General features: G+C 57.1%; 42 protein-coding genes (1 of these 42 running past the window's edge). 11 read left to right on the forward strand and 31 right to left on the reverse strand.

Annotated features, from left to right (window positions below):
* A partial coding sequence (locus B5D61_RS15920; protein ID WP_139373300.1) for a transposase occupies window positions 1-281 on the forward strand: 281 nt, incomplete at its 5' end.
* Between the two features lie 16 nt (window positions 282-297).
* Here B5D61_RS15920 and B5D61_RS15925 read toward each other — a convergent pair.
* Window positions 298-792, reverse strand: a complete 495-nt coding sequence (locus B5D61_RS15925) for a hypothetical protein (RefSeq protein WP_139373301.1) — start codon at window positions 790-792, stop codon at window positions 298-300.
* A 271-nt stretch (window positions 793-1,063) separates the two neighbouring features.
* Between B5D61_RS15925 and B5D61_RS15930 the strand changes: the two genes are divergently transcribed.
* Window positions 1,064-1,435 carry a cupin domain-containing protein gene (locus tag B5D61_RS15930; protein ID WP_078814409.1) on the forward strand — a complete coding sequence of 124 codons (372 nt, stop codon included), beginning with the start codon at window positions 1,064-1,066 and terminating at the stop codon, window positions 1,433-1,435.
* 260 nt (window positions 1,436-1,695) lie between these two features.
* Here B5D61_RS15930 and B5D61_RS15935 read toward each other — a convergent pair whose 3' ends face one another.
* From B5D61_RS15935 to B5D61_RS15955, 5 genes are all read right to left on the reverse strand, one after another.
* A complete protein-coding gene (locus tag B5D61_RS15935; RefSeq protein ID WP_078814410.1) occupies window positions 1,696-2,292 on the reverse strand; it encodes a hypothetical protein in 597 nt (198 codons plus the stop codon).
* Window positions 2,289-3,908: a murein biosynthesis integral membrane protein MurJ gene (gene murJ, locus B5D61_RS15940; RefSeq protein WP_078814411.1), complete on the reverse strand. Its 1,620-nt coding sequence runs from the start codon at window positions 3,906-3,908 to the stop codon at window positions 2,289-2,291. The genes B5D61_RS15935 and murJ overlap by 4 nt, the downstream gene beginning before the upstream one ends.
* Before the next feature lie 66 nt (window positions 3,909-3,974).
* Window positions 3,975-5,501 carry a sulfatase gene (locus tag B5D61_RS15945; protein WP_217698999.1) on the reverse strand — a complete coding sequence of 509 codons (1,527 nt, stop codon included), beginning with the start codon at window positions 5,499-5,501 and terminating at the stop codon, window positions 3,975-3,977.
* Window positions 5,502-5,592: 91 nt separating this feature from the next.
* Window positions 5,593-8,922 carry a serine/threonine-protein kinase gene (locus tag B5D61_RS15950; protein WP_139373302.1) on the reverse strand — a complete coding sequence of 1,110 codons (3,330 nt, stop codon included), beginning with the start codon at window positions 8,920-8,922 and terminating at the stop codon, window positions 5,593-5,595.
* A 93-nt stretch (window positions 8,923-9,015) separates the two neighbouring features.
* Complete coding sequence (locus tag B5D61_RS15955; protein ID WP_217699000.1) at window positions 9,016-10,926, reverse strand: CocE/NonD family hydrolase; 1,911 nt, start codon at window positions 10,924-10,926, stop codon at window positions 9,016-9,018.
* A gap of 42 nt (window positions 10,927-10,968) precedes the next feature.
* On the opposite strand from B5D61_RS15955, the gene B5D61_RS15960 reads away from it, so the two are divergent.
* Window positions 10,969-12,375: a sulfatase-like hydrolase/transferase gene (locus B5D61_RS15960; protein WP_078814414.1), complete on the forward strand. Its 1,407-nt coding sequence runs from the start codon at window positions 10,969-10,971 to the stop codon at window positions 12,373-12,375.
* A 24-nt stretch (window positions 12,376-12,399) separates the two neighbouring features.
* Here the strand turns inward: B5D61_RS15960 and B5D61_RS15965 are convergent, their stop codons facing one another.
* The 7 genes from B5D61_RS15965 to B5D61_RS15995 form a co-directional block, all read right to left on the reverse strand.
* Window positions 12,400-13,539, reverse strand: a complete 1,140-nt coding sequence (locus B5D61_RS15965) for a purple acid phosphatase family protein (RefSeq protein ID WP_078814415.1) — start codon at window positions 13,537-13,539, stop codon at window positions 12,400-12,402.
* A gap of 47 nt (window positions 13,540-13,586) precedes the next feature.
* Window positions 13,587-15,005, reverse strand: coding sequence for a pyruvate kinase (gene pyk, locus B5D61_RS15970; RefSeq protein ID WP_078814416.1), 1,419 nt, complete (start codon window positions 15,003-15,005; stop codon window positions 13,587-13,589).
* A 223-nt stretch (window positions 15,006-15,228) separates the two neighbouring features.
* Window positions 15,229-15,900 (reverse strand): hypothetical protein, encoded by a 672-nt coding sequence (locus B5D61_RS15975; protein ID WP_078814417.1) that lies wholly within the window; start codon window positions 15,898-15,900, stop codon window positions 15,229-15,231.
* Between the two features lies 1 nt (window position 15,901).
* Window positions 15,902-16,879: an AAA family ATPase gene (locus B5D61_RS15980; RefSeq protein ID WP_078814418.1), complete on the reverse strand. Its 978-nt coding sequence runs from the start codon at window positions 16,877-16,879 to the stop codon at window positions 15,902-15,904.
* Between the two features lie 128 nt (window positions 16,880-17,007).
* Entirely contained in the window at window positions 17,008-17,205 is a 198-nt protein-coding gene (locus B5D61_RS15985) for a hypothetical protein (RefSeq protein WP_176159473.1), read from the reverse strand.
* Between the two features lie 97 nt (window positions 17,206-17,302).
* A complete protein-coding gene (gene dnaE, locus B5D61_RS15990; protein WP_078814419.1) occupies window positions 17,303-20,899 on the reverse strand; it encodes a DNA polymerase III subunit alpha in 3,597 nt (1,198 codons plus the stop codon).
* A 109-nt stretch (window positions 20,900-21,008) separates the two neighbouring features.
* Window positions 21,009-23,435: a transglycosylase domain-containing protein gene (locus tag B5D61_RS15995; protein WP_176159474.1), complete on the reverse strand. Its 2,427-nt coding sequence runs from the start codon at window positions 23,433-23,435 to the stop codon at window positions 21,009-21,011.
* Window positions 23,436-23,615: 180 nt separating this feature from the next.
* Between B5D61_RS15995 and B5D61_RS16000 the strand changes: the two genes are divergently transcribed.
* Complete coding sequence (locus tag B5D61_RS16000) at window positions 23,616-24,674, forward strand: class I SAM-dependent methyltransferase (RefSeq protein ID WP_217699001.1); 1,059 nt, start codon at window positions 23,616-23,618, stop codon at window positions 24,672-24,674.
* 162 nt (window positions 24,675-24,836) lie between these two features.
* On the opposite strand, the gene B5D61_RS16005 is transcribed toward B5D61_RS16000, so the two are convergent.
* From B5D61_RS16005 to B5D61_RS16025, 4 genes are all read right to left on the reverse strand, one after another.
* Entirely contained in the window at window positions 24,837-26,273 is a 1,437-nt protein-coding gene (locus B5D61_RS16005; protein ID WP_078814422.1) for a DUF1501 domain-containing protein, read from the reverse strand.
* 39 nt (window positions 26,274-26,312) lie between these two features.
* Entirely contained in the window at window positions 26,313-28,916 is a 2,604-nt protein-coding gene (locus B5D61_RS16010; protein ID WP_217699002.1) for a PSD1 and planctomycete cytochrome C domain-containing protein, read from the reverse strand.
* 380 nt (window positions 28,917-29,296) lie between these two features.
* Window positions 29,297-29,743 (reverse strand): hypothetical protein, encoded by a 447-nt coding sequence (locus B5D61_RS16020; protein WP_078814425.1) that lies wholly within the window; start codon window positions 29,741-29,743, stop codon window positions 29,297-29,299.
* A gap of 9 nt (window positions 29,744-29,752) precedes the next feature.
* Complete coding sequence (locus B5D61_RS16025; RefSeq protein WP_078814426.1) at window positions 29,753-30,727, reverse strand: SMP-30/gluconolactonase/LRE family protein; 975 nt, start codon at window positions 30,725-30,727, stop codon at window positions 29,753-29,755.
* 90 nt (window positions 30,728-30,817) lie between these two features.
* Here B5D61_RS16025 and B5D61_RS16030 point away from each other — a divergent pair, with 90 nt between their 5' ends.
* Window positions 30,818-32,533: an amidohydrolase gene (locus B5D61_RS16030; protein ID WP_078814427.1), complete on the forward strand. Its 1,716-nt coding sequence runs from the start codon at window positions 30,818-30,820 to the stop codon at window positions 32,531-32,533.
* Window positions 32,534-32,672: 139 nt separating this feature from the next.
* On the opposite strand, the gene B5D61_RS16035 is transcribed toward B5D61_RS16030, so the two are convergent.
* From B5D61_RS16035 to B5D61_RS16055, 5 genes are all read right to left on the reverse strand, one after another.
* The gene (locus tag B5D61_RS16035; RefSeq protein ID WP_078814428.1) at window positions 32,673-34,226 is read right to left on the reverse strand and encodes a sialate O-acetylesterase; all 1,554 of its coding nucleotides are present in this window, start codon (window positions 34,224-34,226) and stop codon (window positions 32,673-32,675) included.
* A gap of 130 nt (window positions 34,227-34,356) precedes the next feature.
* Window positions 34,357-34,935, reverse strand: coding sequence for an NADH-quinone oxidoreductase subunit C (locus B5D61_RS16040; RefSeq protein WP_078814429.1), 579 nt, complete (start codon window positions 34,933-34,935; stop codon window positions 34,357-34,359).
* Between the two features lie 56 nt (window positions 34,936-34,991).
* A complete protein-coding gene (gene nuoB, locus B5D61_RS16045; protein ID WP_078814430.1) occupies window positions 34,992-35,528 on the reverse strand; it encodes an NADH-quinone oxidoreductase subunit NuoB in 537 nt (178 codons plus the stop codon).
* A 122-nt stretch (window positions 35,529-35,650) separates the two neighbouring features.
* On the reverse strand, window positions 35,651-36,259 hold the full coding sequence (locus B5D61_RS16050; protein ID WP_078814431.1) for a septal ring lytic transglycosylase RlpA family protein: 609 nt from the start codon (window positions 36,257-36,259) through the stop codon (window positions 35,651-35,653).
* A 71-nt stretch (window positions 36,260-36,330) separates the two neighbouring features.
* Window positions 36,331-37,035: an alpha/beta fold hydrolase gene (locus B5D61_RS16055; RefSeq protein WP_139373304.1), complete on the reverse strand. Its 705-nt coding sequence runs from the start codon at window positions 37,033-37,035 to the stop codon at window positions 36,331-36,333.
* Window positions 37,036-37,195: 160 nt separating this feature from the next.
* Between B5D61_RS16055 and B5D61_RS16060 the strand changes: the two genes are divergently transcribed.
* The 3 genes from B5D61_RS16060 (at window position 37,196) to B5D61_RS16070 (ending at window position 41,202) form a co-directional block, all read left to right on the forward strand.
* Window positions 37,196-38,800: a fucose isomerase gene (locus B5D61_RS16060; protein WP_078814543.1), complete on the forward strand. Its 1,605-nt coding sequence runs from the start codon at window positions 37,196-37,198 to the stop codon at window positions 38,798-38,800.
* 101 nt (window positions 38,801-38,901) lie between these two features.
* Window positions 38,902-40,098 (forward strand): exo-alpha-sialidase, encoded by a 1,197-nt coding sequence (locus B5D61_RS16065; protein WP_176159476.1) that lies wholly within the window; start codon window positions 38,902-38,904, stop codon window positions 40,096-40,098.
* A gap of 135 nt (window positions 40,099-40,233) precedes the next feature.
* On the forward strand, window positions 40,234-41,202 hold the full coding sequence (locus B5D61_RS16070; protein WP_217699003.1) for a glycoside hydrolase family protein: 969 nt from the start codon (window positions 40,234-40,236) through the stop codon (window positions 41,200-41,202).
* 38 nt (window positions 41,203-41,240) lie between these two features.
* Here B5D61_RS16070 and B5D61_RS16075 read toward each other — a convergent pair whose 3' ends face one another.
* The 8 genes from B5D61_RS16075 to B5D61_RS16110 form a co-directional block, all read right to left on the reverse strand.
* Window positions 41,241-43,427 (reverse strand): RICIN domain-containing protein, encoded by a 2,187-nt coding sequence (locus B5D61_RS16075; RefSeq protein ID WP_139373305.1) that lies wholly within the window; start codon window positions 43,425-43,427, stop codon window positions 41,241-41,243.
* A 65-nt stretch (window positions 43,428-43,492) separates the two neighbouring features.
* Complete coding sequence (locus B5D61_RS16080; RefSeq protein ID WP_078814436.1) at window positions 43,493-44,452, reverse strand: alpha/beta hydrolase; 960 nt, start codon at window positions 44,450-44,452, stop codon at window positions 43,493-43,495.
* Between the two features lie 89 nt (window positions 44,453-44,541).
* On the reverse strand, window positions 44,542-45,426 hold the full coding sequence (locus tag B5D61_RS16085; RefSeq protein WP_078814437.1) for a sugar phosphate isomerase/epimerase family protein: 885 nt from the start codon (window positions 45,424-45,426) through the stop codon (window positions 44,542-44,544).
* Window positions 45,427-45,447: 21 nt separating this feature from the next.
* Window positions 45,448-46,773, reverse strand: a complete 1,326-nt coding sequence (locus tag B5D61_RS16090) for a sulfatase (RefSeq protein WP_078814438.1) — start codon at window positions 46,771-46,773, stop codon at window positions 45,448-45,450.
* A 17-nt stretch (window positions 46,774-46,790) separates the two neighbouring features.
* A complete protein-coding gene (locus B5D61_RS16095; RefSeq protein ID WP_078814439.1) occupies window positions 46,791-47,591 on the reverse strand; it encodes an SDR family oxidoreductase in 801 nt (266 codons plus the stop codon).
* An 89-nt stretch (window positions 47,592-47,680) separates the two neighbouring features.
* Window positions 47,681-48,358 (reverse strand): 3-keto-alpha-glucoside-1,2-lyase-like domain-containing protein, encoded by a 678-nt coding sequence (locus B5D61_RS16100; protein WP_078814440.1) that lies wholly within the window; start codon window positions 48,356-48,358, stop codon window positions 47,681-47,683.
* A gap of 58 nt (window positions 48,359-48,416) precedes the next feature.
* Entirely contained in the window at window positions 48,417-49,445 is a 1,029-nt protein-coding gene (locus B5D61_RS16105; RefSeq protein ID WP_078814441.1) for a zinc-binding dehydrogenase, read from the reverse strand.
* Window positions 49,446-49,533: 88 nt separating this feature from the next.
* Entirely contained in the window at window positions 49,534-50,823 is a 1,290-nt protein-coding gene (locus tag B5D61_RS16110) for an acetylxylan esterase (protein ID WP_078814442.1), read from the reverse strand.
* Between the two features lie 219 nt (window positions 50,824-51,042).
* Here B5D61_RS16110 and B5D61_RS16115 point away from each other — a divergent pair, with 219 nt between their 5' ends.
* The 3 genes from B5D61_RS16115 to B5D61_RS16130 all read left to right on the forward strand — a co-directional run bounded on the left by B5D61_RS16115 (window position 51,043) and on the right by B5D61_RS16130 (window position 57,314).
* The gene (locus tag B5D61_RS16115) at window positions 51,043-53,613 is read left to right on the forward strand and encodes a protein kinase domain-containing protein (RefSeq protein WP_078814443.1); all 2,571 of its coding nucleotides are present in this window, start codon (window positions 51,043-51,045) and stop codon (window positions 53,611-53,613) included.
* Between the two features lie 4 nt (window positions 53,614-53,617).
* Complete coding sequence (locus tag B5D61_RS16120; protein WP_078814444.1) at window positions 53,618-55,099, forward strand: carboxypeptidase M32; 1,482 nt, start codon at window positions 53,618-53,620, stop codon at window positions 55,097-55,099.
* A gap of 271 nt (window positions 55,100-55,370) precedes the next feature.
* Window positions 55,371-57,314 (forward strand): RecQ family ATP-dependent DNA helicase, encoded by a 1,944-nt coding sequence (locus tag B5D61_RS16130; RefSeq protein ID WP_078814446.1) that lies wholly within the window; start codon window positions 55,371-55,373, stop codon window positions 57,312-57,314.
* A gap of 12 nt (window positions 57,315-57,326) precedes the next feature.
* Here B5D61_RS16130 and B5D61_RS16135 read toward each other — a convergent pair whose 3' ends face one another.
* Window positions 57,327-57,671: the 3' portion of a hypothetical protein gene (locus tag B5D61_RS16135; RefSeq protein WP_139373306.1), read on the reverse strand. It continues 303 nt past the right edge of the window; 345 of the gene's 648 nt are visible here — the last part of the coding sequence; its start codon lies off the right edge, out of view; the stop codon is at window positions 57,327-57,329.

Below are 57,671 nucleotides of genomic sequence, written 5' to 3' on the forward strand. Positions count from 1 at the left end.
TGGCCTATGTGGATCAAGGTTACACAGGAGAGCAGCCCGCCGAAGCTGCCCAAACAGAGGGCATCAGGCTGGAAGTGGTGAAACTTCAAGAAGCCAAGAAGGGCTTTGTGTTACTGCCCAGGCGCTGGGTGGTAGAACGCTCATTTGCCTGGTCAGCGCGGTTCCGGCGTCTGGCAAGAGACTATGAACGGTTGACGACTTCCCTAGCAGGCATCCACTGGCTGGCCTTTGCCGTGCTGATGCTTAACTCCCTCTTCTCAAGAGTTCATAACACGCTCTAAACAATTAGCCTTGTTTTCATGGTTTGCGATATTGATATTTGGACATCTGTGGATCGCCGATCAACGTGCTATTGATGGCCGTTATTCCCGGCGAGAGAACTGTGCTGATAATCTGATTCCGGTCTCCATTCCTCTTTGCCTTGGAGATTAAATCTGTTTCATCAATAATAACCAAGCCTTCCTTGGCTGGCGGTCCATACGTCATGTCTCCATCAATGACGAATGTGTAGTATCCTGATGGGCTATAGCTGAAGTCGCCTCCTGTAAGGCTTATTTGCTCAACCTGGCGGCTATCTTTCTGGCTTTGCTGAATCGCGGAATCAACGGCATGATCACGCGCAGCATGGGCAAAAATAGACACAGACCTTCCACCATGCACGTTGTACGGACGGTATTCAGTTTGGAATGACAGTGTGTTGCCTGCCTGGGAAGTTACTTTGAAGCTCGATTGTGTCGCGCATGAACTTAGGCAAAAAATCGAATAAACAATAAGGGCAAATAAACGTGTCATACACCAAGCTCGATTATCCAAAACGTTCGAGATAAAAACAGCTTACCATAAAGGGTAAGTCGAGATCAGCCGATGTGTCAACCTCACAAGCCTTGATTAGCCCTAGAGCCAAAAACTCAGGGCCAATCTCTGGAATTTTCTTCAGAAACATGGCACACGAAAGATGCATCCCTTGACCTTGCCCTGAATAAGTCGGTCAAGGACACATCAGCCAAGAAACTACAGCTCAGTTTCCCCTTTGCACACAATTACCCCTGCGCCAGTCTCTTCCATGTCCCAAGTCGAATCCACCTCCGAGCCCCGTTACGCTGTCGCCCAGTTGGATGAGATCACGCCGACGCCTTGTCCCTGTGGGCAGGCGCGGCGGGCGTTTAAGGAGCCTTGGAACAATCTGGCGACGGTGCACCTGACGGACATCCATGCGGATGCGAAGCTGCACTATCACAAGAACATGACGGAGATCTACATCGTCCTTGAGGGCGAGGGGTATCTGGAACTGGATGGGGAGAAGATCCCGCTGAAGCCGATGACCAGTGTGATGATCCGCCCCGGCTGCGTGCATCGCGCGGTGGGGAATCTGCGCATCATCAATGTGCCCATGCCGCCCTTTGATCCGGCGGATGAGTTCGAGGTGGAAGGGTAGGGGAGAGCTGGGGAGTTTGCGGTTGTTTGCCGTGGTTGAACGATGGTTAGCGCTTGTTTTGAAGAACGGAACCCACCAACTTATTAAATCGACGGCTCCGAATGGTACGAAGGCATGATGGACTCCCCTGGCCGCACCCCCTCTCTTCGCGGCTTCGCCGCCATTTGAAGGCGGCGGACAAGAGTGTCCGCGCTGCTTCCATCCATTTCCTCGATGGGTTCCTGAATCACTTAGGATGTCGAATCCATCGCTGGTTAGGCTTAACGCCTCAGCCCCTGCACGCGGGATTGCAGATCTTCCAGCACGGGGGCGAGTTCCATCTTCGTTTTGAGTGGAGCGGCACGTAAAAACAGCACCGGGTCTTCAGACACCATCATGTCCATGAACTCACGATCTTGATCGGAGAGACGGTCGCCGTCGGGCGTGCGCCCACGCAAGTTCTTGAGGTCATTGCGCATGCGCATCACCAGTCGCTTGCGCTCCTCGGTGGGCAGGAGTTTGAGACCGCGATCCAGATTGTCCAGATGTGGGTCCACGGTGCGGTTCACATACTCCTTTTGTTCTTCCTCGGTAAGAGAGGTGAAGAATTTATCCAAGACCTCCTGCCCTTCTTCGCGGAGGCGACGGCGTTGAGACACATCCAGGCGATTCTGATTCGTGATCAAACGATCCAGATACAGATGCCGTGATTCATAGGTGCCTTCATCCCCATGCAGCCAAGGGGCTTCCTCCGCCAGAGCGATGACCTTTTCTGGCCACGAGACAAGAGGATCGGTCTGCTTCATGACGATGGCGACTCCACTCCAGATCAGGATCAGGAGTCCCCCTGCAATCAGCCAGACACGACGGCGTTTCATGCTTTGCGACGGAAGCGTTTGGTGAGAATGCCGAGGAACTCACCGGCTTCTTCCACCCGCAGCTTCTGAGTGACCAAGAAATAAACGCCGGCGGCGACAGCGATGGTGAGGCTAAGGGTGATGAACTGGGTGAGGAAATTCATTTCTGCCCAGTTGGCCAGAACGGTGTTCTGGGCACCGATGCAGACGGCTCCCATGAAGAGGATGCCCGTGCCGAGTTTCAGTAGGGCTTGCACGAGGGAGCGCGTTTCCAACCCGTGAGCAAACTTGCGCATGCACAGATACAGCGTGCTGAAGTTGACAGCCAAACCCAAAGCAGTCGCCCAGGAAAGGGCGGTGTGATCCCACTTCAACACAAACACCGTGGTGTAATTCAGTACCACATTCAGCACGATGATGCCGATGCTGATGAGCATGGGAACGAAACGTTTATCAATGGTGTAAAACGCGGGCTGCAAGACCTTGATGGCCGAGTAGAAAACCAATCCGAAAGCGTAAGCCTGAAGCGGACCGGCGGTCATTTTCACATCATAAGCGGTGAATTTGCCATGCTCAAAAAGGATGGAGATGATAGGCTCACCCAACAAAGAAAGGCCCACGGCACAAGGAAGCGTGAGGAAGAGCACCAACCGTAAGCCTTTGGCCAGAGCGCCGCGGAAGGCCGGGGTAATCCCCTCCGTAGCAAGACGGGAGAGCATCGGCAGGGTGACCGTGGCCACCGCAACCCCGAAAAGGCCTAACGGCAATTGCTGCAAGCGCTGCGCGTTAGCCAACCAGGCGAGAGAGGATTCCTTGCCTGGAGTGTAAGAAGCAAAGATGGAGTTCAGAAGCACGGTGATCTGGGTGCCGCTCGCCGCTAGCATGGACGGCCACATGAGATGCAGGACATCGCTAACACCCTTGTCCTTCCAGCCAAAATCGAGGCCGAAACGGAAGCCCACCTTCTTCAAGGACGGAAGCTGGATGGCGAGCTGCAAGACACCGCCAATCAGCGTGCCGATGGCGAAGCCGGTCAGACCTTTTTCCGTGATGTTCCCCGTCCGAAAACCGGGATCGATCACCCAGGCTAAAACCACACCGCCGACGATGCAGCCGAGGTTAAAGAAGGCCGAGGCTACCGCTGGAATGAAGAAGACTTTCTTCGAGTTCAACATCCCCATCACCAGAGCCGTCACCGAGACGATGGCGATGAAGGGATACATGATCTGTGCCAGCCACGTGCCGAGCACTTTCGCTTCCTCAGACAAACCCGGTGTGAGCAGACGAAACAGATAGGGTGCCAGCACAACGCCAGCGACCGCTACCATGCTCATGAAGCAGATGGAGAGGGACAGCATTTTGCGCCCGAGCACCCAAGCGGCTTCATCACCTTCATTTTTGATCTTCTTGGAGAAAGTGGTGACAAAAGCCGTCGAAAGCGCGCCTTCAGCGAAGAGATCGCGCAGCATGTTGGGCGTGCGGAAGGCGGCCGTGAAGATACCTGTAAAAGCGGAACCAAAGAGACCATTGAGAAGCTGATCTCTCACCAAGCCAAGAACCCGGCTGCACAGGATGGCGATGGATACGATGCCGGTGCTGCGTGCCTGGGCTCCGGTGTCTTTTTTCTCTTCACTCATATAAACAGATGCGGCGGCCACCTTGGAAGGGTGCCGCCACACGTGCAAAGACAATCCTGTGAAGACTTAGGGATCGGTCAAGTTGGGTGCCCACATGCCTTTTTCCTGCACAGGAGGTGTCACGCCATCAGCTGGATAGGTGGTCTTGACGATGCCCCCCAGTTGGGTGGACAGTTCGGCAACGGTGGCCGCGTGTTCGGGTTTGTCGGCCAAGTTGGTCAGTTCCTTGGGATCGGCGTCGTGGTCATACAGTTCCCGTCCAGCCTTTCCTTCGTCCCACTCGGTGTAGCGCCAGCGGAGGGTGCGCAGGCTATAGCCAAAGATCTTTTTGCCTTCACGACCGACCGCGGGGCTGGCTCCCTTTTTCTTGCCCGCGCCCGCGCCACCACGCATGACTTGGCTGATCACCCAGCCGCGGCCTTCCACCTTGGGGTCTTTGAGCATGGGAACCAAACTCTGTCCCTGAAGGTTCTCTGGAGCTTTGACTCCCGCCAACTCGGTGAGCGTTGGATAAAGGTCGATCAATCCCACGGGTGCCTGTGCCACCCCCCCCTTGGAAATGCCAGGGCCCGCCATGATCAAAGGAACGCGGGCGCTTTCTTCAAAGAGGCTCTGTTTCTGCCACAGGCCGTGCTCGCCCAAATGGTAGCCATGGTCACTGGTGAAGACGACGATGGTGTTCTCACTGAGACCCAGACGATCGAGGGCATCTAGCACCACCCCGGCCTGGGCATCCATGAAGCTGATGCTGGCATAATAAGCCTGGATGCACTCGCGGCGCAGATCATCCGTAAGCCTATCCTGCTCCTTCTTGTAGCTGCCGAGGCCTGGGGCGGGGATGTCGGCTTGATCTTCCTTCCACCCTTGCACCACCGGCATGTTTTCCCGGGGATAACCTTCGAAGTAGGTCTTGGGGGCGATGTAAGGGGTGTGCGGACGGAAGAAGCCAAGGGCCAGAAAGAAGGGGCGTGATTTGTCTTTCGCGCAGCGCTCCAGCACCCATTCCGCTTCATGAGCCATTTTGCCGTCGGTATGTTTCTCGTCAGGGTTGGAGGAGGCGAACCAGCTCAGCGTGCCGCCATAGCTGCCGGGGATTAGGCTGAAAGCTTGATCCATGTCTTCCATGCGATCCACCCCGGTGGGGTTGATTTCCATTTCCCAGGAACCGGGATCGTCATGACCGTTGGTGCCGATGGAGAGGGGCACATTGTAGTGATAGAGTTTGCCGATGCGCGCGGCAAAATAACCATCCAACCGAAAGGCCTGTGGCAGGCTTTTTTGACTCGGGATGGTCTGACGAAAGAGCTGGCCATTATTCAAGATGCCGTTGCTGTTCGGATACAAACCCGTGAGCATGGAATTGCGGCTGGGGCCACACAGGGGAAACTGGCAGGCGGCTTTCTCGAAGCGAACGCCACGAGCGGCGAGCTTATCCAGATTCGGCGTCTTCACCAAGGGATGACCGTAGGTGCCGAGGCTGTTATTGAGGTCATCGGCGATGATGAACAGCACGTTGGGTCGGCTGGCATCTGCAGCCATCAGAGAACCGGCGGCGAACACGCCGCAGGCAAGGAGTTGGAGGAGGGGACGCATGGACATCATGGTTGGAGAGGGTGAAACCGGCGCTGAAACGACCCGGAAGCTTTTATTCTCTCGACGGATTTCCTATCCAACCAGGAGGCACTCAGAACCCGGCGGTTAGATTACGGTAGCGCATGGCCTCAGCTTGGGCACTGGGGTCCTTCTTTTTCCCCAGCCCACCGACGTATTCAGAGAACGGTTCATCTTCCTGGGGACACAGAGAGCGCTGCTCGGGATCACTCAAAAGCCAGCGTGCCCAGCGGTAGGCGATGTCACTGTCATCAGGCGCTGCTTTGGGCACCTGGGCCAAAGCGTTGCGTGCCTCCATGAGGCTAACGTTCTGGGCCTTACCGGCTTCAGTGAGGCGGCGTCGAGCCAGTGCTTCAGCGAGGCTGAGGAACCAATCGGGCAGGGGCGAAGTTGGCACCAAGGGCATGGGGAGGGAAAACCAGCCTTGGTCTTGCATGAGATAAACCAGCTCCTGGCTGTCTGCGCTGATGTGGATGTCACGGATGCCCATCCCCTGGCGCAGGCCGGGAGTGAGGGCATCACCGGTATGAGAGTCCCAGACTCGGATTTCCCCTTCGTCCGTGACGGTGGCCAGATAACGGGCATCGGCGCTCAAGGCGAGGGCGTTGACAAACGAGTCATGACGGATGGAAATGCCTGTGGGCCGCCCGGTAGCAACATCCCAAAGCCGCACTTCTTGGTCTCGGCCTGAGGTGGCGGCGAGGCGACCATCTTCTGAGATGGCGACGGCACCCACCGCCGGAGGATGGACGAAGGTCGGTCCTAGAGGTTCATACTGAGCCTTGAGATCATAGACTGTGACGCGACCTTCGGCGTCTGCTGCAGCCAGGAGGCTGGAGGCACGGTTCCAACTGCGTGCGACCGCCTGCTTGATTGCATCGGGGGTATCTTCCCCGTCCATCGGGGTATCCAGGTAGGCTTCGTCTGGCCCAGCCAGATAGCGGCGGGTGGTCATGCGCTGATGCGTGCTCCAGACCTGCACGGCGGGTTCATGACGAGGGGCTACGATCAGCATGGAGCCGTCCGGAGAGACGCTGACCTGTGCGACACTGTGGCGAAGGCGGTGATGCACGCGTTCCCCGGTGACCGTGTTCCACACTTCCATCTCGCCGTGGCGTGAAACACTGGTCACGAGACCTTGTTCGAGAGCTTGTGAGGCGATGAGGATTTCCCCGTCGTGGGTTTGAGCCGGGGTGAGAGGCTGACCTTTCCGCAGGTCCCATGCGTGGAGGTAACCTCGCCCATCACCCACGGTAAGCACGCTGGCATCCCCATTCATGCTCAGACACGTGACCGAAGCAGGGTGCCCGAGAGGGGGCAGCAATTCGGTCTGCGTGCGGAAGTTCCCCACGTGGACGGTGCCGGAGTGAAGGCCGACCGCGATCATCTCGCGTTCCCGGTGGATGGCGAGAGCGGAGATGCCGTCACTGGTTTCAAAGGGGTCACCGATGGTTTTACCCGTGCTGAGGTCCCAGACGACGGCACTGCCTTTGACATCCGCGCTATCGACTTGCTGGGCCACGGCCACCAGAGTGCCCAGGTAATCCATGACGATGTGATTGACCGGAAGATCGGCAGATTTCAGAACCAGGGCTGGGCGCTTCAGTTGATTCATATCCCAAACCTGAATCGTGCCATTTTCACCCCCTACGGCGAGTGTCTGTCCATCGCCGGACAGTGCGAGACTGAGGACTGATTGGGGAAGCTTCGGTTGTAGAGCCAGGCTTGTGCCGTCGGCAAGCGATCGGATCTCCACCTGCCCATCGTCTAGAGCTAGGATGGCGTTTTTACCATCATGAGAAATGCTCAGGCAGGTGGCGATGACCCCTTTCGGCAACTCCTGGTCTCGGCGTTCATGGGTGGTGGTGTCCCAAATGCTGAGGATGGATTTCGAAGCATCGGCCGTTTTCACGCGAGAGATGGCGATGGCTCGATTCGATTGGCGGCTGAGGCCGACGAGGCGGGCTTCCTGGGCCCCCTCGGGGAGTGCCAACTCAGGGGTGGTGGGGTGTAGCAGGTGAACGTGTTGCAGCAGGCTGAGGAGATTGGTAGCCGCCAGGGTATTGGAGGGATCGGTGCGCAGCGCACGCGTGAGCCAAGCGACGGATTCCGTATAGTCCCGGCGTTCCGTGAGTTGCCGGGCCATCACTTCGTCGGAGCGGGAGTATTCCTTTTTGAGGTTCTGTCCGGCGTCTTCGGCGGCAATGCGATTCTTTTCGGCTTCGAAATAGAGTGCGGTGCTGGTGATGCCGCCTGAGAGGACGGCGAGGGCAATGGCGACACTCGCCGCCACACCAAACTGGTGACGACGCACGAACTTGCCGATGATGTAGGCACGGCTAGGAGGGAAGGCGCGCACAGGCTCATGCCGGAGAAAGCGTTTGAGATCGTCTCCCAGTTCATCGGCGCTGCCGTAGCGGCGGGCGGGGTCGCGTTCGAGGGCCTTGAGAATGATCCAGTCCAGATCGCCTTTCAGGGAAGGCTCACGCGAGCTCGGCCTGGGAGGATCGCGCTCCACCTGATCGCGCAGGATTTGGTGAAGGGGCTTCTGCGCCAAGTCCATGGGAGTGACCAGGGCCTTGCCAGTGAGCAGTTCCATCAGGATGGCGCCCAGGGCATACACATCGGAGCGGGTATCCACATGGGAACTGCCATGCTCGATTTGCTCCGGGCTGATGTAACCTGGGGTGCCCACGAGTTGATCCATGCCGGTGGCCAGGGTGACGCTGGCATCCTTTTGCTCGAGCACCTTAGCAATCCCGAAGTCAATGACCTTAGGCATGGGCTGCCCATTCTCCTCCATCACCATGACGTTGGACGGTTTCAGGTCACGGTGGATGATCCCTTTCTGGTGAGCGTGATTCACCGCCTGGCAGACCGGGATGAAGAGCTCCAGCCGCTGATTCAGCGTGAGATTCTTTTTGCTGGAGTAGCTGGTGATGGAGCGGCCGCGCACCAACTCCATGACGAAGTAGGGCTGACCGCGTTCAGTTTCACCCGCATCCAGCACGCGGGCGATGTTCGGGTGCTCCATCAGCGCCAGCGACTTACGCTCCGTCTCGAAGCGGGCGATCACCTGCTGGGTGTCCATACCCGCCTTGAGAATCTTCACTGCGACCAGTCGCTGGATGGGCTGCACCTGTTCGGCTTTGAAGACGAGGCCAAAGCCCCCCTCGCCCAGCTTCTCCAGAAGGCGGTAGCGGCCATCCAGCCAGCCGTCATTGTCCTTGAGCAGGTCTGCCGAACGCACCCCATTCCCACGAGTACGATTGGGGATGGTCTGGCTCATCGTCCCACGCACACTTTCGACGACGATGGTTTTATCGGATTCTTCTTCAAGTGAAGGCGTTACACCCACCCTGGGATCAGGGGGCTCCGGAGAGGATGTAAGCGGCTTGTTCACGGCAGGCAGAACAACTAAAGCGGGATTCTACAAGCATGCAGCGGACCCGCGTGCAAACGAAGTTATAAAAACATCTGACCCCATCATCCCCGCTCATTGACGAGGGATCAAGGGAAGAACGAGGCAAGAGGGATGATCGCGGTCAAGGTGCAGCGTATTGACGGCAGTCTCCACGCGGCGGTTGTCATTCAACGGTTCTCCGGTGTTGGGATTGACATCGAATCGTGGAAAATTGCTGCTGCTGATATCCACCCGGATGCGGTGACCCTTTTTGAAAACGTTGCTGGTGGGGTAAAGGCGGATGGTGATGGGATACACTTCACCGGGAGTCATGAGTTTCTCGGTTTTCAGAGATTCGCGGAAACGAGCACGGAGAATACCGTCCGTGACATTGAGGTCGAAGCCGCCGGGCCAATCCGCGCTGGCGGGGTAAACATCCACCAGCTTTGCGGTGAAGTCGGTATCCACGACACTGGAGGAGACCCAAAGTTTGGCCACGATCTCTCCGGTGACTTCCATATCTTCGGTGAGTGGTTCTGACTGAAAGACCAGGATGTCATTGCGAGCTGAGAGGGGCAGGGGTTTGGACCAGTTCCAGATGTGCGGGCCGCCCTTTTGATCCCAACCCCCTTGGAGCATGATGCCGTCTCCACTGGAGATGTTCCCACCGATGGTCGGCACGGGGTTCCGGGGATCGAAGATGTAGCTCGTGTGTGCCGTGGCTGCTGTGGGTTGGTCACGGCTGATCGCACCACCTTCCATGAGATAGAAATTCGTCCACAGGGTGCGCGCCAGGGGCCACTCCTGCTCGTCCCGCCAAGAGCCTCCATGTTTGAGAAGGCCCGCTTCGGTTTTACGGCCATCGCCTGTGCCCATGACGAAGAGACGCACAGGGGTGGCAAAGGGGGCGGTTTTACCGATGCTGTTGTCGAGGCCCTTCAGCCAATGGTCATACCACTCTTTGCGCCAGGCGAGTTCATCAGCCATGGCAGCCTCGGGGCCAAAATCCACTTGGCCGTGGCTGCTCTTGGCCTGGCCCCCGTGGATCCAGGGGCCCATGATCAGGTAAACAGGACTCTTCAGCGTCTTCGACAGTGCGGCGAAGTTTGCCGTCGTGTTGCCTGCCCAGGAGTCATACCAGCCCCCGACGAGGTAAACCGGGATGTCTTTGTAGCTAGCCGTGTTTTCCAAGATGTTGTTCTGGGTCCAGAACGCATCGTTGGCACCATGCTTCATGGCATCGATCAGCCAGCTCTCGTATTCAGGAGCGAGCTTCAGCGGGGTGGTGCCAGCCCGAAGAGGCAAATGGGCTAGGTAATCGAAACGTTGATCCACCATCTCTTTCAGTACGGCGGCCGTGGCGGGATCTTGGGAGGCGGCGCTGCCTTTGGCGGAATTCAGCATGATCCAGTTCCAGAAACGCATCTCGAAAGCACCTGCGTTGCGCATGGACTGCACACCGCAGTTGGAGACCGCATCCACGGGGATCACGGTGGCCAGCTCAGGGGCGCCCTCCAGAGCCATGGCATGCTGGGTGCCGCCGACGTAGGACGTCCCGATCATTCCGATCTTGCCATTGCTCCAAGGCTGCTGGCCGATCCACTTCGCGCAGTCCACCCCATCGCGTCCATCATCGGTCATCCAGTGCCAAGTGCCTTCGCTGGCGTAGCGGCCACGGCAGTCCTGGGCGACGAAAACATAACCTGCCTTTGCGTAATAGAGGCCCAGCTTTTTGGCACCGTCTTTGTTGTAAGGCAGACGCGTGAGGATGACGGGATAGGCCCCTGGCTGCTCGATGCCTTCCTTGGCAGGTAAGTAGATATCCGTGGCAAGCTTTACCCCATCTCGCATGTTCACCATGACATTGGTTTTCACCGCCACATCCGCCTCTTGGGCGACTGCAGCGCAGGTGAGGGTGAAGAGAGCTGCAAGGGAGAGATACCGAAACGTCATGAAGAGAATCAACGCTGGATAAGGAAGCACTTTTGTGGAGAAAGCGGTCATCGAATGGAAAGTATCAGAGCCGGTGATTAGTTAGCTTACCTCATGAGATTGAGATGGGGACGCAGCCTGAGCCTCTTATTCCTGGTCAGCACTCTCCATGCTGCACCCGATATTCTGTTCATCGTTACAGATGATCAAAGGCCTGACACGCTGCATGCCTTGGGTAACGAAACGATTCACACACCGAACCTGGATCGCTTAGCGGCTCACGGCACAGCTTTCACACGGGCCTATGCGGGCTATCCCATCTGTCATGTCAGCCGGGCCGAGATGCTGACAGGCTGCACGCCCTTCCGGGCCTGTCAGCAGTATCCGTCAGGAGTAATCAATCCTGCCTTGAAGACGATGGCGCAGACTTTCCGAGAGGCTGGGTATCACACGTGGTATTCCGGGAAGTGGCACAATGATGGTCACCCCAAACAACGGGGTTATACTGGCACACGTGGGCTTTACACCAGTGGCGGGGCTATGGGGCTGCCCGAACCCACCGTGGATGAGAGAGGCCATCCGCGCACTGGGTATCGCGGCTGGACCTTCAAGGATGAGGAGGGGAAACCAGAGCTGGATAAAGGCGTCGGCTTAGACCCTGATAACAGCCGCCACATCGCCGAGGGAGCCCTTCAGGCCATCCACGATACACCCTCAGGAGAGTCCATGTTTTTGCATGTGAACTTCGCCTTTCCTCATGATCCGCGCCAATGGCCGACGGATGAAACCCACCGCTATGATCCGGCGAAGCTGAATCTGCCGCGTAATTTTGCGCCCGTGCATCCCTTCGATCATGGCAATCTTCAAGGCAGAGATGAACTGCTGCTGCCCACACCTCGGGATGCTGAGGCGGTGAAAAGGGAACTGGCCATCTACTATGCCATGATCAGTGACGTGGATGCCCAGATCGGCCGCATCATGGGTGCGCTTCAGGAGGTAGGTCGAAAAGATCTCATCGTGGTCTTCACCAGCGATCAAGGACTTGCTCTAGGGAGCCATGGTTTATTGGGCAAACAAAACCAGTATGAGCACAGCATTCGTTCACCGCTTGTGATCTCAGGGCCGGGGTTGCCCGAGGGGCAGAGAAGTGAGGCGCTGGTGGCCTTACGAGATCTCTTTCCCACGCTGTGTGAACTCACCTCGATTCCGATTCCAGCGACCGTTCAAGGGCTGAGTTTGGTGCCTCTTTTGAAAAAGGAAGTGTCTCAGGTGCATAAGTTTGTCACCGGTGCTTTCACCAATACGCAGCGGATGATCTGTGACGGGCGCTGGAAGTTCATCAGCTATCCGCAAGCGAAGCGAAAACAGCTCTTTGATTTGGATGCCGATCCCGATGAGATGCACGATCTCAGTGAACAATCTGAGCACCAGGAGCGAATCACCTCCTTGGAGAAGACATTGCAAAATTGGTTACGCGAACAGGGTGATCCCTTGCTGGTCAGCCCGGGTGCTAAGCGATAACGACAAAGCAGAGGTGGTGAAGGCTCAAGGCTTCACGCGTTTTTCAATGTGAGTGGTATCGAGCACTTCGCCTTTCAGGTTCTTGAATTGAATCGTCACGGGCTGCCCACGGCGGAGAGTCAGTAGCAGGTAGTTGTCTTGCTGGGCAAAGAACTTCGAGCGTGGGTCCTTGTAGGGGCTGCCATCGCCTTTCAGGCAGGTGTTGTAATAGGGGAGGCCGCTTTTGAGCTCGGCCCGATCCGCAAAGTAACCGAACCCGGAGATGAGGGCACTGCCCTTGGAAAACCACTCGTGCCAGAGTCCCTTGGTCTGACTCTCGACCGCCGTCTGCTTTTCATTGATGAGCGTGAAGACAAACCCTTGCGAGCTTTGGCCCATCAGATCGCGATACCAGAGAAACTGCTCCGACTGGGCATCAAAGGGATGGCAGGTCTGCCAAGTGCTGCCGAAGTCACTGATGTGCTGAAGATCGAGGGCGATGAAACGGATATCGAACTCGGGCAGATCCAAGTGCCACTTCCATTCATCACCGGGCAAAGCAAAGAACTCACGGTAAGCTTGGGCCTCGACGTCATAGACCGGGTGTTCAGGAGGCTTGGGACCCCGTGGAGTGATCTCACGATCATGATTGCCCAGGATCGGCATGAACGGAATGGAGCGGAACAAAGCGGGCTGACTGGCGATCAAAGCACTGAAGGCCTTCATGCCCTCGCGACCCTTTTCATGCAAGCTGGCGACATTGTCTCCTGCACTGATGATGAGATGCGGATCATCCTTCATCAAGGCACTGAAATCCGTGACCTTCGAATAACCCCAATCGCCGACAATGACGATGCGGAGCTCGTCTTTGGGGTAACCTTTGAAGGAATGAATGGCCGAGGTCTCCTCACCCGAGCGCACACGGTAATGGTAGCGCCCTCCTGGGCTAGCGAGCGGGATTTCCACATGATGGAGCGTGACCTTTTCATCCCGATGTACCTTCGTGCCCAAAGCTTCTGAAGCGCCGAACTCCACGGTGGAATCACTGGGAGTTTCGGTCTCCCAGTTAACGACAAGTTGGTTAGGCGTTTCAAAGGCGTGACTCAGCCAGAGACGCTCAATGGGTGCCGCCTGAAGGCTGGCGACAGAAAGGGTGAGGGCGAGAACCGCAGAAAGACGAATCATGGCAGGCGCAAAGATACGCCGCCTGACCCGTCTTTCTGTGAGGAGAATCAGCCGTCGCGCAGGAGGATGGCATCGACGTTGACGCCGTCGTAGAGGGCATCACTGAGGATCACAAGAGGGTCACCCGCCTTGATGTGTCCTAGGCTGCGCAGGGTTTCGATGGCATCTCGGATCGCCTTCTCAGGATTGCCTTCATCGAAAGATAAAACGAAGGGCTGTACCCCGCGCGCGGTCACCAAGGTGCGGCTGACGTGCAGGTTGGGCGTGAAGGCGAAGATCGGGGCGTATTCGGGCCGCTGATGCGCGAGAAGATGCGCCATTACCCCACGCAGCGTGAAGACCAGGAGCTTAGAACCCGGGATGCTATTGGCCAGCAGGATGGCAGCCTTGACAGTTTTATGCTTGTTCGTTTTCAGCGGAGCATCACTGGCGAAGCGGCCGGAGGGATACTTCTGCTCGATCCGACGGATGACGGTATCCAGCACTTCGACACACTTGTCAGGATAGCGGCCCACGCTGGTCTCGCCGCTGAGCATCACGCAGTCCACCTGCTCGATCACGGCATTGAAGATATCCGTCACCTCGGCGCGGGTGGGCACGGGGTTTTCGATCATGCTTTCCAGCATCTGGGTCGCCACGATGACCTTGCGACCGTGATAGGAGCAGCGCTCGACGATTTGCCGTTGAATCAGCGGTAGGTCTTCAATGGGGCATTCACTGCCGAGGTCACCACGAGCCACCATGATGCCACCGCTGGCCTCCACGAGGGTGTCGATGTTGTTGAGCGCCTGCTGGTTTTCGATCTTGGCGATGACCCGGGCTTTACTGCCTTTCTGCTCCAGCAGCAGTTGCAGGTGCTGAATGTGCGCCGGTTCACGGGCGAAGCTGAGGGCGAAATAGTCCACGCCGAGATCCACCCCGAGGTCGAGATCGGCGTAATCCTTCTGCGTGAGTGGCGGCAGGCGCACGGGCACGCCGGGCAGGTTGATGTGACGGCGGGATTTCATCTCGCCCTTGGTCAGCACGGTGCCGATGACGCGCTTTTCGCTCACTTCCGTGGCTTTGATCTGAATCATGCCGCCATCCACCATGATGATGTCACCAATCTTCAGATCCTTGCCCAAATCGGGATAATTGACGGTGACGGAAAGCGGGACCGTTGGGGAGAGGTCGGGTTTGCAGCGAAACTCCACCCAATCACCCACTTGGAGCTGCCACGGTTGTTCGACATCACCCGTGCGGATGCTCGGCCCGGTGAGGTCCATCAGCACAGCGATTTCTTTGGAACCCTTGGCAGCGGCCTCACGGATACGACCGTAAACCATGCGCACCCAGTCATGGGAGGCGTGGCTCATGTTGAGACGGAAAATGTCGGCCCCTTTTTCGATGAGGCTGTTGATAACTTCAGCGGACTCGGTGGCAGGCCCGAGCGTGCAAAGGATCTTGGTCTTGCGCATGTGCGGCATGGTCGGAGCGGGGACGGGGGGATTCAAGCGGCAATCCCGTCAAGGAAGCATGAGGCAGGCCATGCCGGGTGAGGATGTGCTCAAGAAGATGTTGCTATTACGACACCCCAATACACGCGGCAGCGTCCCGGAGTGCGGTGGGAAGCGATAGCGCCACACCGCTTTTGCGTAAGTTCCGATGATGATGAGCGAACGGGCTTGAGCGGAGGCTGGGCTCGGAGGCCTATTCCACTTCTTTCCAACCCTGTAAGTCTTCAAGGAAAAGCGCCAAACTTCGAGACACAGCCGCCGCCGGATCAAGATCGGCTTCCGCAGCCGTCCAGAAAAGCTCGTCTAAGCTCATGTCTCGTGACTTCGCTTCGGCATCGCGGAGGTCTTTGAGTTGTGGCGGCGGTTTCGTCCCATAATAGCGCTGCGCTAGCGGACTTGAAGCCTCACTGTAGGGAGGTAAATCCTCCGCTTCGTCGGGTTTGAGCAAGGTCACCACCCAACTCTCGATCATTTCCACAGGGACCGCTAAAGCCACGTCAATGGGCCATTGAGAACGATCCTGTCCCAGAGCACTTTCTACCATCGCGACCAACTGCGGATAACGTGGCTGCTTGTTCAGGTCGAACTTGGGTAAAGGTCGAGGGTAAGTATTGCCGCCTGGATGACCGGGAGCACGATCATTATCCACGGCGATGATTACAGCGACCTCCTGCTTGGACTGCCAATGCCTGACACGGTTGATCAACAGCTTGGAGGCCGCCAAGGCGGTTTTCCAATTGGAACCATGCCGGACACGAAACTCTTGATCGCTTTGAAAATCCTGTCCTGTGACACGCTCAGCAAGGCGTTCATAGAACATCTCATCCAGTTCGCCTTCGCAGAGGATGTAGAGGTGCTTCGCCATATCACTTTTCTGGACGGCGAGTAATCTTGGCTGGCACACCCCCGACAAGGCCAGAGAACCACAGATTGCCAAGGGGCATGTCATCAGGATCGACCGAATCGTAATCCAAGCCTTCCAGACGATCTGCGAGGGTGCTCAGTGTGCTCGCTCCATCCTTCTTCTCCACGATGATGACGGCGTCCTTATCGTCTTTGAAACAGTCCACGAGATAAGGGTTATGCGTCGTCGCGAGGATGTTGATGTCATGTCGCTCGGCGATGTCCTTCATCAAAGGAGCCATGTATTCGAACAGGCGTGGATGCAGACCGCGATCAATGTCTTCCAGCAAGATGATCGGGGGGGGCTCCTCTTGATGTATGATGGTGAGAATGCAGAGGATGAGCCGAGTGCCTTCGGAGAGCTCAGTGGCTGGCAGAAGTTCCTTGAGCGATTTCTCTCTTACCTGAATTTGTTTTTTACCTTTTTCGACAGTGCGAAGGCTCAGCTTTTCGACCTCGGGCACATACCATTTAAAGTTTGCCTCCACTAAATCGAATAAATCTTCTCGATCTCCACTTTTCAGGGATTCAAGAACCTGTACGGTCCCCTGTCCGTCAGCTTTAACAGTGGAAGAGTCAATCACGTCTTCAATGCCGCTGACACTACCGGGATGAATGTTATAAACCCAAACTGGTTCGGATGCCCTAATGAAGTCGCCGGATTTTTTATCATCCGTAGTGCAGCGAACTAATTTGTCGTCAAACCAACCTTGGATAGTTGTTTTCTCAAGCTGATAATTGACGTGCTTTTCAAGCGGGATGGGATCAGCGCTCACAAAATCTCTCTCAAAAGGCGTATGATTGCGGAAAGCCAATTGTAAGGCTCTCAGCAAATTACTCTTCCCCGATCCATTCGCTCCCACCACCAACGAAAAGGGCCGTAACTTCACCTCGGCGTCCACAAACGAGCGGTAGTTTTGGATTCGGATGCGAGTGATCATGAGAAAAGGCTACCGTCATCGCCGGAGCCTTGCAAGGCCCGACACACGCGGCAGCGTCCCAGAGGGCGGTGGGAAGTGATAGTGCCACTCAACCTTGCTCCATGGGCTCACCGCGCGGCTCCAGGGGCTCACTGCATGGCTCCGCGGGCACCCGGCACTGCTCGGCGAGCACCCGGCACTGCTCCACGGGCACCCGGCACTGCTCCGCGGGCACCCGGCACTGCTCCACGGGCACCCGGCACTGCTCCACGGGCACCCGGCACTGCTCCACGGGCACCCGGCATTGCTCCACGGGCACCCGGCATTGCTCCGCGGGCACCCGGCATGATGCCGCCTGAGACTGAAGGGGGGTTTATTGAGACTGGAGCGAGTCAATTAGCGCAAAATGCAATGATTGGCTGCTCTCAAGGCTTCGACGCCTGCCTACAGCCAAATCATGAGCTGCTGCACGAGATCCTTGGTCTGAGTCACACGGAAGTCATCGCCAGCCTGGAGGCGCACTTTGCTGCCGCCGTTGTAACTGAACTCGAAGATGACGGGCAGTTCGCCGGGGAACTTCACCAGCACCTCGTGGATTCGCTCCAGGTCGATCTGGCTGTGCTTGCGGCAGTCCAGACGGAGCACGAGCGGTTTCGGTGGCGGAGGTGGAGCGGCGGGTTTGGGGGCTGGGGGCTCGCTTCCGGCTTCACCCGCTTTGGGATCCCGGGCTTTTTTGGGCTGGAGCGGCTTGATGCTGCTGAGGGCAAAGCGGTTTCCTTCCGTGCGCTGGTCCTTCATGCAGCGGCAGCGGATCTCGAGCACGTTGCCGACCACCAAGAGCTCCTTGTGCTTTTCGTAGTCATCACTCCAGGCCATCATCTCGATCTGGCCGGTGAAGTCTTCAAAGGTGAAGGTGGCAAAGGGGCGATTGTCCTTCTTGGAGTATTTCACCTCCAGGGTGTTGATGATGCCCGCGATGGTGACCGTCTGCGGTTTGGCACTGGTGTCCACCTCCTCCAACGCGATGATGCGGGTCAGCTTATTGGATTCGAAGTGACCGCGATAGCTGTCGAGTGGGTGACCACTGACGTAGAAGCCGAGCAGTTCCTTTTCATACCCCAGGGTCTCTTCCAGCGTCCAGGGAGTGACCTTGACTTCGACTGTCGATTTTTTCTTCGGCGGGGCCATGGCGAAGTCATCGAAGAGACCGCCCTGACCCGCCTTTTTGTCCTTCTGCATCAGGGCTGCGGAAGCGAGCACCTGATCGAGCCGCGCGAACATGGAGGCACGATCCTCCTTGGTGAAGTCAAAGGCCCCGGCACGCACCAGGGACTCCATGATCTTCTTGTTCACGGACTTGGTGTCGAGGCGGGAGCAGAAGTCTTCGAGGCTTTTGTAAGGGCCATTTTTCCGCCGTTCTTCCACGGCTGTGTTCATGGCGCCTTCACCGACGTTCTTGATGGCTCCGAGGCCGAAACGGATGGCGTTCGGCGCATCGGTGGTGGGATCGGCGTCCTTCGTGCGCTCGGGTGAGAAGGCCATCTCGGACTTGTTCACGTCCGGCGGCAGGATGACGATGCCCATGCGCTGGCACTCGCTGACGAAGTTGGCAATCTTGTCTGTGTTGCTGACTTCGAGGCTGAGCACGCCCGTCATGAATTCGACCGGGAAATTGGCTTTCAAGTAAGCCGTGCGGTAAGTCACGATCCCGTAAGCTGCGGAGTGGGACTTGTTGAAACCGTATTGGGCGAACTTTTCCAGCAAGTCGAAGATCTCGTTCGCCAGCTTCGGGGCGATGCCGTTGGTCTTCTGACAGCCATCCACGAAGACGAGACGCTGACGAGCCATCTCCTGGGCATCCTTTTTACCCATGGCTCGACGCAGCAAGTCAGCCTGACCGAGGGTGAACCCAGCGAGCAAGTTCGCCGCCTGCTGCACCTGTTCCTGGTAAACCAGAATCCCGTAGGTTTCTTTGGAGATCTTCTCCAGCAGCGGGTGCGGATACTCCACCTGCTCCAGGCCCTTTTTACGGGCAATGAAGTCGGGAATGAACTGCATCGGCCCTGGACGATACAGGGCCAGAATAGCGATAATCTCCTCGATCTTATCGGGCCCCAGCTGCTTGCAGGTATTGACCATGCCGCCGGATTCCATCTGGAACACAGCGACCGTCTCGCCTCGTTGCAGCATTTCGAAGGTTTTCACATCGTCCAACGGAGCGTTGGAGGTGTTGTAATCCGGGAACCGCTTCTTCACCCAATACTCGGCCTCGTGAATGACGGTCAGGGTTTTCAAACCCAGGAAGTCCATCTTCAACATACCCAGCTCAGTGAGCGGCTTCATGGCGAACTGGGAAACGATTTCCTCTTCGTTGCCACGTGTCAGCGCGATGAAGTCATACAGCGGGCGATCCCCGATAACGACGCCGGCGGCGTGGATACCGGTGCCGCGGGTGATGCCCTCCAGGAAGGTGGCGTGCTTCCAAAGTTCCTGGGCGTTGCTGTCGGTATCGAGGTAGTTCTTCAGCTCGGGGTTTTTCTCGACCGCATCCTTGAGCGTGATGTTCAGCTCGGTGGGGATCATCTTGGAGAGGCGATCCGCATCGCCATAACTCCAGCCGAGCACACGGCCCACGTCACGAATCACGGATTTGGCGCCCATGGTGCCAAAGGTGATGATGTGGCTGACGCTCAACTCACCATACTTCTCGCGCACATACTGAATGACTTCGGGACGGCGGGTCTGGCAGAAGTCGATATCGATATCGGGAGGGCTGACGCGTTCCGGGTTGAGGAAACGTTCGAAAACCAGCTCAAAGCGCAGCGGGTCAATGTCGGTGATGCCGAGGACGAAGGCGACCACCGAACCGGCCGCCGAACCACGTCCCGGTCCCACGGGGATGCCGTGCTCACGCGCCCAATTGATGAAGTCCCAGACGATGAGGAAGTAACTGGTGAAGTTCTTTTCCGCCAGCAAGGCCAGCTCATAGTCCAGACGCTTGCGCAGGACCTCGTCATTGAGTGCACGGTCGCGTCCATAGCGGCGGATCAAGCCCTCCTCACAGAGGTGACGCAGATAGGCCACACGGTCCGGCCAATTGCCCGCCACGTCCCCCATCGGATACTGCGGGTAGCGGTCGATGCTGGTGGAGTCGAGCCGGATGTTGATGTTGCACTTCTCGGCAATCTCCAGGGTGGCGTCACAGGCCTCGGGAAATTCAGAGAACAGGGCGCGCATCTCCGCTGGGCTTTTGAAATAGACCTCGGGGGAGTAGGTGATGCGGTTCTGGTCATGCACGTTGGCTCCCGTGCCGATGCAGATCATGATGTCGTGGCTCTCATGGGCATCTCGATCCATGAAATGCACGTCATTGGTGGCCACGGTTTTTAGCCCGTAGCTTTTGCTCCACTTCAGAAGCTGCTCCGTGACGGTGCGCTGCTGCTCCATGCCATGGTTTTGCAGCTCCAGATAAAAGTTATCGGGCCCGAAGATCTCCACGAATTCACGCAGGCTCTTCTCTGCTTCTGCCGGGCGATCCGTCAGCAGCAGTTGATTGATCTCACCATTGATACAGCCACTCAGGCAGATGAGTCCCTTGCTATGCTTGCGCAGCAGGTCCTTATCGAGGCGGGGATTGTACCATTGGCCGTAGAGATGCGCCTCGGTGACGATGCGGGAGAGGTTTTCGTAGCCCTCGTTGCTGGAGGCCAGCAGGGTCAGGTGCGAAGCGCGTTTGCGGCCCTGCACTTCCTTTTTTTCGTGCATGGAGCCGGGGGCCAGATAGACCTCACAGCCGATGATGGGCTTCACGACCTTCGCCAAATCTTCAGGGCTGGGTTCTTCGCCTTTTTTGACCTTCGGCTTGGTCTTCAGAGCCGACATGTAAAGGTCAATGGCTCCATACAGATTGCCATGGTCCGTGATCGCCACGGCTGGCATCTGATACTTTTGCGCCCGCTTGACTAGATCCCCGATGCGGCAAGCGCCGTCGAGCAATGAGTAATCAGAGTGGACATGGAGGTGGACAAAGGAATCTGCCATTGGCCCACTCAACCTAGCCAGTTGCCGCTACATTTCGCCTCAAAAATGCGCGCGGCGGGAGATTTAGCCAATCCCGTAGGATCAGCTAGGTGAAGGAGAGCCTAAAGCCTCACAGCTCGATCTTCATCGGCGGCGGTGGCTTGAGCTGAATGATGGGCTGCTCGGTGGGATCACCTTCACCGACATCCACGGGCACCGCACGGAGGATGGGGGTGCCGTCGTCGTTGACGGGGCGGGCGCGGAGCACAGGCTTCTCAGAGTTGTAGGGATCATCACCGAGGATGATGGGGTCCTGGAGATGCACGGGCTCGATGTTCACGTATTTGTTAGCATCGGCCATCATCGCCGTGTTGGCATTCTGGACGATGGCTCGGTGAAAGGCGGCTAGATCGGCAGGCAGGCCTTCTCCGGTATGGATGGGACAGGTGGTATTGTAGCTCGTCCCTGGACGCAGGTATTCATAATAAGTGCTGCGGACGGAGCGCTCGACACCATCGGGACCTTTGACTTTGTCATAGCAGTAGTCCGTGGCACGCAGACCGCTCACGCGGCAGATTTCCACGCGATCGGCAGACTCCGGTGGATCGATTTCCTGAGGCGTGCGGCCCTTGGTGGAGGCATTGATGATGTCCGTCCAGATCGGCAGAGCCACTTTGTTGGAGAAGGCACCGGGATAAATGGTCTTTTGTTTGTCGAAGCCCACCCAGACACCGCAGGTGACGGAGGAGGTGTAGCCGAGGAACCAGAGGTCTTTAAACTCATAGTGCGTGCCCGTTTTTCCACCGGCAGGGAAATCACCCAGACCATACTCAATCGAGGGAGCCCCGGTGCCGCGATGCAGAGCTTCCGAGAGGCAAGTATGCACCTGATAGGCCGCGATCTCGTCCATGGCCCGGACCGGTTGGAGGGTCTTTTCATCCAGCTGATAGACCGTCTTGCCCCGGAAGTCCGTGATGCGCTGGATCAGGTGCTGTTTCGCTGGGCGCTTACCCTGAGTGGGAAAGCAGGAGTAAGCGAGGCACATTTCATCCAGGCGAGCCTCCGAGGCACCCAGGAAGCTGGAAGGATAGTCCCGCAGCTCGGTGCCGATGCCAGCCCGTTTGACGAAGTCCTTGAAATCCTGTTTCAAGCGCCCGCCTTCCAAGGCGACTCGCTCTCCCAAGCGCACGGTGGCGGAGTTATGAGAGCCGACGAGAGCCTCCCGGGAACTGATGGGTTGGCGTGACCACTTGGGATCATCCACCTCCATGCCCCACTCCCCGAGAATGCCGGTGAAGCCGCCGATCATGATGCGCTGATTGCTCAGCGGTTCATCCGCCAGTGGCGTCATGGGGAAGTAGCCGGGCTTAGAGAAAGCTGCTGCATACACGAAGGGGGTAAAGGCGGTGCCGACGGGACGCAGGCCATCTGTGGCGCGATTGTATTGGCTGTCGATGAAGTCGCGGCCACCGACCATGGCCAGGATGGAGCCATCGGAGTTGTCCATCACGATCGCAGCGCCTTGCAGATATTCGGGTAGCGGGCGTGGCGTATCGGCGGGCAATTCGTGTTTGTTGATCTTGCTGCGCCAATCCGTCAAAATCCCGCGAAATTGGGTGTAGGTCTGGTGAGGGTAGTTCGGCCGGGTTTCCACCTCTGCGAGACGCTTTTTCATGGCCGTCTCGGCGGCTCGCTGGAGGTCTTTGTCGATGCTGGTGTAGATCTGGAAGCCACCGATGGCAGCGCGTTCTTCACCGAGTAGGGCCACCACTTCCTGCCTCACTTTGTCAAAGGCATAGCTGAGCCTGGGATCGCTGCTCTGGGGAGCGGTCACCATGGGTTTCAGCTTCAGACTCTCGGCATCGTCTCGGCTCAGGGAGCCCTCGATGACCATGCGGTCCAGCACGTAGTTTCGTTCCTTGATGGCGCGCTTAGGATGCCGGATCGGCTCAATGTTGTTCGGGCTCTTGATCAGGCCCGCAATGGTGGCGGCTTCCTCCACCGTCAGGTCTCGGGCATCTTTGCCGAAGTAACCTAAAGCCGCTGCCTGAATCCCGTAGAAGTTGCGACCGAAAAAGATGCGGTTCAGATAGAGCTCCAGGATTTCCGGCTTGGAGTATTGACGCTCAATCCGCTGCGCCACAAAGGCCTCCATGATCTTACGTTTGTAGCTTTTTTCCATGAGCCCGAAAGTCTGGCGGGCGAGCTGTTGGGTGATCGTGCTGGCTCCCTGGGTGACTTCACCAGCGCGGAAGTTTAAATACACAGCGCGGATCAGGCCGATGTAATCCACTCCATCGTGGCTGAAGAAACGGCTGTCTTCCTGAGCGGTCAGGGCGTCGATAAAGTGCTGCGGCACGTCCTTGATCGGCACTGGGGTGCGGTTCAGCACATAGATGCGGGAGAGTTCGTCGCCATTGCGGTCGTAGATGATGCTGGCGGCCTCCAGTTTGCGGATCTCCGTGAGATCGTAAGTCTCGGCCTTAGCTTTGAGCGGAGCCACGATGATGGCATAAGCGCCCAGGGCGGCGACACCAGCGAGAATGATTAGAGCCATGAGGGCACTGAACCATGTCTTTCGGTAAAATGGGGTTTTGAGCCCGGACACGCCGCGCCAGTTCGTCTGGGGTTGAGTTTCCAAATCTTTGCCGAACATGAGGAGATGCCCTTGAATGCAGGGGCGGCTACTCTAACGGCAGCAACGCCCCTACGCCACTTGTTTCCCATGACTGAACTAATGCGCATTCTGCACGATGATCTTGCCAACTCTCAGGAGGGCAGGCTGACCTTTGCTCAGGTGATGGAGAAGGCGCTGTATCATCCTCAACATGGCTACTATGGCCCTGGCCCGCGCCGCATCGGGCGTAGCGGAGACTTCTACACGGCGGTCAGTGTCGGGCCATTGTATGGGCGGCTGCTCGCTGAGTTGGCGCTTCAGGGATGGAAAGAGCAGGGGAGTCCGGGAGAATTTGCAGTCATCGAGCAAGCCGCGCATGATGGCCAACTCGCCGAGGATATCTGCGAGGAACTCCTGGGTAGACAGGGAACGAAGGGGCTACGTTACCTCATTGTCGAGCCCAATCCCCGTTACGAGGTCGTTCAGCGCCAACGGCTTGAACGATTCGGTGAGCGGGTGAAATGGGTGTCTTCTCTGGCTGAGCTTCCGGCCATGCCAGCCCTGTTTTTGTGCAATGAATTGCCTGATGCCATGCCTGTCCATCTCGTGCGGTGGAATGGTCAGGTTTGGCACGAATTGTATGTGGCGGCTGACCGAGGCGAGCTGACCTTCACGCCCGCGGCGCTATCTTCCTCGGAGTTGGAGAGTGAACTCGCTCGCTTGCCGACGGACTTGCCCGAAGGCTACACCACCGAGGTGAACCTCGCGGCTCTGGCCTGGATGCAAGAGCTGATCAAGGTGCCCTTTCATGGGCAGATTTACATCGCCGATTACGGCCTGGATGACTTCGAACTGTATTCACCGACGCGCAGCACCGGCACGCTGCGCCGCTACGCCCAGCATCAGACCGATGACCGAGTCCTGGAAAATCTGGGCGAATGCGACCTGACCACGCACATCAATTTCACCCGCCTGATCGAGACTGCCGAAGCCGCGTCGCTGAAAGTCCGGAGCTACGAGTTACAAGGGCGTTTCCTGGGGAAGCTCGCCATGCCTGTGCTGGCGAGTTTGGAGGGGCGTCGAGATGGCTCGACGCAGGCTTTGCTCAGGCAGTTCCAATCCCTGACACATCCGGCGTTCATGGGCCGGTCTTTCCGGGTGCTGGTGTTGGAGAAGTGATGTGGGCACTCTTGCCCGCACGTCACAAGACATCGCTACGAGGTGAATGATCGAAGGGCCTGTACTTCGATAGAATGGATGCGGTATTCCGACACAAAAGCTCTCAAGACCTGCGACTGCGGGCAGGAGTGCCCACATCACTTTCTAAGGCCAGAGACTCATCTACGCCAAGATCCCTTTCACCACCTGCCCAGGCTGACCATTCAGAATGGTTTCAGCACGACCGTTGCGCTTGTAGGTGAGGCGGTTGGCGTCCAGGCCAAACAGATGCAGCACCGTGGCGAGGTAATCGTAATGATGCACCACTTGATCCACGGCATTCAAGCCCCAGTCGTCGGTGGCCCCATGCACGTGCCCGGCTTTCACCCCGCCCCCAGCCATCCAGATGCTGAAGCCGTCGGTGTTGTGATCGCGACCAGGCTTGGCATTGCCACGCCCTTGAATCACGGGCAGGCGGCCCATTTCACCTCCCCAGAAGACCAACGTGCTATCCAGCATGCCACGTGATTTCAGATCCTTCACCAGAGCCGCACTTGGTTGGTCATTGTTGCCGCAGCGGCGCACCAGGGCCTCGTTAATGTTTTCGTGCATGTCCCAGGAGTAGTCCCAGATCTGCACAAACCGAACCCCGCGCTCCACCAGACGGCGGGCAATGATGCAGGCCTCGGCGAGACGGCGGGTGCGATCATCGTTGAGCCCATAGAGGGCCTTGGTGGCCTCCGTTTCACCGCTCAGGTCCAGGGCATCGCTAGCTGCTGTCTGCATGCGGGCGGCCAGTTGATAACTGGCGATGCGGGCTTGCAGGTCCAGCTCACCGGGATGCTCCAAGAGATGCCTTCCATTGAGTTTTTCGAGAAGCGAAAGCTGCTTTTCCTGGGCGGCTCCTTTCAGGTAGTCAGGGGCGTCCAGATTCATGATGCGAGGCTGCTGCTCACGTACATGGGTGCCTTGGTAAACCGAGGGCAACAAACCACTGGCCCAGTAAGGTGAGCCGGGCGGGTTTTTTCCCACCACCAGGGAGACAAAAGCGGGTAGATTCTGCGAAACGCTACCCAAGCCGTAACTGAGCCAGCTACCTAGCGCGGGACGACCACTGATGCCGCTACCCGTATCCAGCGCCTTCATGCCGGCGACGTGGTTGCGGATGCCTGTCAGGTTCATGCTGCGCACCAGACAGATATCATCCGCTAGAGTAGCGGTGTGTGGGATGAGCTCCGAGAGTTCCATGCCCGAATCGCCATGACGACTGAACTTGAACGGGCTGCCCATCACCGTCTTGGTCGCACCGCCCGCATTGTCGAATTTGATTTCGCCGCCGGGGAAGATTTTGCCGTCCCACTTATTCAGCAGGGGCTTGGGATCAAACATGTCGATGTGACTGGGACCGCCGCCCATGAAGAGCGAGATCATCGCCTTGGCCTTCGGTTCGTGATGCGGCTTCTTCGGCAGGTTGTCATAGGTCACCCGATCCAGCAGCGGCTTTTCGGGAGCTTCGGCTCCGATCAGGCCATCTTGCTGGAGCAAGGAAAGCAAACCCAGGGAACCGAGATTGAAAGCACTCGTGCCCAGAAAGTGACGGCGTGATAGGCAGGTGGACATGGCAGGAAGACGGGTCAAGGAATGCAGGGGCAGTGAGGATCAATCCACATACATGAAGCGGTTCGAGCTCAATAAGACTTGGCACAGGCTGGCCAGGGCGTTATCGGCAGGCGGAGTGTCCCCCTTCTTGAGAGGACGGCTGGAGAGGATGGCGGTTTGCTCGGCCAAGTAGTTTTCCAGTTCGCTCACATCTGCGGCGGTGGGTGTGGTGCCATAGGCCAAGCGCCAAGCTGTGGCGGCTTGAGTGCGAGCATCGGTCTTAACACCTGCATGTTTCTGCACGACCTGGGCAAATTCACGGGATTGCGCGACGAGGAACGCGCTGTTCATCATCAGCAAGGACTGGGGAGCTACGGTGCTGACGTTGCGCAACTCACAGTTAGGCTCCATTTGCGGCGCGTCGAAAGCCGCGAGCTGATACACAGGCGTGCTGCGGCGTTGCGTCACATAGATGCTGCGGCGGTTTTCCTGGTTTGCCCCCATGGGTTTCTCCATACCCACCACAACTTGGGCATTGGCATCCTCATAAATGGGCACCGGCGGACCATACGGAGTCAGGTTGAGCTGGTGGGTGGTGGCCAGAATGGTGTCGCGCAAGGTCTCGGCCTCGAGGCGGCGCACATTCATGCGCCAGTAGAGAGCATTCGCCGCATCCACCCGTTCTGCATCAGGGCGCTTGGCGGAGCTTTGGCGATAGGTCGCGCTGGTCATCATCAGGCGATGCAGATGCTTCAGGCTCCAGCCGCTTTCCATGAACTCTGCGGCCAGCCAGTCAAGCAATGCGGGATGGCTGGGTTTCTCTCCCTGAGTGCCAAAGTCTCCGGGGGTGTTAACCAGACCTCGACCAAAGTGGTGCAACCAGAAGCGATTGACCAACACACGCGCTAACAAAGGATGTTTTCCATCGGTCAAATGCTTGGCAAACGCCAATCGTCGTCCCGTAGTTGGCAGCACCTTGTCATCCGATGCAAACTCGACTGGGTGTTCCGGATTCAAAAGCGTCAGGTCCCCTGGATTTACTGCGGCTCCTGGAGAGTTCATATTGCCGCGCATGAACACCAGCGTGGCAGGCACCAGGCTCTTGTTGCCATAGGCGATCGGTTCAGCAAAGGCACGCACCGTTTCATTCTTCGGCTTGCGGTCACGCACAGCCTTGGCACGCGCCGCGACAGCTGCCTGCATGTCGGCCAGTTCTTTGTCGCGTTTGTAGTTAGCTAGGTAGAGATTCAACGGTCCAGTGCTGTTGCCCACCTTTAGAAAAGGGTTGTTTTCCAGGTATTCGGCCTGTTCGGCACTGAGTTGCTTTTTGTCTTTCTGCCAGAGCAGACCCGCCGTGCGGGCGTAGTCGCGTTTCGGTTCAGGAATCTTGAGAAGCTCCTGCTGAAAAACCCAGTCACGCAGTTCATCCAATTTGGGTTGAAGCTCGGCTTCGATAACCTTGGCTTCTTTCTCCAGCTCAGCGGCGTAAGCCTTTTCCTTCTCGGTCAGCAGAGAGATTTCGCGCAAGGCCGGCGCCCGCCATTTCTTCCAATCCATGCCGGGCTCGAAAAGCGCACGCAACTTATAAAAATCCACCTGCGGGATGGGATCGTAACGATGGTCGTGGCATTCGGCACAGCCCACGGTCATGCCTAACAATGAGCTTGAAACGATTTTCACCGTTTCCGTGAGCACCACGTTCTTGGCCAGTTCTGCATCATCGTTGCGCGAACCGGTGCCATCCGGTGCCATGCGCAGGTAACCCGTGGCGGTGAGCAAATCCTTCTGTGCCGCGGTCAGGTCCTTGGGAGGCATGGGGATCATTTCGTCCCCAGCGAGCTGCTCGCGGATGAATTGGTCAAACGGCTTATCAGCATTGAAGGCACGGATGACATAGTCGCGATAACGCCAGGCGGTGTCGCGGGGTGTATCCGTGTCATTGTAGCCCTCGCTATCGGCATAACCCACCACATCCAACCAATGGCGTCCCCAGCGTTCACCGTATTGCGGAGAGCGTAGTAGATCATCAATCAGACGTTCGTAGGCATCAGGACGTGCATCGGCCACGAAGGCCTGCACTTGAGCATCGGTGGGCGGTAGTCCGATGAGATCGAAGTAAGCCCGCCGGATGAGAGTGGCACGGTCAGCTTCCGGGGAAGGGGATAGCTTGGTTTTGGCTAAGGTCTCACGCACGAAAGCATCCACCGCATTACGAGCCGTTTTGACGACAGGCACCTTGGGCCGCTGAATAGGCTGGAACGACCACCAGGCGCGTTCTTCTTCCGTAATCACAGGCCCCGTGATTTTCTCCGGCTCAGGCCGCAACGTTTTGGCACCCTGAGTGATCCATTGTTCGATGACTGTGATCTCTTCAGGCTTGAGCTTTTTGTCAGCCTTGGGCATCTCACCGTTTTTCACCACTTCCAGCAGCAGGCTTTCGTGTGGCTTGCCCGGCACGATGGAGGGACCGGATTCCCCGCCTTTTTCGAGGAAGTGTTTCAACCGCACATCCAGGTCACCTTTGGCGTGCCCGTCTTCACCGTGACAGTGAAAGCAGTGCGCCTTCAGAATCGGGCGGACGTCTTTCTCAAACGACAGCTCCGCCGTTGCGGATGAATGAGCCGACACAAACAAAAGCGCATAGAGGTAGGGGGAAAACTTCACAGGCAGGTGCGAGCTACGCCAAGCCTATGCAGGTGCTTACAGATCTGGGGGCACTTGAGCACAATCGAGCCTAAAAGTGTCTCCAAAGTATTTCCTGGGCGGCAGGGTTGATCCCGCCCCTCATCCCACACTGATGGCTGAATGAATCAGGGTTGAGCTCGCGGGGCTGAATCGAACGATTGAGGTAAAGACACACCGAAAATCATGGGCTGGACTTGCAGACTGCGATCAGCCGCTGGAAAAGATGATCGAAGAAATCCGTGAAACGCAGGATGCATGTAGGCGTCTTTGGCTGCGGTCGATTTTGGGTTCAACTCAATGATCGAGGTCGTGAAAGGCGGCTGAGCTTTGAGGGCCTGCACCTGTCTCCGCGCTTCTTCCTAAGTCAGGAGCTTGTTCTCGATCACGGTCAGCAAGCGCTCCAAATCAGCGAGGGTGATGTCGCCCCAGAGCTTGCGCCCTTGTGAAGGCTCGATCCTGACGACTTGGGCATTCACCCGGCGTTTTTCGCTTTCATTCACCTGCTGCCAACAGCCGACGGTGAGAAGAAACGGCTCTTCGATCTCGAACGGCCGGATGGCATCCCCGAGGCCGATCGGGGAACCGTATTTCACAGCCTTCGGGTTTACTGGGATCTTGCTGTGATTCAAATTGGCCTCAGCGGGAATGTCCCACTTCTGGGTGTAAGCCTGGGGATGATAACCACCAAAGAAGCTCTCCCGCAGCCAACGCTCAAACAGCAGGCCGTGGGATTGCACCTCACGGCTCCATGAAAAAACCACCGTCAAGATCAGCAGCGCTATGGTGACGGTGGTTCGTATGGGCAAAAAGGGGGGTCAGTATCCTTGGATTCGAGTCTTCACCCTTAGCAAGAACATGTCCGCCGTGATGTACATCGTGTCTTTTTCGGGACCACCCCAGGCGCAGTTGCCCGTATTTTGGCCGGTGAGAATGGTGCCCATATGCTTGCCCTGAGGGCTGAGAATCAAGACGCCGCCCGGGCCCGTGGTCCAGATGTTCCCTTGCGTATCCACTTTCATGCCGTCGCAACTGCCTTTGCGCTCCGCAGATTTCAGCGCCTGGGCATTAAAGATCACGCGACCGTTTTGGACGCTGCCATCCGCTTGCAGGTCATAAGCCATCACCCGCGCTGCCTCTTTGTCGGAGATCGCGAGGTAGAGGATCTTTTCATCTGGGCTCAGGGCAATGCCGTTGGGCCAGCGTATGTCGTCGATGATCAGGCTGACTTTGCCATCCGTGTCCACACGATAGATTCCATGATAAGGGGCGTCCTGCTCCACGCCTTTTTTCATGCCGTAGGGAGGATCGGTGAAGAAGATCTGACCGCTCCTGGCAATGACGAGATCGTTGGGGCTATTGAAACGCTTACCGTTATACTGATCGGCCAAGGTGGTAAAGCTGCCATCTTTTTCGAGACGAGCGATGCGGCGTTCTCCTTGTTGAGTCAGAATGAGATTTCCCTGCGCATCCAGGGCTAGGCCATTGGAACCTTGGCCCGTGCCATCCAAGCTGCCGCTGGGTCTCAGGCTGATGAAGGCGTTCTTATCACCCTCCTTCCAACCGAATACGGTATTTTCCGGCACATCCGAAAACAGGATTTGTCCGTCTTTCCAAACCGGACCTTCGGACCAATTGAACCCAGAAGCCAGGACCTCGATCTTGGCGTCTGGGGCCAGGAGTTGATCGATAGCCGGGTCCAGACGCTCAATGCCACCCTGAAAGTCAGGGGCGGGCTCAGCCGCTAAAACCGAAGCGAGGCTGAAAAGAGGAAGCAGAAGGTGCTTTTTCATGAGAGGCAAGAGACTACGAAGGGATTGGACTGGTGATCAAGTGCTCAGTTATGAGCATAAAAAGTGTCGTCTGGTTCGCGTTGTTAGTGCATGCGCATAGCAACGGCTCTTTGCCTCTCCCTCGGTCTCCTTTCTGAAGCGGCTCTGGCGGCCCCCGATTTGATTCTTCACCACGGTCGAATCGTTACGATGGATGAGGCCTTGAGCTTCAGCGAAGCCGTCGCTGTGGAAGGAGGCCGTATCATCGCCGTGGGTGATAATGACAGCGTGCTGGGCCTGAAAGGCGAAAGAACGGAGTTGTTGGACCTAAAGGGAAAGACGCTGATGCCTGGGCTTATGGACTCTCATGTGCATCCAGGCTCCGCTGCCATGATCGAGTTCGATCACGAAATCCCGACGATGGAAACCATTGCCGATGTACTGGCTTACCTCACCTCTCGTGTGAAAGCGTCAAAACCGGGGGATCTCATCAGCCTGCGGCAGGTCTTCATCACACGACTGGAAGAGAAGCGCTATCCGACACGAGCCGAACTCGATTTGGTGGCTCCTGAGAATCCTGTGGTCTTTTCCACGGGTCCTGATGCCATGCTCAATAGTCTGGCTTTAAAGCTCGCAGGCATTGATCGGAACTACCAACTGCCCAAAGAGAGCCCGGCCCGGGTGGAGAGCGACGCCAAGGGTGAACCCACCGGTTTGCTTCGCAGCTTCAGCCCCAAGATTGCGGCGAAGGCCGTGACCCGTTCTCCCACGGAGGCAGATCGTTATGAGCGCACGCAAGCCTTGTTTCGGGATTACAACAGTGTTGGCCTGACGACCGTTGCGGATCGGGATTGCAGCTTTGGGCAAACGGCGCTGTATGAGAAACTGCATCAGAACGGAGATCTCAGCGTGCGCATGCGTGTCTCGATGAGCATCCCGGCGATGAGCCTCTGGCCCGCCACCCAGAAGGCCATCGAAGAAGTAGTCGCCAGTCCCTTGACCCAACCCAGCACGGATCTACAAATCATCGGCACCAAGGTTTATCTGGATGGAGGCATGCTCACGGGCAGTTCCTTCATGACCGAGCCCTGGGGCATAAGTGAAGCCTATGGCATCAGCGATCCGGAGTATCGCGGTGTGCAGAAGATCTCCGCAGATCGGCTGAAGCAATTGGTGGAGATGGTCACCGCATCAGGCTTGCAATTCACCGCTCACTCCGTGGGAGACGCGGCGGTGAAGCTGCTGGTGGATACCTATGAGGAGGTCAATAAGACCCACTCCGTGCGTGATGCGCGCAGCTCCATCACCCACTGCAACTTCATGCAGCCCGAGTCCATCGCCAAAGCCGCACGGCTGGGGGTGTGCATCGATCTCCAGCCCATTTGGCTGCACATGGATGGCCTCACCTTGACGGGCCATTTCGGGCAAGAGCGCATGAAGATCTTCCAACCTCTCCGGGCGTGTTTTGATCAAAAAGTCATCGTTGGCGGTGGCAGCGATCACATGCAGAAGATCGGCTCTTTTCGCAGTGTGAACCCTTACAATCCCTGGCTGGGCATGTGGACCGCCATCACGCGTAAGGCTGGCAAACTCAATGAGCCCGTGCATGCAGAAAACGCCATCACGCGTGAGGAAGCCCTTCGCCTTTACACCACGAACAACGCCTACCTGCTGAAGCTGGAAAAAGACACCGGCTCCATCGAGAAAGGCAAGCTCGCCGATTTGATCCTCGTCGATCGTGATCCGCTGGATTGCCCCCTTGATGATCTACCGCAGACTCAGGTGTTGAAAACCTGGTTGGGCGGCAAGGTGGTGTTTTCGCGTTGATACTCCGATATCGAGTCGCGTTGATGTCGGCGAAGGATGCTTGTGTCTCCCAGCTCTGGGTTCCAATCACAAAAAACCCCTGCCACATTCGAAATGGGGCAGGGGTCGGTGAGTGTTGATTTCTCGAGCCTCTTTGGGATTACGGCTTTGGCTTGGTGGACATCGGGAAGTCGTCCGAGCGGAAAGGGGTAACAGGCAGACCGTCGGTGGTGTAGAGATTGCACACGGGGTTGTTGGCCCAGGCATAGCGGACGGCGACAGGTTTAGCCACCTCTGGTGCGCTGACTTCGACCGTGTCTTTGCCGATGATCTTGGCGGTGGCCCAGACCCACTTCTGATCTTCACCACAGATGGCAAAGCCCTTCACTTCGGTCACGTCCACGGTGCGCAGAGTGGAGCCGAAGGTGTCCAGGGTGACGATGGCTTTGTTACCGTTGATGGCGAGGGATTGGTATTCAGGGCTGCGATAGGGCAGCTTCAGACCGTAGTCTTTCACGAGTGCCCAGCGGGCGAGGCGCTCAGCCACATCGCGCTTGTTGCGGGGGTGGATGTCATTGGTTTCACCGAGGTCGATGATGACGGCTTGACCACCATTCTTGATCGCGAATTGAGTCTTAGTCTGGCTTTCACGAAGCTCAGCCCAGGGGCTCTCGACAGGAGTGGGCGTTTCAGGCATGAAGTCGGCCAACTGCACCCAGTAGAAAGGGAAGTCACCCTGCTTCCATTCGGTGCGCCAGTGTTGGATCATGAGCGGGAAAAGATAACCGTATTCATAGGCGCGGCCGGCGTTGGATTCACCTTGATACCAGATGGCTCCTTTGATGCCGTAACCGATGGTGGGGAGGAGTACACCGTTGTAGATGTTTGCGGGGCGGGCATTACCGCTGAGGGTTTGTTGTGGGCTCTGGGGAGCACGTGTCGCGAAGGGTTGCTTCGCTCTAGCGGCTTCGTCTTTCTGGTTGGTCCAGGCCGCCATGGCTTTGTCGTAGTCCTGTTTGGCCTTCTCACTGACGAGGTCCTTTTCGCGCTGAACCCATCCATCCATCAGGCCTTTGAATCGGGCGTCCTTCTCCAGCACATCCCGCCGAACCCACGCCTCGGCAGCGCTGCCACCCCAAGCGTTGTTGATTAGCCCCACAGGCACGTCCAACATCTTATGCAATGTGCGACCGTAAAAGTAACCCACGGCACTGAAGGGGCCGACGGTCTCAGGGGAGCACTCTTTCCACTCGCCTTTGAAATCTTTTTGAGGCTCCTGGGTGCCGACTTGGGGGACTGAGATCAGACGGATGTTGGGAAACTTAGCCATGGCGATCTCCAGATCGGCGTCCCAGGTGCTGCCCACATTCCACTGCATGTTGGATTGGCCCGAGCAGATCCAGACTTCACCCACGAGCACGTTTTTGATCTCGCGGGCATTGCTGCCTTGGATGGAAATGGTAGCAGGCTGGGCATTGGCAGGCACGGGGTCCAGCGTCACCGTCCACTTGCCATCCGCACCGGCTTTGGCGGTCTTGGTCTGGCCAGCAAATTTCACCGTCACATCCGTGCCGGGTGTATCCCAGCCCCAGAGGGGATTGGCCTGCTTCTGCTGAAGCACCATGTTATCGCCAATGATGGCGGGCAGCTTGATTTCTGCACTGGCGGATAGAGCCAGGGCAGCCAGGAGGGACGTGATCGCAAGAGTGCGCATAAGTGAGAGCGCACTAATACGTCAGCAAGGGATGAAACCCTTCGTGAAGAGTCGCTTTTTACGGCAGTCCTTTCACCTGATCACAGTTTAGGAGCAAAGCTTGCCTATGACGACTTCAAGCTTCCCCAAATCAATCAATCGCTCGGCGTGACCGAGGCTCAGCGGCGATGGTGTCATCGGCTCCGGCGCTGGTGACGAAGGGCCCGTCGGCCATCGGGGCGATGCCCGTGAAAGCCACCTCAGGCATATCGCTCGGCTTGCCGGCCAGAGGGAATTCCTTGCGCAGGGGGAAGTAGGGGTAGCCTTCCCACATGAGGATACGGCGCAGGTCGGGGTGACCTGCGAACTTGATGCCCATCATGTCATAGACCTCCCGCTCATGCCAATCGGCTGTGGCCCAGATGTCGCTCACGGTCGGCACGTTGTCCTCTTCGCCATCCGGGATCTGGGCTTTCACGCGCAGGTGTTGGAGATGTCCGTAGCCGTAGAGCTCATAGACCATCTCGAAGCGAGGCTCCTGACCCATATGATCCAGGCTGGAGATATCTACGAGATAGTCGAAGTTCAACTCGTCGCGGCAGTATTTCAGCAGCTTTTTAGCACTCTCCAAAGTGACCTGGACGGTGTGCTCACCACGAAATTCGACCGTGCCGAGGACGGCTGGACCGAATTTGTCTTTCAGAGCTGAAACCATTTGTGCGGCGTTCATGAGAAAGGGAAGGGGGGCTAGACCTGAAAAAGGGAAGACGGCGGTAGCGGTAGGAATCAGGACAATTCCAGTTCGTTGATGAACTCGCGCTTCTGTGCGGCGGTGGATTCTTCGTTTTCGATCTTGCGCTGAAGGCGCATCAGGCCTTCCAGCAGTGCCTCAGGGCGTGGAGGGCAGCCAGAGATATAGATGTCCACCGGGATGAGGTTATCGATGCCCTGAAGCACGGCATAGCTGCGATACATGCCACCGCTGGAGGCGCAGGCACCCATGGCGATGCACCACTTGGGCTCGGGCATCTGGTCCCAGATACGCTTCACGGCGAGAGCCATCTTGTAGGTCACAGTGCCAGCCACGATCATGACATCGGCCTGACGAGGGGAGAAACGCATCACTTCAGCGCCGAAGCGGGAGAGGTCATACCGGCTGCAAGCGGCGGCCATCATTTCGATCGCGCAGCAGGCCAGACCCATCGGCATCGGCCAGAGGGAATTTTTGCGCATCCAGTTGATTGCCGCGTCCAGCTTAGTGAAGACGACGTTGCCCTCGATTTTCGAATCGTAAGCGGCGTGAGTTTCAGCAGGGACGACCATAGCTAGAGTGGGAAAAAGGGTGGAACGCCCAAGAAATACGCCCCGGCAACCCCCCCGGCAACCCGTTTGTGAAAGTTTTCACAAGCTGCGGACTTGCCAGTCAGGCGAAGACCTGGCTCCGATTAGAACGTCCGTAATCCGGGAGGTGGGGCACCGGCCCCATTGAAGGCAGGGGCATTGGGAGCCCCCGCTGCGGGCTGTTGCACTTGATAGCCGCCTCCGTTCTGCGGGGTGTAGCTGGGATAACTCTGAGTCGGCTGAGGGGTATACCCGCCGCCATAAGCAGGCTGGGGCTGGTAGGTGGGTTGAGGAGAATAGCCGCCTCCATAAGCCGGAGCTGCCTGATGGGGGGTGCCATAGGCACCGCCCGCCACAGTCTTCGCTGTGACTTCGACCTGTCCCATCTGCATGTAAGGGATGCCGATGTACTGAGCGGCGACGCTGGAGAGATTAATGATCCGCCCAGGGTAATAAGGGAAGCGGTCGTTGATCGTGACGTTGACCTTCCGGCCATTCATGATGTTTTTCACCGTGACCACGGTGCCGAATGGCAGACTGGTGTGGGCCGCAGTGTAAGCCTGCGGGTGGTAAAGTTCACCGGAGGAAGTCGGGCGGCCAGTGTAGTGATCAGCCACGTAGGAGGCCCAGCCCTGTTCGCGATAAGCAGGTGGCCGCGAGGCGCAACTCACTAGGGCCAGCAATGCGAGAGAAAGAATCTGGCGACAAAACATTCTGCTCAGTTCATACACAAAGAACGGTCTGACGTCATCCTTATAATCTAAGAAGCTTTCTCCTATAGATGCTAAGAGGAGACGGAGAGCAGGGTGTCGTCCGGTTCCCACGTCTTGTGGGGTAGAAAACAGCCGTCTTTGAGAAAGCGTTCCACCGCCCGGAGCACTGTGGGTCGCCACATCATGAAGGTGTGATCTGCGGGAGTGACCATAAAGTCCGCCTGTCCCTCTACCCACCCGCCTGAAACCGTTACGATGCCGTCAGACTCGGGTCCCAGGATTTCCCGGAAGAACGGAATCACGGGTTTATTGCCCATGATCACTCCTGTGCCCGGTGGCACGACACCCAGTTGGCGGGGCGTGCTGTTTTCATCCACCCCGAGTTCGTCAACGACCGGACCCAGCAGCCAGCGCGGCCAACGATAGTGAGCCAGCCTTTCCAGCACCTCACTGCCTTGATTCGGTGGCCCGAGCATGACCGTCCGACCCAGAGGGAAACGACGATCCCTGGAAACGGCCCATTGGCGGAAAAGAATCCCGCCAAGGGAATGGGTGACGAAATGAACCCGCTCTCCTGGACGAAGTTGGAGTCGGTCCAAGACGGGCTGGAGACGTTTTTCCACCGCACTCTGGATCGACATCCGACGGGAGGGATAACCCACACTGACCACACGATACCCAGCTTTCCACAACCAGAACCGAACCGGCATCAGGCTACGCGGTGTCCGTCCTAGTCCGTGGATCAAAACCACAGTGTCTTTCAGGCGGTGAGGCATGGACTAGTATACTCACCCGCCCTGAAGAGAGCGTCAACTTACTCAATGCTGGCAGGTTGTCAGGAAAACGGATGAATCAAGAATCGTCAATCCTCCGGCAAGAATGAGCAGCAGGGAGGAATTGCCTCTGGAACTGGCTTTGAGACAAGCTCAGCCAACCATGCCAACCCGCCGATTCATTCAGCTCGTCGCCAGCGGTGACCTCCGCCTCTCTGCCAACCAAACCTGCTGGCCCGCCCAAAAAGCCATGGAGGATGCGTTGGCTAAAGCGCTCAAGGCCGAAGGTTATGAGATCAAACGTGCGCATCCCTACGATGCCAAGAAAAAACACGGTTTCATCGCCAGCCAGCGTGAAGGAATTGAGGTTTTCCGCAACATCGATCCAGATGCGCCGCTGATTGTGGCTGAGGCAGTATGGCAGTATTCCCATCACGTTTTAGCAGGGCTGACCACGCATCGGGGACCGATCCTCACCGTCGCTAACTGGAGCGGCCAATGGCCTGGCCTCGTCGGATTGCTCAACTTGAACGCCTCCCTCACCAAGGCGGGGGTGCGTTACTCCACGCTTTGGAGCGAAACTTTCACGGATACGTTTTTCAAAAATGGACTCAAGGAATGGCTGACCACCGGCACGGTGACGCATGATCAGTCTCATGTGCGTCCGTTGTCGCTTCTCAAGCTGCCTGCGGATGAAGAGCAAGTGGGCCGTGATTTTGGTCGCCGTTTTCGCCAGAACAAAGCCATTCTGGGGGTCTTCGATGAAGGATGCATGGGCATGTTCAATGCCATCATTCCTGATGACCTCTTCCACGCGGCGGGCTGCTTTAAAGAACGCCTCAGCCAATCCACTTTGTTCGCAGCCATGCAGACGGTGAGCGATGGGGATGCCGCCGAAGTCTATGCCTGGTTGAAGAAAAAGGGACTGCAAATGCAGTTAGGTCAAAATGATGCGATGGAGCTGACGGAGCCGCAAATCCTCCTGCAATGTAAAATGTACATCGCTGCAGTTCGTTTGGCGGATGAGTTTGGCTGTGATGCCATCGGTATCCAATATCAGCAGGGATTGAAGGATCTCACCCCGGCCAGTGATCTGGTGGAAGGTATGCTCAACAACGTTGACCGTCCCCCGGTGCGCAGTGCGGATGATAAACGAATCTTGTTTGAAGGAGAGGCCCTGCCGCACTTCAATGAGGTGGACGAGTGCGCTGGGCTGGATGGCCTTGTGACCTATCGTCTGTGGCGAGAGTTGGGCTTTACGCCGGAAAACACCCTTCATGATCTGCGCTGGGGCCAACAATACGGCGATGACTATGTCTGGGTGCTGCTCATCAGCGGTGCTGCGCCGCCCGCTCATTTCATCGGTGGTTGGAAGGGGGCGAGCACGGAACGACAGCCCTCCATGTATTTCCGCCTGGGTGGAGGTACTTTGAAGGGAGTTAGCAAACCCGGACACATTGTGTGGAGTCGTGTCTTCGTGATGGATGGGGTCTTGCATTGCGACATCGGTGTGGCGGAGGTGGTGAAGCTGCCTGAAGCGGAAACCGAGCGCCGCTGGCAGGAAACCACGCCGCAATGGCCGATCATGCACGCGGTGCTCAAGGGTGTGAGCCGGGATCAGATGATGGCGCGACATAAGTCCAACCATATCCAGGTCGTCTATACACCGAACGCCAAGCAAGCCCACCGTGCGGCTCGCATCAAGGCCGCCGCCATGGCCGAACTCGGCGTTCATGTCTCCCTCTGTGGCGAGGTGAAAGCGAGTTAAGCCTTCACCGCTCGAAACATCCTTGCCGGAAACCCGTTTGATCACTGCTAGCCGGTGAGCAAATGGGTGTTTTGTAATCGTCTCGGCAATGCCTGATGCCTATGAAATCATTCCTTTACCTGGCTACAGTTCTCCTCGCAGTCGGTGTGAACCATGCTGCCGATCTCCCGCCCATGCTCGATCTGCCAGGCGTTGGCCAAGACCCAGATCGGATTGACTTTCAGAAGCTACCGGTTCTCAAGGGAGATCATGGCTTGGTAACGCATGGCGATGCCCAATGGAAGTTCCGGCTGCATAACTACTTGGCTTATCATGAGGGGAAATACTGGTGCATCTGGAGTCATGGACCCGTCATCGAGGACAATCCCACTCAGCATGTACGCTTTGCCACGAGTCCGGATGGTCTTCAGTGGAGTGACGATCACATCTTGATGCCGTCATCTCCTCAGAAAGGCTTTCGCTACATCGCTCGCGGATTATGGGTCAGGGAGGGAAAATTGATCGCCATCGCAAGCCATGATGAGGCTTTCGATGATCGTGGGCGAGTGCACTTTTTCGGCAAAAGCCTGAAGTTGATGGCGTGGGAATGGCAGCCTCAAACTCAAACGTGGAAAGAGCTGGGAGTCATGATGGAAGACGCCATCAATAACTTTCCTCCTCAAAAAATGCCTAACGGAGAGTATGGCATGCTGAGGCGAGATCATGAGCGTAAGGTGTCCATGATGTTTGGAGGCGTGACTTCGCCTTTGGATTGGAAAGCCGTGCCTCTCGTGGCTTACCAAAGCGAGGATGGCTTTCGCCCCGAAGAGCCGGATTGGTGGTCACTTCCTGATGGTCGCTTGCTTGGGCTCTTTCGGGATAACAGTGGATCCTTTCGTTTCTATCGCGCTCTTTCGAGTGATCATGGCCGTACCTGGACGAATCCGGAGAAAACCAACTTTCCCGATGCCACCAGCAAGTTCTTTGGCCTGCGCACGAGTCAGGGGTATTACGTCTTGATCTCGAACGCGAATCCCAAGCAGCGTAACCCTCTCTGTCTCTCCACCTCGGAGGATGGAGTCACCTTCACCCGCATGGCAGCCTTACCGATTCCACAAACGTTGCCTGCAGATCCGAAGATCCAGCAACCTTTGCGCGTGGGACCTGTGGAAACTTTCCAATACCCGCACGTGGTAGAGCAAGATGGGCATTTGCTGATCGCTTTCTCGCGGCGCAAGCAAACCACCGAGGTGATCAAGGTGGCGCTGGCAGAGGTCGATGCACTTCGTTCCAACAAGGCTCCTTATCCCGTCCGCTAGTTGCCCGCGAGGCTCCCTTTAACCCAGATGATGCGATCACTCCTCATGGCTGGCTACCTTACGTTCTTGGGTGGCATCTCGTGGAAATCATGTTTCGGAGCAGAGGATGCACGACCGGCTTTTCAACCTGTGGGCATGTGGAGTTGGGACAACTGGTTCGTGCATGATGGTAGCCGCTGGCACGCCTTTTATCTACAATTGCCCAAAGCCGTCGGCCTTGATCGACGGTGGAAAAACAATGACTTCTACAAACACGTCGGGCATGCCACCTCCAGTGATCTCTTGCATTGGCAGGATCAAGGCCCAGCTCTAGGAGCGCTCTCGGGCACATGGAATGATCGCCACATCGCGACAGGCAGCATCATCAAACATCAGGGACGTTGGTGGATGTTCTTCACGGGGCGTGGCACCGCAGGAGACGGCGTGGGCTTGGCTCTCAGCGATGACCTGACGAACTGGAAGACAGAGCCTCAGCCGCTCTTTCCATTGATTGACACCTTTGCAGAAAAAGGTGACTCGCCCTTCGAATCACCATGGCAAGGCAAATCCCAGCGCTGGATCGGCATCAGTGATCCTTACATCTTGCCTGAAGTCCATGAGGGCTGGTTTTACATGGTCCTTTGTGCACGTGTCTTGGACACACCCTTGGCGCAGAGTGGTTGCCTCGCTCTGGTGCGTTCTCGAGATCTGCGTCAGTGGGAGTCTGCAGGGATTCTGGCATGGCCGCAGTGTTTTGAGCGGATGGAAACCCCCCAGTTATGGCAGCGGGAGGGGCGCTGGTATCTCTCCTTCGGCGGTGTGCTGGACACGGCGTGGGCTCAAGCACATCACGCTCAATTACCTGAAGCTGTACGGGGTCAACGCAGCCATGAAAACTATGTTTATCACCTGCCAGAATTAACAGCTACGGCACAGGAAGCAGATCTTAACCACGTTGCTATCCCGAAGGGTCATTACATCATGAAAGTCCTCCCCCTGAAGGAAGGCCGAGATGTGGCAATTTTCACTCACAAGAGGGATAATGACTCAGGTATATCGAGACCTTACCCAGTGAGCTACGGAGCCAACGGAGACCTTCAAATAGGCATCTCCAAGGAGAGGTGAATGTTAGATATCCATTTGTGAAACGCAGAGTGAACTCGCTATAGTCTATTCGGATTCACCTTCGTCCAAGGGCTCCAGGCTCCCAGGGCATGCTGCTGGATCTTGCGCTTCCAGATTTTGTTCATGCAGAAGGCGTAGAGGATGTCTTTGTTCTTGCCGCCGATGGCAACACCCGTCACGCGGCTGCGATCAGGGACCGGCAGGATGATTTGCGTGGGGCCATCATCGGCGCTGATTTGAATGCCGCTGCGGGTGGCGGAAAACTGCCGACCTTCCTGAGAGTAACACACCGACTCGGCACCCGCGTCATCATCCCAATCGGCTACATGCAAATGAAAGAAACGCTCTTTGTGCGTGAGGGTGCCATCGTCGTTGATCTGATAGCTGTAGATCCATTTGGAGTGACCTTCGGCGACGGAGAGAAGCCATTGATCCGGGCGATTGGCCAGACCGGTGGCAAACTTGATGCCTGCATCCACCTGCTTTTTCTGGCCGTCTTTGATGAGCCAAACACTGCCGCCGTTGTTCGGTTTACTATCGTCATTACTGGTGACGTAAAGGCTGCCATCCGGCCGGGCAAAGATGGAGTGACCCTGGATACCTTCCATCACGACGCTGGCCTTGCCGGCGATGTCGTAACGCATGAGTTGCGCTGACTTCTCGGAGATGGTGTAGAGGGTGCCGTAGGGACCCACGGTGACACAATGGGCATGGCCGGTGTCTTTGGCAAAGACGCTGACTTTGCCCTCGGTATCGATGCGATGAATTTGATCGTTGGTTGTATCGGCAAAGAAGACTTCCCCCTGCGCATTGGTGGAGGGGCCGCGTGTGCTTTTGAAGCCCTCGGCAGCGAGCTGCCACCCCTCGTCGGGGATGAGGATCTCCTGAGCACGGGGTGCACTGGGGCCTGCTTTGACAGGAGCTGGCCAGTCTCTCCAAAGATAGGCCATGGCTTCGCGCCAGTAATCCATGTATCCAGCCACATGCTTGCCCTCGACGATGCGGAATTGGTAATCATAGCCCGAGAACTTCAGGGCCTTGTCCATCTCCTGGTCCGTGAGGAACCAATCGCCAGCCGCGTTTTCCATGTCATGCGTGGCGGTGGTTAGGAAAGAGCGGATGGGTTTGGCCTCAAATTTCCGCACCAAGATGGGAAACTCATGCCCTCCACGGAAGGCCACCCAACTACCGCTGGCGGCATAGACACGGCTAAACGCTTCGGGTCGATTCCATGCGGCGGTGAAGGCCGTAATGCCACCGCTGCTGCCGCCGGAGATGCAGCGGTCATTGCCGCTGGTGCTGAGGTTGAGCTGATACTCCTGGGCCACGAAGGGCAGCAATTCTTCATCGAAGAAGCGCACGTTGTTATCATTCACGGCATCGTATTCAAAACAACGATTACGCCGATCAACAGTGCCTTTGACGGGAGAGGGGAGTGTCCCTGGTCTGACAAAAACCCCCACTGTCACAGGGATCTCTCCCGTCGCGATCATCGTTTCCATGAGCTCTTTTTCTCGGGGATTATAACCGTCGGTTTTCACATACACGCAGGCAGGTTTACTGGCATCGTACTGAGCCGGAATGAAGACGGTGACATCGCGGACAGTGCCCGGGAATACCTTGCTCTGGGTAAAGCGGAACTCTTTGATGCTGCCTTCCTTGATGGCTTCTGTTGCGATCTCGGGTGGCTGATAACCTGCGGGCTCTTCCGCTGTCTTAGCTACAATGCCGGTGCCCGCGAGAGGATGGATGAACCACTGGAGATGCGTGTCGTTCTCCCGATAAGTCCAGAGGTCCACTTTAGCCCCCGCTTCCTTCTTACCACCGAAGTGATCCAAGCCCATGCCAGCGGCGTGTTTAGGTGTGAGCGTGTAGGAGCCATTGTCATGCTTCTGGATGGACCAGAGTTGAGCATCAGACTTGTTGTACTTCTCGATGGTGACCTTCGCCCCGTTCTTCTTTTCAGCATTGGCGACGGTAAGCGCCAGGGTTGGTGTCAAGACGGGCATCACCCAATACCAGCCATCACCTTTGGGATCGAAAATCCACTTTTGATTGGCCGCTCCATTAGGTTTTTGAATGGAGACGACATCCCCCTCTTGAGTCCCTCCAACAGCTTCCAGAACGAACTCAGGTGCACTGGCGGAGACGATTTGATACGCGCCCCAGTCCTCAGCGAGAACGAAGCTAGTGAAAAGGCTGAAAGTGAGCAGCAGGGATTTCATGAAGGTCAAGATGAGGGGCGTCTTGGCCCGCAAACAGGCCTAACGAGTGATGTTTAAATGCGAATCTACTTTTCCGGATCCACCGCGAGTTCAGCTTCCGGCACGAGCTCAATCTTCACGTCTGTGCCCTTCAGATACTTATCGAAAAAGTTCTGCATGAGTAGCATCACCTGAGGTCTGACAAAAGCTGGCCCGCCATGGCCAGAGCCGGGGAGCTTTTGTAACCACACTTCGACACCTTTCGCCTTCAAGGCTGCTGCCAGTTGCTCACTCTGCGCATAGGGCACCAGAGCATCGTGTGTGCCATGAAGAATGAGGAAAGGAGGCGTGTCTTGGCTGACATAGTGGATCGGACTCACGGCCTTGCTCTTGGGTTGATCGTCGAGCCGGGTGCCGATGAGTGACGAGTAGGGGTCACTCGGGGTGTTGAACTGGAAGATGTTCTTCACATTCGAGTCTGCTTCCGCCTGCTGCACGACGGTGGTGAAATCCGCCGGGCCATAGATGTCACACACGGCCTGGACACGATCGGTTTCGGCTTCGTTAGCCCCGATAGGTGTAAAAGCCTTCTTCCCACCTGAAGTGCCGACCAACGCGGAAAGGTGTCCGCCTGCTGAACCTCCGACCACTCCCACATGCTCGGGATCGAGATGGTATTTTTCGCGGTTGGCTCTTAGCCAGCGAATGGCCGCTTGGCAGTCTTGAATTTGCGCCGGGAAAATCGCTTTCTGGCTGAAACGATACTCCACACTGGCCACCGCATAACCACGCATAACCATCACGGAGATGGGACACGGAAACTTGCTGCCTGCCCGCCAGCCACCGCCATGGATGTGTACGATCAGTGGAAGGGGTTTGTCGGGTGCTTTCTCAGGGAGGTAGAGATCCAGCTTCTGCGCCTCATCACCTCCTTCGATGTAGGCGATGTCCCGTTCCATCCGAATTCCCGCAGGAAGGGAAACCGGTTTTTTTTCGGCAAAAGCCAAACACACCAGAAGGGTGAAGGTCAGGAGCAGCGCTTTCATAACAAAATCGAGGATCAAAGAGAAGGCACCCGAGAAAAACGAAGGGCGAGGTCTCGGCTTAACAACTTTTGCAATGTCTCAACCGAGCATCAGCCCCAATGCTGGGCAATTTTACGCTTCAGGAAAGCGACGCTGCGCTCGAGTTGATCCATACCATCCACTCCATCTTCGATGCTGATCCAGCTATCGAAGCCCTTACTCTTCAGTTCGGTAAAGATGGCGTCATAGTCATTGAGGCCCTTGCCAATTTCACCATGCCGGAGTCGTTTGGCATAACCGAGAGCACCGCCTTCCTCTTTGCGGAGATCTTCGATGGTGCCTTCAGCCAAATAACGATCGCTGGCATGCATCGTGACCACGCGGTGCGAGACGCGTTTGAGCAACTCAATGGGATTCTCTCCGGCGAGGTAGGTATTGGAAGGATCGTAATTCACACCGAAGTTGGGATGATCCACCGCAGCGACCAACTTGCAGAAGATATCCATCTTTTGAGCAAACTCGGGGTATTCCCAGAAATCGTCTTTGTAGTGGTTCTCTAGAATCAACGTGATGCCCCTCTCTTGCGCGTAAGGCAGGCAAGCGTGAATAGAATCGGCAGCGAGTTTGACGCCTTCATCTACACTCAGTTCAGGGCGGCGCTGACCACTGAGCACACGGCAGTAACTGCCCCCCAATACCTGCGTCATATCAATCCAGCGCTTCTGTTTGGCGATCTCCTTTTCTCGGAACTCCGCATCGGGATGCGTGAAGTCTGGCGAGCAGCACATCATCGGGATGACTTTGCCCGTGTCTTCGACCTCTTGGCGGAAACGCGGCCAGTTTTTCTCATCGGCCATTTCGAGAAATCCGGCATACCACTCCAGGCCCTGAATATCCAGTTTCGAGGCGAGTTGAATCCATTCGGAAACAGTCATCGTGCCTTCCTTGCAGAGGGCTTGCATGAAGGCTTTGGGGAAGGCGGCGAGCTTAGGCATAAATCAAATAAAATGATAAAATTAGTTAGGCGTAGAAGCGGCGATGTCTTTTTCCCAGGCGTCCAGCTTTTGATGAAGTTCCTGAACGAGGTCGGGGTGATGCTGAATCAGGTTCTGCTGCTCACCCACATCGTCCGTCAGATTGAAAAGGTAACGCTCGCCGGTGGCATACTCGATAAGCTTCCAGGGGCCTTGGCAGACGGAGCGTCCCTCCTCGACTTGTTTTTTAGGACGTCGGTTGGTCAGCCTCCAGAACAGAGTGCGTGTTTGAGACGGAGCCTTCTGGGTTAGAAAAGGCATCACATCGACACCATCTTCATGCTGAGCGTCAGGTCCTAGTCCGGCGAGACGCCGAAAAGTCGCGGTCCAATCCATGGTGATCCCCATCTGAGCGGAGGTCGTGCCTGCGGGTATCACACCAGGCCACCGCGCAATGCATGGGACGCGCACGCCTCCCTCCCAGATGGTGCCTTTGAAGTCACGCATGGGCGCATTGCGGGAATACGTATGCCCGCCGTTATCCGAGGAGAAAACGACGAGCGTGTTCTCCCGGAGACCAAGTTCGTCGAGCTTGGCGAGCACTTGGCCGATGCCGTGGTCCAGACGCTCCACCATGGCGATGTAAGTTTGCCGATCCCCCTCTTGCCAGGAAGGCTTCTTGGGTTCGACGAGCTTGTTTTCGTCCGTCGGTCCCTGCCAAGGAAAGTGGGGGGCGGCATGGGCCAGATAAAGGAAGAAAGGTTGCTCGCGAGGCTTCGCTAAAAAAGCCTTGGCATCCTCTGTGAGTAAGTCGGTGGTGTAGCCCTGACGTGCGATGGCTTCATTGCCTAACCAAAGATCCGGAACGCCAATGCGATCCATGTGCTGGAAGTAATGATGATTGCCGCCGAGGAAGCCGAAAAAGTGATCGAACCCCTGCTGCAGAGGCCGCCGCTCAAGATCGTAACCGAGATGCCATTTGCCAATGAGGCCGGTGTTATAGCCAGCTGCTTTTAGCGCATCTGCTAAGGTCTCGCCATCCTCAGGAAGACCCCGCCCAAATTCCTGATACGTCACCGCATCCTCCAGACCTAGGCGCTGCTGATAACGTCCACTCATGAAGGCCGCACGAGTCGGTGAACAGACCGAGCCATTGGCATAGAACTGGGTGAAGCGAACGCCTTCTTGAGCCAGTCGGTCGAGATGAGGCGTGCGGATATCGGGGCAGCCGTAGCACCCGAGATCGCCATAGCCCAGATCATCGGCCAGGATGAAAAGGATGTTAGGTTTGGGCGCACCGAGAGCGATGGTGCAGATCCCGAGGAACGCCATCACCAGAATCGGCCAAGAGGTGGTGAGTCGTTTCATAGCAAGGTGATCCGGGTTTATTTGGTCGGGATGGTCGAGCTATCCTTGGGGGGGTTGCGTCCGATGAAAGGATGCTGTTCCAAGTCCATCACCTGTCCGCTGATGGGACCGCTTTCATCCGCCAGCCAAAAGACGGCTGCGGCCGCGATCTCTTCGGGCCAGAGGATGCGTCCTGCTGGTGCATAGACTTTGGGCAAGTCGGTATACCAGTCCTCTTTGAGGCCGTGCTCGCGTTTGCGTTGGGCTTCGTTTTCGGTGAGTACCCAGCCGGGGTTGATCTGATTCACCCGCACGCCGTTTTCACGCATCAGGGTGTCCCCGAGATTCCGTGTCAGGGTCATGAGGCCCCCTTTGGAGATGCTGTAGGGCAGCAGATTCGGCTCGCCACTGTAGGCATTGACGCTGCCGATGTTCAGTACGTTCCCACGGGTCTTGGTGAGCTCAGGCAGGGCTGCCTGGATGAGGAGAAAGGGAGCCAAGGTATTCACCGAGATCATCTTCATGAAGAAGGCAGCATCGGTGTCGTGGATATTCCCTTGGGAAACCATCGCGGCATTGTTCACGATGGCATCCAGCTTGCCGAAGGTCTTCACCGCCAGATCCACCAGTCGCTGAGGGCAACCTTCGGCCGTGAGATCTTCAACGTGGGCGACCGCCTTGTGGGAGCCGAGCTCAGCCACAACGTTGGCGGCAAGATCGGCTTCAAGCCCATGGATGATTACCTGGGCGCCTTCGGCGACACAGCGCTTGGCGATGGCCTTACCGATGCCTGTGGCGCTACCGGTGACGAGAATGACTTTATTGGCGAGACGTGACATGGAGAAAGGTTGGCCGGGTTTGAGGTTGGCCCATTGTAACGAAGGCTTGGCGCCAATCTCCACGTCAAAGTCTATGTGAAATACGACAACTACTTCGCAGCCGACTTGAGGCTGAAGTCGTCGTAATGAACGTCCACGGGGTTGGTGGTGAGGCTCACCAGAGACTTGGTGTCATGGGCAATCCCTTCCGATTTGAAGCTGCCGACATCTTTGCCATCAATGCTCACCAGCAGCTCATCACCTTGGGTTTCTACGACTAGGGTGTGCCATTCTTCGAGGCTCAGTTTGACGGGCAGGCGCTTGGCTTTGCTGGCCAGCATCTTCTTTTCATCCGCCGTCAGTTGATTGGCTTTCTTCCGATCATACAGACCGCCAGTCAGATCAAAACCCCCGGTCTTAGCATCCGCCAGATTGACGCTGGTCGGGCTGATGGTGGCCTGGCAGATGTGACCTGCATGGGAGCCTTTGTAGTTCTTGTCATCGAACCAGACGTTGAAGCTTTTGGCCTTGTCGCTGACGAACTTGAACTTCACCGACACCTGGAGGTCTTTTTCACCGTCGAACTTGATGTTGTCCACCGCACTGTGGTCGGAAGTCGGAGCGGTGATACCCACCAGCACGCCGTCTTTGACGACACTGGAGCTCTTGTAGTGTCCCCAGCGAGGCCCGAAGCCATCGCTGGAAAAGTCATCGGCAAAAATGACGCGAGAGTAATCCGCAGCGAAGGCGGCGGTGGAGAGGAGGGAGAGGCAAAGAAGGGTCTTCATGGGCAGGAGAAAACGTGCCCCAAGACCACAACTAGCGAGAAATCCTGCGGGGAAAAAATCACACGGGCCGCAGCACGCTCTTCACGACTTCGCCCTTGTGCATTTTTTCAAAGGCTTCATGCCAGTCAGTGATGGGCCAGACGCCGCCGATGATGGGTTTGACGTCAAACTGGCCACTGGAGAGCAAGGCGATCACACGCTCCCAGATCGGCCAGTTGTGGCTGAAGCTGCCCTGGAGGGTGATGTTCTTCTGCACCAGCGGGTCGATGTTAAAGCCGAGCGGCTGAGGACCCCAGCCGACTTTGCTGATCCAGCCTGCGGGGCGCACGATGTCCAAGGCGATCTTGAGCGTGACACTGGCGCCGGCGGCATCAATGACACCATCACAGCCTAAACCATCGCGAGCCATCGCCCAGGGTTTGGCATCACCGATGATCACCTCGCAGCCATAGTGCTGGCGGGCCAACTCCAGCCGATGCGCATCTTGGGGCAGGCCGACAATGGCGACTTCGGCTCCGCAAAGGCGCGCCATGGCCGCGCAGAGAATGCCGATGGTGCCTGGGCCGAGAACAACCACGCGGTCGCCAGGTTCGATACGGGCGTTTTTCACCACGGCATTGTAGGCCACACAGCAGGGTTCCGTGAGGCAGGCTTGCTCAAAGGGGAGATGATCCGGCACATGGTGCAGGATGCGGCTGGGCACGCGCACGTATTTGGTCATGGCACCGTTAACGCCATAACCAAAGCCCTTGCGGGTATTGTCCAGGTTGTAGAGACCTCTGCGGGTCATCGGGTTGTCCTTGGAGATGATGGCGGCGGTTTCTGACACCACACGGTCTCCTTCCTTCCAGCCTTCCACCTCCTTGCCCACCTCGACGATGTGACCACCAAACTCATGGCCCAGCACGACAGGGTAATTGACTGGCCATGAGTGATCCGAAGTCCACTGGTGCAGGTCGCTGCCGCAGACGCCGACATTGGCGACTTCCAGCAAAACGTCTTCCGCGCCAATCGTGGGTTTATCGATTTCGCGGATTTCGACGGAACCCTTTTCGGGGGCGTAATTGACGACAGCGGCAGATTTCATGGTTGGGTAGGATGCTATTATACGTCAATCGGCCCCCGCGACTCCACGACAAAGAGTGTGTGAAATACGACTCGATGCAGGGGGCTACTCACTGCGCTTCTTTCATGGCACGAACGTGAGCCAAGGCGGCATCGGTGAGGAACTGGCTGGCTTCTGGGCTGCTCTTGTGGCCCGTGAGAGGCATGGTGAAAATCGTCTTCGGCACGCCGATAGCATTGTAGGCCGCATAGACGCTGGTAGGTGGGCAGACCGTGTCAATGAAACCCACGGTGACGGCAGCGCCGCGGCATTTGGCGCGGGAGGCGAAGTTGACGTTGTCAAAGTAGCGTGCGGCTTGCAGCCCCTTTTCATCCGCTTTGCCATCGGTGACCAAGACCAGCTTCGGCCAGCCATTGATACGGCTAGCCACGATGCCGGTGTGATCACAGCCTGCGGGCACGCCCGCACAGAAGAAGGTGACACGGTCATCCAAGCCTGCGGCGGCAAAGGCCTGAAACCCACCCTGGCTGCCACCATAGATGATCACGGTTTTCCCATCCCACTCAGGCTGAGCTGTGAGGAAGTCGATAGCGCGAATCACACGCAGAAACATGCCCTTGAAGTAGCATTGCTCCCGGTCATCGCGACCTTGGAAGCGGTAGCCGTTGAGAGGTCCCTTTTCCTGCTCGTCGTAGAACTCCTTGGGTTGGCCGTTGGGCAGACCGTGCGCATTGATGTCTAGAGAGAGCATGCCGCCTTCACGAGTTGCCCAAGGCAGGGCACCGAGGGAGGAACCGCCAACGCCTGCACCGTGGACGAACAAGATGGCTGGATAGCTCTTGGGCTTCGCGTTTTGAGGACGCCCATAATAACCGGAGACAGGGGCACCCAAACAGGAGACCTGTACGTCGAAGGCATCGATTCCAGGCACGGTGGTGGGGAGGGGGGTCAACTCGGACTTCATCGCCACTTCGGCCAAGGCAGTCTTTTGCTTGTCCCAAAAGGCATCAAAATCCTCCGGCACTGGCAGGCTGGGTTTGATCTGCTCAGGATTGAACCCGGCACCCGCGAGGGCAAATTCAGGGTGGTCGGGTAAAGAAACTCGCAGTTGCAGGAACCCAGGCTCATCCAGGGTGCCGGTGACGCTGGCCTTCCCGTCTTTCAGCTGGATTTTTTCGGTGCGTTTGGGTTCGACTCCGTCTTTAGAAAAGCTACAGAGGACTTCCCCTTGAGCTGGCTTGTCAGCCTGCTGCACGGAGATGTCAAAACGCACGGTTTCGCCGATTTGATAGAGAGCTTCAGGCCGATCTGTAACCGCATGGAGAATCAGCGTCGGCTTCGGGGCCGTTTCAGCATAGAGGGAGAGAGAAACGAGAGAGAATAAAAGACAGCGAATCATGACAAAGGAGGAAGACCAACGTTAAGCGGAATGTCCATCTGTCGGGCAGAAAACGACCGTCTGACGAAGGAATGCATTCTGGCTGAACGTTTGGCGGGAATTCTGCGTCTAAGCGCTGGCTTGACCCTGGCCTCTGCGGGTTGCAGGTTCTAGCATCGGTCGCTGGCTGAAGAGCCACAAATCAACCCTCGCCATGACAACCACTGCCCCTCGCCTTGCATGAGTTTGCCGGATATCGCTGGACATGAATTGCAGGAACTGATCGGCAGTGGCGCCTGCGGTGCTGTGTATCGGGCTTCTGCTGGAGGCAAGAGCTGTGCGGTGAAGGTCTTCTCCTCGATGGCCATCAATCGCAAGGCCCTGGCTACGGCCCTGGGAGCCCTTCAGCAGATGCCTCATCATCAGGCAGTGCTCCCCGTGGAGAATTACAATTTTGAGCGCAGCCCCTACTATCTTGTGACCCCTCTGGTGGGGATGATGGTGAAAGAAGGGCAGAGCCGCCGCTGGCAGACAACGACGCTGGAGACCCTTTGCGCGAAGCCCAATTCAGATCTCGCCTGGGGCTGCATTTATCAGATGGCCGATGCTCTGGCATGGCTCCATCGGCACGGCATCCCACATGGTAATCTTCGGCCTTGTAACATCCTCATGGAGGACGATGCCAGCGCCAGCATCCGTATCACGGACATGGCCCAGGGCTGGGTGGGAGGCATCCATCATCTAGAGCTGACCGACCACTTTGTCCATCTCTGCCCTGAGCAGGCGGAGAATCCCGAAGGTGTCTTTGCGGGCTATGGTGCCAGTTGGGATGTGTACAGTTTCGGTGTTATTGCTTACCGTCTTCTGACCGGTCAATTTCCCCGTGGAGCGCGAGCTTGGGCGGAGCAGTTGGCGCTGGCTCAGAAAAAGTCCGCTTCCGGGCTGGCGTATGGCATCGACAGCATGGCATTGGTCAACGCCGTCCGAGCCCAGCCCAAAATCGTCTGGCCAGACGCCCCGACCTCCAAGTGGGATGAACGCCGTCGCAACATCATCGAGCGCGCCTTGGACCTGAATGCCGCCGCTCGCTGGGCCGACATGCGCGAGGTGGTGCGCGAGTTTGAGGTCTTGGAATCGGATTTCCTGCTGGAGGAATCCCGAGAACAGACGGTTTTCGAACGCAAAAAACAAGCGGTCAAAGTCCGCACGCTCCAGGTCACCGCACTGGGCTTGCTCACGGTTCTGGTATTAACGGCCATTTATGCCTTCATCACCCTGCGCGGGAAGCAAAAGGCAGAGGTCGTGATCGCTCAAAACGAGGAGGTTTTGCAACGGGAGATCAAGGCCCGGGAGGAGAAAATCTCCACCCTCACTAGTCAGCGCGATACCTCGATTGCCCAGAAGAAAACGGCGGATGCGAATTTGCAGCATTCTCAGACGGCGGTGGATCAGTTCCTCACCCAGCTCCTGCAATCTCCGACCAGCAATGAGTTGGACACCCAATTCGCCAAGGGTCAGCTTCGGGATGCTCTGGCCTTCTGCATGACCGCCCTGCCTGCCTTGGAAAGTGATCCAGAATTGGGGGTCGAGCGCCTGCGTGCCTATGGAAACATCGGCCAGATTCACCTGCGGATGCGGGATTACGACTCCGCCCAGACGTATCTGGAAAAAGCTCGGGATCAGGCGGCACTCCTGCTGAAAGATGGGAAAAACCATCCTAAGCTAGCGCTCTTCCATCAGTGGTTTGGCAAATATAGCCTGCTCCTGTCTGATCTCGCCACCCGCAAGGGAGATAAAGAACGTGCTTTGGCCCTATTGGGGGATGCCACCACGAGTCTGACCGAGGGGCTCGCCGCAGACCCGAAAAACCGTCTCGCTCGCAACGAATGTGCCCGGGCCTGGATGGAATACGGCCTGCGCATGCAGAAGAATGGCAATCTCGCCGATGCCGAAAAAGCTCTGGCCCATGTCTCAGACGTGCTCGACCCGAAACTCATCGGCACGGAGTTCATCCCCGAAGAGCGTTTCTTATTGGCTCGGTCCAAATTTGCCAAGGGCCTGACCCAGCGTGATGCCGGCCGCCTTCAAGATGCGCTGACCACGCTCATCGACGCCGTGACGGAGATGGGGGACTTGGTGATGGGCTCCTCTCCACGGAATCAAGAGCAGGCGCTGATGTTGGCGGATGCTTACACGGAGTTGGCGGAGTTGATCAGCAAGAGCATCGGGGCCAAAGAAGCCCGAGAAGCGCATATGCAGGCCATTCCTATCCTGTTGGAACTGAATCGCCTGCTGCCCGAGTGGGCGGAGGTCAAGTATCAGCTCGCCAAGAACTACGGTGGGGTGTCCCTGTTGGAGCGTGATGCCGGTAATAACAACGATGCCGTGAAGAAGAAGCAGGACGCCATCGAGCTCCTGAATGAAATCCTGGCCGATGAACCGGACAACCTTCGTTACGGTTACCTGCTGTCGAAACTGCGCGGCGAATACGCGGAACTGATGTCCGACCTCAATAAGCCCACAGCGGCACTGCCGATCATCCAACAAGCCGTCACTTCCATGGAGGAACTGCTGACGAAGGAACCGGACGAACGCCTTACCCCTGACCGCAAGGCTCATGAAATCCAGCTCGCCCAAATGTATGGCGTGCTGGGGCACACGAGCGAGAGCCTGAAAAAAAAGGACGAGGCCCGCAATGCCTTCAGTTTTGCCGTTAAGCGCTGGGAGAAACTCGCCGCTCTGGTCCCTGGAGATGACATCATCCAACAGGGCCTGACCTGGGCGAAGGACCGCCTTGCCAAGCTGAAATAATCTCATGCCCGCTACAGCCTACGACCAACTCGTCGCCCTCGTGCAGGAGGTCTCCCTCCTTTCCTCCACCGAAGCCACTCTTTCTTGGGATCAAGAGACCTACATGCCCGCCAAGGCCCTGGCCTTCCGTGCGCGTCAGATGTCCTATCTCAATGGCAAGGCCCACGCTCTAGCTACTGGCACGGTTTTCCGCAAATTGCTGGAGAAAGCCGAGTCCGAAAAGCCTCGGAATGCTAAAGCCGCTGCCAACCTTAAGGAACTGCGCCGGGACTATGACCGTGCGGTCAAACTGCCGCAAAAGCTCGTCATCGAGGAGAGCGAGATCTGTGCTCATGGTAAAGCGGCTTGGGCTGAAGCGCGTCAAAAGTCCGACTTCAGTCTCTTCGCCCCACATCTGCAAAAGCTCGTCTCCATCGCCCGCCGAAAGGCCGATCTCTGGGGTTATGCCAACGAACCTTACGATGCCCTTCTGGAAACCTATGAGCGGGGTGCCCGGACCGATGAGGTAGCGGCGCTTTTTACTCGCCTGAAACCTGAACTGGCCAAGATCGCCCGGCAGGCTGTGGAGCAAAGCGCTTCCGTGAACCCAAAAGTGCTGCGCGGTAAATACCCCATCGAGAAGCAGCAACTACTGAACGCGGAAGTGGCCGCCAGCCTCGGCTTCGACTTCGAAGCGGGTCGCATTGACACCACAGCGCACCCCTTCTGCACCACACTCGGGCCTGCGGACATTCGCCTGACCACCCGGTATGACGAGAGCGATTTCACCTCATCGCTCTTCGGGGTCATGCATGAGGCTGGGCACGGGCTGTATGAGCAGGGCCTGCCCCAAGACGACTTCGGTTTGCCTTCGGGTCGTGCTTGCTCGCTGGGCATTCACGAATCCCAGAGCCGCCTATGGGAAAACCACGTCGGCCGTTCTCGCGCCTTCTGGGAAAAATGGCTGCCGCGCACCATCGAGATCTTCCCGCACCTGAAGAAGGTGAAGCTGGATGACTTCCTCCAGGCCATCAATCGGGCCCAATACTCCTTCATTCGTGTCGAGGCGGATCAGGCCACCTACGACCTGCACATCCTCCTGCGTTTCGCCATTGAGCGTCGCATCGTCAGTGGAGAGCTAGCGGTAAAAGACGTGCCAGCGGCCTGGAATGAAGAGTTTGAGAGCCTCTTCGGCATGGTGCCACCGGATGATGCCCATGGCTGTCTCCAAGACATCCATTGGAGCATGGGCGGTCTGGGTTACTTCGCCACCTACACCTTGGGTAACCTGAACGCGGCCCAGCTTTTCGGCACCGCCCGCAAATCCAAGAAGATCGCCACCGCCCTCGATAAGGCTGACTACGCACCTCTCCTTGCTTGGCTGCGTGAGAAAGTTCATTCCCAAGGCGGCACCCCATTGCCCGGGGAGATCATGGTCCACGCCACAGGGAAGCCCACCGATGCTAAATGGCATCTCAAGCATCTGCGCGAGCGGTTTGCGGAGTGACCGAGCTTTCGTCGGCCGGATGTGTCCGGCGGTGAAAGCCACGCAATCTTCACAAGGTGATCGCCGGATTCTCCGGCTGCTGGGGTGTGACTACATCCTGGATCGGCACGCCGTCCACCAACCCCTGGATCGTTTGGCGATGGAATCTCTCGTGATCGAAAGGTTTCGCTCGCCAAACACATCCGGCCCGCGCTTTCTGGGTTTGGCGGAGTGCTGATCTACACACCCTGGGCGGTTGTGAAAGCGAGTAGTCCGTGATTCCTTCACGCTAATGCCGCACGACCTCCAAGCTACCCTTCGCCAGCACTTTGGCCACAAGGCTTTCCGCCCGGGCCAAGAACAGGTGATGCAGGCTCTGCTGGAGGGGCGGAGTGCGCTTGCTTTGTTCCCGACCAGTGCGGGCAAGTCCCTTTGCTACCAGCTCCCGGCCTTGCTCATGGAGGGAGTGACATTGGTCATCTCACCACTCATTGCTTTGATGAAGGATCAAGTCGAAGCCTTGTGTGCCAAGGACATCCGGGCCGCGCGGTTGGACTCCTCCCTGAAGCAAGAGGAGGTTCAACAGGTCTTCGATGATTTGCGGAGTGGAGCCATCAAGCTCCTCTACATCGCACCGGAGCGGTTGATGAGTGAGAGCTTCATCGAGCGGTTGAAACGGCTGAAGATAGCCATGATGGCCGTGGATGAGGCGCACTGCATCTCGGAGTGGGGGCATAACTTCCGGCCTGAATACTTGCGACTGTCGCATGTGGCCCGAGAGCTGGGGATTCATCCCGTTTTGGCTTTGACCGCGACCGCCACACCCAGTGTCGCAGCGGACATTCGCAAGGCCTTCGACATTGCTGAGCGGGACCATGTGCAGACCTCCTTTTTTCGGCCTAATCTGCATTACCGCATCACGCCATGTCCCGGTAATAAACGAAAGGAGCTGCTCACTAAGCTCCTGCTGAAACGCAAGGTACCCTCCATCGTCTATGTCACGCTGCAACAGACGGCGGAGGAAGTGGCCACCTATTTGCAGAAAAATGGGGTCAATGCTCTGGCCTATCATGCAGGTTTACCCGATGAGCATCGTCATGCGGCGCAGGATGGTTTCATGACGGGCGAAACCGATGTCATCGTGGCCACCATCGCCTTTGGTATGGGCATCGATAAGGCGGATATCCGCGCGGTCTATCACTACAACCTGCCCAAGACGCTGGAGAACTACATGCAGGAGACCGGTCGAGCAGGTCGTGATGGTAAGCCTTCGGTTTGTGAGATGCTTGCCTGCCAGGACGACCGCATCGTGTTGGAAAATTTCACCTATGGCGATACCCCGACGCCGCAAGCACTGCGGCTTTTGACGGATCATTTGTTACGTCAGGGCGAGGAGTTCGATCTTTCACTCTATGAGATTTCCGGCAGCACGGACATCCGACCTCTGGTCATCGAGACGGTGCTCACGCACTTGGAGTTGGAAGGTCTGCTGCGTCCGCTGGGGACCTTTTATTCCAGCTATCAATACGCCTTCAACCAACCCGAGGCCCGCATCCTGGCTGGGCATAAACCCGAGCGGCAGGCTTTTCTGCGACGCCTATTTTCCTGTGGCAAGCGAGGCTCCAAGTGGACCACTGTGAATCCCGATGAGGCTGCGACCCAGATCGAGGAATCGCGCGAGCGTATCTTGAAAGCACTCAGCTGGCTGGAGGAAGCGGGAGACATTCAGCTCAAACCCAGTGGTGCTCGCCAAAAGTATCGGCTCGCGGGTGATCGGGCGGAGCGTGATCCCGAACAGGCGGCGCAACGCATGCAGAAGCTCTTTGCCGAGCGTGAAGGCCGAGACATCCAGCGTCTCAATCAGATCCTGGAACTAGCGAGTGAGCGCGGCTGCCTGACGCGCTGGCTGCTTCGCTACTTTGGGGAAGAGCTTGAGCAGGATTGCGGCACCTGTACCGGTTGCCAGGATCGGGAACAAGGGAAAGATATCACCGAGCCACGCTCCATCCCCTTTTCGGCGATCCCAGAAATCACGACGGAGGATGTCTCCGCGATTCGTCGCCTCCTCGATGACCGCCATGCCGCGCTCCGCACACCGCGGCAGCTGGCCCGCTTTCTCTGCGGTATCTCCAGCCCCGCCACCTCACGTGCTCGCCTGACTCGGCTGGACACCTTTGGCTTGCTGGAGCATGTGCCTTTTGCCGATGTCCTCGCTCAGGCGGAAACGATGCGGTGATGAATGCCGGGATTAACGCTGGACCTTGACCTTATACGTGACACTGCCGGGAGCTTTGGGGTTGTCACCGCCATAGTGAATGCGTAGGACCACGTCTTCTCGAGTGGTCTGCACGGTGTAGCTGAAAGGCTTATCACGGGTATGTGCGGGCACCATCTTGATCACATCGCCAGGGCGACCCTCCTTGGGGCTTTCGGCGATGGCCAGGCGGGTTTTGTCGCCTCGATCCGTCGTTTCTGCATCTGGATTCTCCGTGGGGATACTGCCATCACTCTTCCACAGTCCGCTGACATAGCTGACCGTAATGACATCTCCCCGCCTAACCGACCCGAGCTTGAAACCTTCCATCGAATTGGC

The organism is Prosthecobacter debontii (assembly GCF_900167535.1).
GTDB lineage: Bacteria > Verrucomicrobiota > Verrucomicrobiia > Verrucomicrobiales > Verrucomicrobiaceae > Prosthecobacter > Prosthecobacter debontii.

Bases quoted from the DNA above. Each gene is read 5' to 3' on its own strand.
- B5D61_RS15925 (WP_139373301.1), bottom strand. From the start codon at position 792: ATGACACGTTTATTTGCCCTTATTGTTTATTCGATTTTTTGCCTAAGT.
- B5D61_RS15930 (WP_078814409.1), top strand. From the start codon at position 1,064: ATGTCCCAAGTCGAATCCACCTCCGAGCCCCGTTACGCTGTCGCCCAG.
- B5D61_RS15935 (WP_078814410.1), bottom strand. From the start codon at position 2,292: ATGAAACGCCGTCGTGTCTGGCTGATTGCAGGGGGACTCCTGATCCTG.
- murJ (WP_078814411.1), bottom strand. From the start codon at position 3,908: ATGAGTGAAGAGAAAAAAGACACCGGAGCCCAGGCACGCAGCACCGGC.
- B5D61_RS15945 (WP_217698999.1), bottom strand. From the start codon at position 5,501: ATGCGTCCCCTCCTCCAACTCCTTGCCTGCGGCGTGTTCGCCGCCGGT.
- B5D61_RS15955 (WP_217699000.1), bottom strand. From the start codon at position 10,926: ATGACCGCTTTCTCCACAAAAGTGCTTCCTTATCCAGCGTTGATTCTC.
- B5D61_RS15960 (WP_078814414.1), top strand. From the start codon at position 10,969: ATGAGATTGAGATGGGGACGCAGCCTGAGCCTCTTATTCCTGGTCAGC.
- B5D61_RS15965 (WP_078814415.1), bottom strand. From the start codon at position 13,539: ATGATTCGTCTTTCTGCGGTTCTCGCCCTCACCCTTTCTGTCGCCAGC.
- pyk (WP_078814416.1), bottom strand. From the start codon at position 15,005: ATGCCGCACATGCGCAAGACCAAGATCCTTTGCACGCTCGGGCCTGCC.
- B5D61_RS15975 (WP_078814417.1), bottom strand. From the start codon at position 15,900: ATGGCGAAGCACCTCTACATCCTCTGCGAAGGCGAACTGGATGAGATG.
- B5D61_RS15980 (WP_078814418.1), bottom strand. From the start codon at position 16,879: ATGATCACTCGCATCCGAATCCAAAACTACCGCTCGTTTGTGGACGCC.
- B5D61_RS15985 (WP_176159473.1), bottom strand. From the start codon at position 17,205: ATGCCGGGTGCCCGCGGAGCAATGCCGGGTGCCCGTGGAGCAATGCCG.
- dnaE (WP_078814419.1), bottom strand. From the start codon at position 20,899: ATGGCAGATTCCTTTGTCCACCTCCATGTCCACTCTGATTACTCATTG.
- B5D61_RS15995 (WP_176159474.1), bottom strand. From the start codon at position 23,435: ATGGCTCTAATCATTCTCGCTGGTGTCGCCGCCCTGGGCGCTTATGCC.
- B5D61_RS16000 (WP_217699001.1), top strand. From the start codon at position 23,616: ATGCGCATTCTGCACGATGATCTTGCCAACTCTCAGGAGGGCAGGCTG.
- B5D61_RS16005 (WP_078814422.1), bottom strand. From the start codon at position 26,273: ATGTCCACCTGCCTATCACGCCGTCACTTTCTGGGCACGAGTGCTTTC.
- B5D61_RS16025 (WP_078814426.1), bottom strand. From the start codon at position 30,727: ATGAAAAAGCACCTTCTGCTTCCTCTTTTCAGCCTCGCTTCGGTTTTA.
- B5D61_RS16030 (WP_078814427.1), top strand. From the start codon at position 30,818: ATGCGCATAGCAACGGCTCTTTGCCTCTCCCTCGGTCTCCTTTCTGAA.
- B5D61_RS16035 (WP_078814428.1), bottom strand. From the start codon at position 34,226: ATGCGCACTCTTGCGATCACGTCCCTCCTGGCTGCCCTGGCTCTATCC.
- B5D61_RS16040 (WP_078814429.1), bottom strand. From the start codon at position 34,935: ATGAACGCCGCACAAATGGTTTCAGCTCTGAAAGACAAATTCGGTCCA.
- nuoB (WP_078814430.1), bottom strand. From the start codon at position 35,528: ATGGTCGTCCCTGCTGAAACTCACGCCGCTTACGATTCGAAAATCGAG.
- B5D61_RS16050 (WP_078814431.1), bottom strand. From the start codon at position 36,259: ATGTTTTGTCGCCAGATTCTTTCTCTCGCATTGCTGGCCCTAGTGAGT.
- B5D61_RS16055 (WP_139373304.1), bottom strand. From the start codon at position 37,035: ATGCCTCACCGCCTGAAAGACACTGTGGTTTTGATCCACGGACTAGGA.
- B5D61_RS16060 (WP_078814543.1), top strand. From the start codon at position 37,196: ATGCCAACCCGCCGATTCATTCAGCTCGTCGCCAGCGGTGACCTCCGC.
- B5D61_RS16065 (WP_176159476.1), top strand. From the start codon at position 38,902: ATGAAATCATTCCTTTACCTGGCTACAGTTCTCCTCGCAGTCGGTGTG.
- B5D61_RS16070 (WP_217699003.1), top strand. From the start codon at position 40,234: ATGTGGAGTTGGGACAACTGGTTCGTGCATGATGGTAGCCGCTGGCAC.
- B5D61_RS16075 (WP_139373305.1), bottom strand. From the start codon at position 43,427: ATGAAATCCCTGCTGCTCACTTTCAGCCTTTTCACTAGCTTCGTTCTC.
- B5D61_RS16080 (WP_078814436.1), bottom strand. From the start codon at position 44,452: ATGAAAGCGCTGCTCCTGACCTTCACCCTTCTGGTGTGTTTGGCTTTT.
- B5D61_RS16085 (WP_078814437.1), bottom strand. From the start codon at position 45,426: ATGCCTAAGCTCGCCGCCTTCCCCAAAGCCTTCATGCAAGCCCTCTGC.
- B5D61_RS16090 (WP_078814438.1), bottom strand. From the start codon at position 46,773: ATGAAACGACTCACCACCTCTTGGCCGATTCTGGTGATGGCGTTCCTC.
- B5D61_RS16095 (WP_078814439.1), bottom strand. From the start codon at position 47,591: ATGTCACGTCTCGCCAATAAAGTCATTCTCGTCACCGGTAGCGCCACA.
- B5D61_RS16100 (WP_078814440.1), bottom strand. From the start codon at position 48,358: ATGAAGACCCTTCTTTGCCTCTCCCTCCTCTCCACCGCCGCCTTCGCT.
- B5D61_RS16105 (WP_078814441.1), bottom strand. From the start codon at position 49,445: ATGAAATCTGCCGCTGTCGTCAATTACGCCCCCGAAAAGGGTTCCGTC.
- B5D61_RS16110 (WP_078814442.1), bottom strand. From the start codon at position 50,823: ATGATTCGCTGTCTTTTATTCTCTCTCGTTTCTCTCTCCCTCTATGCT.
- B5D61_RS16115 (WP_078814443.1), top strand. From the start codon at position 51,043: ATGAGTTTGCCGGATATCGCTGGACATGAATTGCAGGAACTGATCGGC.
- B5D61_RS16120 (WP_078814444.1), top strand. From the start codon at position 53,618: ATGCCCGCTACAGCCTACGACCAACTCGTCGCCCTCGTGCAGGAGGTC.
- B5D61_RS16130 (WP_078814446.1), top strand. From the start codon at position 55,371: ATGCCGCACGACCTCCAAGCTACCCTTCGCCAGCACTTTGGCCACAAG.